This is a genomic window from Pseudomonas sp. NPDC090208, from assembly GCF_044746785.1.
Lineage (GTDB): Bacteria > Pseudomonadota > Gammaproteobacteria > Pseudomonadales > Pseudomonadaceae > Aquipseudomonas.
Map to the genome: position 1 here is coordinate 1 of NZ_JBIVCU010000030.1, position 43,930 is coordinate 43,930.

The 43,930-nt window shown below is 63.3% G+C and carries 34 protein-coding genes; 28 read left to right on the top strand and 6 right to left on the bottom strand.

All coding sequences use genetic code 11. The features are described 5' to 3' along the window. Window positions 1-328: 328 nt before the first annotated feature. Window positions 329-1,228, bottom strand: coding sequence for a LysR substrate-binding domain-containing protein (locus ACIPL0_RS29965; RefSeq protein ID WP_400602347.1), 900 nt, complete (start codon window positions 1,226-1,228; stop codon window positions 329-331). Between the two features lie 118 nt (window positions 1,229-1,346). Between ACIPL0_RS29965 and ACIPL0_RS29970 the strand changes: the two genes are divergently transcribed. Further along, entirely contained in the window at window positions 1,347-2,711 is a 1,365-nt protein-coding gene (locus ACIPL0_RS29970; protein ID WP_400602349.1) for an MFS transporter, read from the top strand. Window positions 2,712-2,729: 18 nt separating this feature from the next. Next, a complete protein-coding gene (locus tag ACIPL0_RS29975; protein ID WP_400602351.1) occupies window positions 2,730-4,004 on the top strand; it encodes a glucarate dehydratase family protein in 1,275 nt (424 codons plus the stop codon). A 288-nt stretch (window positions 4,005-4,292) separates the two neighbouring features. Here the strand turns inward: ACIPL0_RS29975 and ACIPL0_RS29980 are convergent, their stop codons facing one another. After that, window positions 4,293-4,925, bottom strand: coding sequence for a response regulator (locus ACIPL0_RS29980; protein WP_400602353.1), 633 nt, complete (start codon window positions 4,923-4,925; stop codon window positions 4,293-4,295). A 31-nt stretch (window positions 4,926-4,956) separates the two neighbouring features. After that, window positions 4,957-6,315 carry a cache domain-containing protein gene (locus ACIPL0_RS29985; protein WP_400602355.1) on the bottom strand — a complete coding sequence of 453 codons (1,359 nt, stop codon included), beginning with the start codon at window positions 6,313-6,315 and terminating at the stop codon, window positions 4,957-4,959. A gap of 384 nt (window positions 6,316-6,699) precedes the next feature. Between ACIPL0_RS29985 and ACIPL0_RS29990 the strand changes: the two genes are divergently transcribed. The 6 genes from ACIPL0_RS29990 (at window position 6,700) to ACIPL0_RS30015 (ending at window position 16,241) form a co-directional block, all read left to right on the top strand. After that, window positions 6,700-8,760 carry a carbon starvation CstA family protein gene (locus tag ACIPL0_RS29990; RefSeq protein ID WP_400602357.1) on the top strand — a complete coding sequence of 687 codons (2,061 nt, stop codon included), beginning with the start codon at window positions 6,700-6,702 and terminating at the stop codon, window positions 8,758-8,760. Continuing rightward, on the top strand, window positions 8,760-8,957 hold the full coding sequence (locus ACIPL0_RS29995; protein ID WP_346831135.1) for a YbdD/YjiX family protein: 198 nt from the start codon (window positions 8,760-8,762) through the stop codon (window positions 8,955-8,957). The genes ACIPL0_RS29990 and ACIPL0_RS29995 overlap by 1 nt, the downstream gene beginning before the upstream one ends. A 320-nt stretch (window positions 8,958-9,277) precedes the next feature. Beyond that, window positions 9,278-10,204 carry a LysR family transcriptional regulator gene (locus tag ACIPL0_RS30000; protein ID WP_400602359.1) on the top strand — a complete coding sequence of 309 codons (927 nt, stop codon included), beginning with the start codon at window positions 9,278-9,280 and terminating at the stop codon, window positions 10,202-10,204. Between the two features lie 171 nt (window positions 10,205-10,375). After that, window positions 10,376-11,620 carry a multidrug efflux RND transporter periplasmic adaptor subunit MexE gene (mexE, locus tag ACIPL0_RS30005; RefSeq protein ID WP_400602361.1) on the top strand — a complete coding sequence of 415 codons (1,245 nt, stop codon included), beginning with the start codon at window positions 10,376-10,378 and terminating at the stop codon, window positions 11,618-11,620. An 11-nt stretch (window positions 11,621-11,631) separates the two neighbouring features. Next, the gene (locus tag ACIPL0_RS30010; RefSeq protein ID WP_400602363.1) at window positions 11,632-14,820 is read left to right on the top strand and encodes an efflux RND transporter permease subunit; all 3,189 of its coding nucleotides are present in this window, start codon (window positions 11,632-11,634) and stop codon (window positions 14,818-14,820) included. Beyond that, a complete protein-coding gene (locus tag ACIPL0_RS30015) occupies window positions 14,820-16,241 on the top strand; it encodes an efflux transporter outer membrane subunit (RefSeq protein ID WP_400602365.1) in 1,422 nt (473 codons plus the stop codon). The genes ACIPL0_RS30010 and ACIPL0_RS30015 overlap by 1 nt, the downstream gene beginning before the upstream one ends. Before the next feature lie 742 nt (window positions 16,242-16,983). Here ACIPL0_RS30015 and ACIPL0_RS30020 read toward each other — a convergent pair. From ACIPL0_RS30020 to gspG, 3 genes are all read right to left on the bottom strand, one after another. Then, a complete protein-coding gene (locus ACIPL0_RS30020) occupies window positions 16,984-17,814 on the bottom strand; it encodes an oxidoreductase (RefSeq protein ID WP_400602367.1) in 831 nt (276 codons plus the stop codon). Between the two features lie 319 nt (window positions 17,815-18,133). Beyond that, entirely contained in the window at window positions 18,134-19,324 is a 1,191-nt protein-coding gene (locus ACIPL0_RS30025; RefSeq protein ID WP_400602369.1) for a type II secretion system F family protein, read from the bottom strand. A gap of 5 nt (window positions 19,325-19,329) precedes the next feature. Further along, window positions 19,330-19,788, bottom strand: coding sequence for a type II secretion system major pseudopilin GspG (gene gspG / locus ACIPL0_RS30030; protein WP_400602371.1), 459 nt, complete (start codon window positions 19,786-19,788; stop codon window positions 19,330-19,332). A 207-nt stretch (window positions 19,789-19,995) separates the two neighbouring features. On the opposite strand from gspG, the gene ACIPL0_RS30035 reads away from it, so the two are divergent. The 20 genes from ACIPL0_RS30035 (at window position 19,996) to ACIPL0_RS30130 (ending at window position 43,079) form a co-directional block, all read left to right on the top strand. After that, window positions 19,996-20,643 (top strand): lytic transglycosylase domain-containing protein, encoded by a 648-nt coding sequence (locus ACIPL0_RS30035; RefSeq protein ID WP_400602373.1) that lies wholly within the window; start codon window positions 19,996-19,998, stop codon window positions 20,641-20,643. 375 nt (window positions 20,644-21,018) lie between these two features. Continuing rightward, the gene (gene mnxG / locus ACIPL0_RS30040) at window positions 21,019-26,880 is read left to right on the top strand and encodes a manganese-oxidizing multicopper oxidase MnxG (RefSeq protein ID WP_400602375.1); all 5,862 of its coding nucleotides are present in this window, start codon (window positions 21,019-21,021) and stop codon (window positions 26,878-26,880) included. 109 nt (window positions 26,881-26,989) lie between these two features. Beyond that, window positions 26,990-29,008 carry a YncE family protein gene (locus ACIPL0_RS30045; RefSeq protein ID WP_400602377.1) on the top strand — a complete coding sequence of 673 codons (2,019 nt, stop codon included), beginning with the start codon at window positions 26,990-26,992 and terminating at the stop codon, window positions 29,006-29,008. Continuing rightward, window positions 29,005-29,652, top strand: a complete 648-nt coding sequence (locus ACIPL0_RS30050) for an SCO family protein (protein ID WP_400602379.1) — start codon at window positions 29,005-29,007, stop codon at window positions 29,650-29,652. The genes ACIPL0_RS30045 and ACIPL0_RS30050 overlap by 4 nt, the downstream gene beginning before the upstream one ends. 164 nt (window positions 29,653-29,816) lie before the next feature. After that, a complete protein-coding gene (locus ACIPL0_RS30055) occupies window positions 29,817-30,422 on the top strand; it encodes an SCO family protein (protein ID WP_400602381.1) in 606 nt (201 codons plus the stop codon). Between the two features lie 10 nt (window positions 30,423-30,432). Then, window positions 30,433-31,992, top strand: coding sequence for an ABC transporter substrate-binding protein (locus ACIPL0_RS30060; RefSeq protein ID WP_400602383.1), 1,560 nt, complete (start codon window positions 30,433-30,435; stop codon window positions 31,990-31,992). 14 nt (window positions 31,993-32,006) lie between these two features. Further along, on the top strand, window positions 32,007-32,981 hold the full coding sequence (locus ACIPL0_RS30065) for a peptidylprolyl isomerase (RefSeq protein WP_400602385.1): 975 nt from the start codon (window positions 32,007-32,009) through the stop codon (window positions 32,979-32,981). 229 nt (window positions 32,982-33,210) lie between these two features. Then, entirely contained in the window at window positions 33,211-33,753 is a 543-nt protein-coding gene (locus ACIPL0_RS30070; protein ID WP_400602443.1) for a response regulator, read from the top strand. Window positions 33,754-33,892: 139 nt separating this feature from the next. Next, window positions 33,893-35,608: a GspE/PulE family protein gene (locus ACIPL0_RS30075; RefSeq protein ID WP_400602387.1), complete on the top strand. Its 1,716-nt coding sequence runs from the start codon at window positions 33,893-33,895 to the stop codon at window positions 35,606-35,608. Continuing rightward, on the top strand, window positions 35,589-36,392 hold the full coding sequence (locus tag ACIPL0_RS30080; protein ID WP_400602389.1) for a hypothetical protein: 804 nt from the start codon (window positions 35,589-35,591) through the stop codon (window positions 36,390-36,392). The genes ACIPL0_RS30075 and ACIPL0_RS30080 overlap by 20 nt, the downstream gene beginning before the upstream one ends. A gap of 1 nt (window position 36,393) precedes the next feature. Continuing rightward, a complete protein-coding gene (locus tag ACIPL0_RS30085; protein ID WP_400602391.1) occupies window positions 36,394-36,942 on the top strand; it encodes a pilus assembly protein in 549 nt (182 codons plus the stop codon). Continuing rightward, the gene (locus ACIPL0_RS30090; protein ID WP_400602445.1) at window positions 36,929-37,477 is read left to right on the top strand and encodes a GspMb/PilO family protein; all 549 of its coding nucleotides are present in this window, start codon (window positions 36,929-36,931) and stop codon (window positions 37,475-37,477) included. Before ACIPL0_RS30085 ends, ACIPL0_RS30090 begins: the two co-directional genes overlap by 14 nt. A 2-nt stretch (window positions 37,478-37,479) precedes the next feature. Further along, window positions 37,480-38,001, top strand: coding sequence for a hypothetical protein (locus ACIPL0_RS30095; RefSeq protein ID WP_400602393.1), 522 nt, complete (start codon window positions 37,480-37,482; stop codon window positions 37,999-38,001). Beyond that, entirely contained in the window at window positions 37,998-39,842 is a 1,845-nt protein-coding gene (locus ACIPL0_RS30100; RefSeq protein ID WP_400602395.1) for a secretin N-terminal domain-containing protein, read from the top strand. Before ACIPL0_RS30095 ends, ACIPL0_RS30100 begins: the two co-directional genes overlap by 4 nt. A 2-nt stretch (window positions 39,843-39,844) precedes the next feature. After that, complete coding sequence (locus ACIPL0_RS30105; protein WP_400602397.1) at window positions 39,845-40,351, top strand: type II secretion system protein; 507 nt, start codon at window positions 39,845-39,847, stop codon at window positions 40,349-40,351. A gap of 3 nt (window positions 40,352-40,354) precedes the next feature. Then, window positions 40,355-40,729, top strand: a complete 375-nt coding sequence (locus ACIPL0_RS30110; protein WP_400602399.1) for a type II secretion system protein — start codon at window positions 40,355-40,357, stop codon at window positions 40,727-40,729. Next, window positions 40,704-41,339, top strand: a complete 636-nt coding sequence (locus tag ACIPL0_RS30115) for a type II secretion system protein (protein WP_400602401.1) — start codon at window positions 40,704-40,706, stop codon at window positions 41,337-41,339. The genes ACIPL0_RS30110 and ACIPL0_RS30115 overlap by 26 nt, the downstream gene beginning before the upstream one ends. Further along, complete coding sequence (gene csgE, locus ACIPL0_RS30120) at window positions 41,336-41,755, top strand: curli production assembly/transport protein CsgE (RefSeq protein WP_400602403.1); 420 nt, start codon at window positions 41,336-41,338, stop codon at window positions 41,753-41,755. The genes ACIPL0_RS30115 and csgE overlap by 4 nt, the downstream gene beginning before the upstream one ends. Then, a complete protein-coding gene (locus tag ACIPL0_RS30125) occupies window positions 41,752-42,165 on the top strand; it encodes a curli assembly protein CsgF (RefSeq protein ID WP_400602405.1) in 414 nt (137 codons plus the stop codon). The genes csgE and ACIPL0_RS30125 overlap by 4 nt, the downstream gene beginning before the upstream one ends. Window positions 42,166-42,197: 32 nt before the next feature. Further along, the gene (locus ACIPL0_RS30130) at window positions 42,198-43,079 is read left to right on the top strand and encodes a CsgG/HfaB family protein (protein WP_400602407.1); all 882 of its coding nucleotides are present in this window, start codon (window positions 42,198-42,200) and stop codon (window positions 43,077-43,079) included. Window positions 43,080-43,930 lie beyond the last annotated feature (851 nt).

Below are 43,930 nucleotides of genomic sequence, written 5' to 3' on the forward strand. Positions count from 1 at the left end.
CGCAGGTTGCATTTTCGCTGATGCGCAATCAGAGCGAATACGTTCCTGGGAGATGTTTGGGGAGTACAACCCAAACATAGAATCTCCCACGGCCTGCGGCCAGAATCAAATGCATCCGGTGTCCGCTGAACCGAAGCCGTCGTGCGCCAATCCATTGATCAACACAGAGCCCGTGGGAGGGAGCCCTGCTCGCGAAGGCGTCAGGTCGGACACCTCTATATTGAATGTATCGACGCATTCGCCAGCAAGCCGGCTCCCACGGCCTGCGGCCAGAATCAAAAGCGCGGAGATTCGCCGGGCAGTGTTGTGTCGCCAGACGCTCAGTCCATTACCTGGCCTCCGCCCTGACCGCCGCGCGGATCGCTTCCAGCAGCATCATGCACGCCGGGTTGTCGTTGTCCGAGCGCCAGATCAGGTGCAGCTCGCTTTGCACCCCTTCACCCAGATCGATCTCGCGGAACACCACGTCCTTGAACACCACATTGGTGGCGCAGCGGGGCACCAGCGCCAGGCCAAGGCCGGCGTTGACCAGCGCCAGAATGGTCAGCGACGAACCCAGCCATTGCACGTACTCCGGCGCCACCTGCGCCGAGCGCAAGGTACCGGTGAGCAGTTCGTTGAACGGCGGATAGGCCGAGTGCGAATACATCAGAAACGGCTGGGCATCCAGATCCTGCACGCAGACCGAATCGGCTTGGGCCAGCGGATGATTGCCGGGCACGGCCAGCACGAACGGCTCGCGCACCAGCAACTCGGTCTCATAGCCCGGCTGTAGCAACGGCGCACGGGCGATGCCCAGATCGATGCGCCGTGCGCGCAGGGCTTCATGCTGGGAATAGGTGTTCAGTTCGGTCAGCGAGATTTTCACGTGGGGCTGGTTGAGCCGCGCCTCGGCGATCACTTTCGGCAAAAACTCATACACCGCGCTGCCGACGAAACTGATGGTCACCGAACCGATATCGCCCTCGGCAAAACGCCGGGCAGCGATGGCCGCCTGTTGCGCTCGCTCCAGCAACGTCTGTGCTTCGATAAAAAAGGCGCGGCCAGCAGCGGTCAGGGCCACGCTGCGGGTGCTGCGGGTGAACAGCTCGACACCCAAGTGATGTTCCAGCAACTGGATCTGCCGGCTCAATGGCGGCTGGGTCATGTTCAGGCGCTCGGCGGCGCGGCGAAAATTCAGCTCTGTGGCCACGGTGGTGAAGCAGCGCAATTGGGCCAGCTCGAACATTGATATATTCCGGGTATCAATCGACAGTCAATCTAGATTAGACGGGAACAATATCGGCGTCCATCATCGAGACATCCCCAAGAAAGCCCCCAAAAAAACAATGAACGGGAGTCGCCCCTTGAATACCCTCCAATCCACCGCCGACCCGAGTGCGCTGGCCAGCGCCGCCGCCAAGGTCAAACGGCATGTGCTGCCGCTGTTTGTGGTGATGTTCATCGTCAACTACATCGACCGGGTCAACATCGGTTTCGTGCGCAGCCACATGGAAACCGACCTTGGCATCGGTGCTGCCGCCTATGGCCTGGGTGCCGGGCTGTTTTTCGTCGGTTATGCGCTGTTCGAAGTGCCGTCGAACATGCTCCTGCAACGCTTCGGCGCCCGCGCCTGGCTGACCCGCATCATGTTCACCTGGGGTGCGGCGGCGATGGCCATGGCCTTCGTGCGTGGCGAAACCAGCTTCTATATCCTGCGCTTCGTGCTCGGCGCGGCAGAGGCGGGCTTCTTCCCCGGCATCATCTATTACTTCACCCAGTGGCTGCCGGCCAGCGAGCGCGGCAAGGCCATGGCGATCTTCCTCAGCGGCTCGGCGGTGGCGTCGGTGATTTCCGGTCCGGTGTCCGGCGCCTTGCTCGGCATCAGCGGCCTGAACCTGCACGGCTGGCAGTGGATGTTCCTGATCGAAGGCTTTGCCTCGATTGCCCTGTGCGGTTTCGTCTGGTTCTGGCTGCAGTCCCATCCCCGTGAAGCCAAATGGCTGAGCGAGGAGGAGAAAACCGCGCTGGTGACTGCCATCGACGCTGAGCAACGTGCCCGTGAAGCGGCGCAAGTGGTCAAGCCGTCGCTGTTCAAGCTGCTGGCGGACCGGCAGATCGTGCTGTTCTGCTTCATCTATTTCTCGGTGGCCCTGACCATCTACGGCGCGACCTTCTGGCTGCCGAGCATGATCAAGAAAATGGGCAGCATGAGCGACTTCCAGGTCGGCCTGTTCAACTCGATTCCGTGGATCATTTCGATCATCGCCATGTACGGCTTTGCCGCGCTGGCTGCACGCTTCAAGCACCAACAGGCCTGGGTCGCGCTGACCCTGGTGATCGCCGCTTGCGGCATGTTCGCTTCGACCACCGGCGGGCCGGTATTTGCTTTCGTCGCCATCTGCTTCGCGGCGATTGGCTTCAAGGCCGCGTCGGCGATGTTCTGGCCGATCCCGCAGGGCTATCTGGATGCGCGGATCGCGGCAGCAGTGATCGCCCTGATCAATTCCATCGGCAACCTTGGCGGCTTCGTGGCACCGACCGCGTTCGGCTTTCTGGAGCAGACCACCGGCTCGATCCAGGGCGGTCTGTACGGCCTGGCTGCCACCTCGCTGCTGGCCGCCGTGGTGATCTTTTTCGCTCGCACCACGCCCAAGGGCACACCTTCTGTAGAGCCTGTCGCGCTGCATGGCAGCAACACGCTCAACCCAACCCCACGCCTGAAACCCTGATCGACCGGGAGAAGTCTTTTGAAAATCACACGTGTCACCGTCACCCCGATTGCCTTCCGTGACCCGCCATTGCTCAACGCCAGCGGCATCCATGAACCCTACGCACTGCGCTCGATCATCGAAGTGGAAAGCGACAACGGCTATATCGGTCTGGGTGAAAGTTATGGCGATGCGCCGGCGCTGGCGATCCAGCAGCAGTTGCAGAGCCAGTTGATCGGCATGGACCCGTTCAACCTGGCGCAGCTGCGCGCGGTGGTCAAAGCCACGGTCGCGGCGCACAAACCGGCCAGCATCGCCGGTGCCGAACTGGCCCCCGGTTCCCACGCCAGCAAAGCGGTGAGCAATGCCTACTCGGCGTTCGAAGTGGCGTTTCTCGACTTGCAGGCGCGTTCGATGAACCTGCCGCTGGTGGACCTGCTCGGTGGCGCGGTGCGCGATCAAGTGCCGTTCAGTGCTTACCTGTTCTTCAAATACGCGCAGCATGCCGATTCGCCTTACGCACCGGATAGTTGGGGCGAGGCCCTGAGCGAGGAGCATATCGTTGCCCAGGCGCGGCGGATGATCGAGGCCTACGGCTTCAAGAGCATCAAGCTCAAGGCCGGCGCGCTGGACCCGGAACATGAAGTGGCGTGCATCAAGGCGCTGAAAAAGGCCTTCCCCGGCTACCCGCTGCGCATCGACCCCAACGGCAACTGGTCGCTGGAAACGTCGATCCGCATGGCCGAATTGCTGGGCGACGACCTGCAATATTACGAAGACCCGACGCCGGGGCTGGAGGGCATGGCCGAGCTGCATAAACGCACCGGTCTGGCGCTGGCGACCAACATGGTGGTCACCGATTTCGACGAGTTCCGCCGCAGCGTGGCGCAGAACAGCGTGCAGATCGTCCTCGCCGACCATCATTACTGGGGCGGCCTGCGCGACACCCAGGCGCTGGCGAAAATGTGTGAAACCTTCGGTCTTGGCGTGTCGATGCACTCCAACTCGCACCTGGGCATCAGCCTGATGGCCATGGCCCATGTGGCAGCGGCGGTGCCGAACCTGGATTACGCCTGCGACACCCATTACCCGTGGCAGGAGCCGGACGAGGAAGTGATCAAGGGCGGCAAGCTGCCGATTGTCGACGGCTGCGTGAAGATCACCCGCGACCCGGGCCTGGGTCTGGAACTGGACTACGACCAGCTCGGCAAGCTCAACGACCAGTACCTGACCTGCGGCATCCGCTCACGCGATGACGTCAAGCAGATGCAGAAGTACAAACCGGAGTGGAGGGCGGTGAAACCGCGGTATTGAGCCGCTTCGCTACGGCGTCATGCACATCAAACCTGTAGGAGCCGGCTTGCTGGCGAATGCGTTGTGTCATCCAGCACAGTGTTGATTGAACCATTGCTATCGCGAGCAAGCTCACTCCTACGGTTGTTGTGTGAAAGTGAACATGGCAGCAACGTCCGGCTGCCTCTCGTAGGAGTGAGCTTGCTCGCGATAGTGTCAGGTCGGCCAACACCATGTTGACAGGATAACTGCCATCGTCCGAATGTGGCCCAGAGCAAGCGCGCTCCTACGCGTTGATTGCCAGTGCGGTCACGGCAACAGCAGGCCATGCTCCATCGCGTATTTGACCAGCCCGGCCGGTTTGTCGATGTTCAATTTGCGGCGGATGCTCAGGCGGTGGGTTTCCACGGTGCGGACGCTGATCGCCAGGTCGCGGGCGATGGTCTTGTTGTCCAGGCCTTTGGCCAATCCCACCAGCACCTGCACTTCGCGGGGTGTCAGTTCGTTTTCTTCCGGTTTTTTCGAGATCAGCCTCAGCGTCACTTCGGCGCTGTAGAAGGTGCCGCCGGTGGCAATCGCTTCAATGGCGGCGACGATCTCCCGCGAGGGCGCGTTCTTCAGCACATAACCGCTGGCGCCGGCGCGGATCGAGGTGGCGACGTATTCCTGGTTGTCGTACATGCTCAGCACGAGGATCTTGATCGTCGGGCAGCGCTGGCGGATCAACTGGGTCAGTTCCAGGCCGTTCATGTCCTGCAGGCCGATGTCCACCAGCAGAATGTCCGGCTGCACCTGTTCGCACATGATGAGGGCCTGTGCGGCGTTTTCCGCTTCGCCCACCACCTCGAACAGCGGACGGGTGGAGAGCAGGGCGCGTACGCCGTCGCGGACCAGCGAGTGGTCATCGACCAGGGCAATGCGGATGGTCGGGCTGTCGCTCATGATCGGGTCGAAGTTCCTGTCTGGGTCGGGTTCAGGCGGCGACGCTGACCGGCATGGTCACGGTCAGTTCGCTGTGGCCGGGGACCGAATAAAGATTGAGCTGGCCGTGGAAGTGTTCGACGCGCTCGCGAATATTACGCAATCCGATGCCGCCCTGTATCTCCTGAAACGGCTCGCCGTCGACACGGAAGCCGATGCCGTCGTCGCGCACGCTCAGTTGCACCTGTTTGCGGTTGCCCTGCAGGTCGATGTAGACGTTGTGCGCGTGGGCGTGGCGTTCGACGTTGGTCAGCGCTTCCTGGAGGATGCGGAACAGCGCCACCGGCGCACCTTCGGCGAGTTTCAGGTTGCCCAGGTTGTGGCGGTAATGGATGGTCAGGCCGCTTTGTTGTTCGAACTCGGCCACCAGTTGCGTCACCGCCGCCGCCAGCCCGAGGGTGTCGAGCAGGGAAGGGCGCAGGTCGTGGGAAATGGTCCGCACCTCACCGATGGCCTCGCCCAGCCGTTCGGTGCCGACCCGCAGGGTGTCGAGGCCGCGCGGGTCGTTGCCTTCCAGCTGCAGGGCGGCCAGTTCGAACTGGAACTTGATCGACACCAGCACCTGGCTGATGCCGTCGTGCAGTTCGCGGGACAGCCGCGAACGTTCTTCTTCCTGCAGGTTCATGATGCGCTGGTTGAGCAGTTGCAGCTTGCGGTCGGCCAGTCGGTGTTCGCTGGCATTGAGGGTCACGCCGCAGACGAACACCAGCAACACCGCGATCAGAGCCACGGCGCCGATGTCGAGCATGGTTGCGTAAATGCCCCGTGCCACTTCCTGGCGCGCCTGTTGGGTGGCGCGTTCGACGTCTTCCAGATAAATGCCGGTGCCGAGCATCCAGCCCCAGCGCTTGAGCATCACCACGTGGGCCAGTTTGTCGGTGACCTGGCCGGTGGACGGTTTTTCCCAGGCGTAATGCTGAAAACCGTCGCCGGACTCGGCGCTCTGCAACAACGCGCGAATCACCAGCAGGCCCTGCGGGTCGGTCATGTTCCACAGGTCCTGACCGACCAGCGCGGCCTGGCGCGGGTGCATCAGGTTGCGGCCATTGCGGTCGTAGACGAAGAAATAGCCGTCGATGCCGAAGCTCAGCTTGGACAGTTCTTCCAGCACGCGCTGTTTGGTCTGTTCGTCGTCCTTGCCACTGTCGTAGATCGGTGCCAGCGCGCTCATGGCCATCTCGACGTAGTTTTTCAGCTCGGCGCGTTTGCTGGCGAGGATGCTGTCCTCGATGAGCTGCGCCTGCTGCTCGCCCAGACGCTGGTTCTGCACGATGACCAGTGCGCAGATCACCGCCACGGCGAGAATCAGCGGCAGTATGCCCAGGGCGACGATCTTGTATTTGAGTTGCATGGCAGGCGGTGTCCGGCGGGCGGGTGTTGTTATGGGCGGTATTAGACACGGAACGGGCGCCGACCGCCATGAACGCCGGGCCCCCCTGTAGGAGCTGGCTTGCCCTGCGACCGGCGACGAAGTCGTCGTAAGACCGGTAAACGCGGTGTGCCAGGCATGCATAGTCGTCAGGATTTACGACTGCTGCGCAGCCGGTCGCAGGGCAAGCCAGCTCCTACAGGGGGCCGTGTCATCTGGAGTGCGTCTGCGTAGTTCTACGCAGAAGAAACCGTAGTAGTACGAATTTCTCTGGCTGACAACTGGGTAGATAGTGGCGACGCTCCGGTACCCCGGATCGAACAATAACAAGACGCCGCAGCCATGAGCTTCGGCAGGAGACCCTCAATGACCCGACTGACCAAACACCTGGGTTGGTTTGCCGTTGCTGCCCTCGGGGCATGCGCCTTGGGTGTAGTCGCGCTGCGCCGCGGTGAAGCCATCAACGCCCTCTGGATTGTCGTCGCTGCCGTAGCCATTTATCTGGTTGCCTACCGCTACTACAGTCTGTTCATCGCCAACCGCGTCATGCAACTCGATCCGACCCGGGCCACCCCGGCGGTGCTGAACAATGACGGGCTGGACTACGTTCCGACCAACAAACACATTCTTTTCGGTCACCACTTCGCCGCCATCGCAGGCGCCGGCCCGCTGGTCGGTCCGGTACTGGCTGCGCAAATGGGTTACCTGCCGGGCACGCTGTGGCTGATCGCCGGCGTGGTGCTGGCCGGTGCGGTGCAGGACTTCATGGTTCTGTTCCTGTCCACACGCCGTAACGGCCGTTCGCTGGGCGACATGGTCCGCGAAGAGATGGGCCGCGTTCCCGGCACCATCGCGCTGTTCGGCTGCTTCCTGATCATGATCATCATCCTGGCGGTGCTGGCATTGATCGTGGTCAAGGCGCTGGCTGAAAGCCCGTGGGGCATGTTCACCGTGATGGCGACCATCCCGATCGCGATGTTCATGGGTGTGTACATGCGCTATATCCGCCCGGGCCGTATCGGTGAAATCTCGATCATCGGCGTGGTGCTGTTGCTGCTGTCGATCTGGGCCGGTGGTCAGGTCGCTTCGCACCCTGAGTGGGCGCATGCCTTCACCTTTACCGGTATTCAGATCACCTGGATGCTGGTCGGTTACGGCTTCGTCGCCGCCATGCTGCCGGTGTGGCTGGTGCTGGCGCCGCGCGACTACCTGTCGACCTTCCTGAAAATCGGCACCATCGTTGCCCTAGCGATCGGCATCCTGGTGCTGGCACCAGAGCTGAAAATGCCGGCCCTGACCCAGTTCACCGACGGCACCGGTCCGGTGTGGAAAGGCGCTCTGTTCCCGTTCCTGTTCATCACCATCGCTTGCGGTGCGGTGTCGGGTTTCCACGCGCTGATTTCTTCGGGCACCACGCCGAAACTGCTGGATAACGAGAAGAACGCCCGTTACATCGGTTACGGCGGCATGCTGATGGAATCGTTCGTTGCCATCATGGCAATGGTCGCGGCCTCGGTGATCGATCCGGGCGTGTACTTCGCCATGAACAGCCCTGCAGCGGTTGTCGGTGGTGACGCAGTGGCAGTGGCTCAGACCATCAGCGGCTGGGGTTTTGCCATCAGCCCTGACACCCTGATCGCTACCGCCAAGGACATCGGCGAAAACACCATCCTGGCCCGTGCCGGTGGTGCACCGACCCTGGCCGTCGGTATCGCGCAGATCCTGCACCAGGTGCTGCCGGGTGAGAACACCATGGCGTTCTGGTACCACTTCGCGATCCTGTTCGAAGCGCTGTTCATCCTCACCGCGGTCGACGCCGGTACCCGTGCCGGTCGTTTCATGCTGCAAGATCTGCTGGGCAGCTTCGTGCCGGCCCTGAAGCGCACCGAGTCGTGGACTGCCAACGCCATCGGCACCGGTGGTTGCGTGGCGCTGTGGGGTTACCTGCTGTACCAAGGCGTGATCGACCCGCTGGGTGGCATCAATACCCTGTGGCCGCTGTTCGGCATCTCCAACCAGATGCTGGCCGGTATCGCGCTGATGCTGTCCACCGTCGTGCTGATCAAGATGAAGCGCCAGCAGTACGCCTGGGTCACCATCCTGCCAGCTTCGTGGTTGCTGATCTGCACCGTGTCCGCAGGCTTCATCAAGCTGTTCGACCCAAGCCCGGCCGTCGGTTTCCTGGCCCTGGCGAAGAAGTACAGCGTGGCCGCCGAAGCCGGTCAGATCCTGGCCCCGGCCAAGACTGTCGAGCAAATGCAACACGTGATCTTCAATGCGTACACCAACGCGGCGTTGACTGCACTGTTCCTGTTCGTGGTGCTGAGCATCCTGTTCTACGCGATCAAGGTCGGCCGTGCCGCCTGGGTCAAGAAAGAGCGTAGCGACAAGGAGGCTCCGTTCCAGGCCATGCCGGAAGCGCACTGATGTTCAATGACCTCAGTCGTCTGGGCAAATACCTGGGGCAGGCTGCCCGCCTGATGGTGGGCATGCCGGACTACGACAACTATGTCGAGCACATGCAAAAGACCCACCCGGACCAGCCGGTGATGTCCTACGAAGCGTTCTTCCGCGAACGCCAGGACGCCCGCTACGGCGGCAAGGCCGGTCCGAAGTGCTGTTGACCGGCTGAGTCGCAGCTTTGCTTGAGAAAAAGCGCCACGCCTTGTCGTGGCGCTTTTTTTTGCGCGCCTGCCTACCACGCCCCCCCCGTAGGAGTGAGCTCGCTCGCGATAGCGTCGGATCAGCCAATGCAATGTTGACTGAACCACCGCTATCGCGAGCAAGCTCACTCCTACAGGTTTTGTGGCGTGTGGTGAATAGCGGCACGCCACAAAAGCCGAACTGCTACGGACCGGCGGTCCCCAAACAGACGTTTGCGCTTTGACTTACCCTCGCTGAATTTGCAAATATTACACATGTAATGTAAAGCGAGTTTCCGTCGATGAATCGCAGCGACCTGCGTCATATCAACCTCAATCTGCTGCTGATTTTCGAAGCCCTGATGCACGCCCGCAGTGTGAGTCTCGCCGCCGAGCGCATGTACCTCGGCCAGCCGGCGGTGAGTCTGGCGTTGGGGCGATTGCGTACGCTGTTCAACGATCCGCTGTTCCAGCGCGTCGGGCGTTTCATGGAGCCGACGCCCAGGGCCAGGGAAATTGCGCAATTGCTGGGCCCGGCGCTGGAATCGATTGCCCAGGCAGTGCAGCGTCCTACCGGTTTCGACCCCGCCAGCAGCGACCGCGTGTTTCGCATCGGCCTCAGCGATGACGTCGAATTCGCCCTGTTGCCGCGCTTGCTGCGGCGTATCCGGGCCGAAGCGCCGGGGGTGGCGCTGGTGGTCAGCCGCGCCAATTACTTGCTGATGCCGCGCCTGCTGGCGTCCGGTGAAATCACCGTCGGCGTGGGTTACACCATCGATCTGCCAGCCGCCGCCAAACGGCGCAACCTGCGGGTCACGCGCACGGTGCTGCTGCGCGGCGACGATGCGCCGGGCGAGCTGGATCTGGAACAGTTCTGCGCCAGGCCTCACGCGCTGGTGTCGTTTGCCGGGGGCACGGTGGGCTTTGTCGATGACGCGCTGCGCCGTCTGGGCCGCGAGCGCAAGGTGGTGCTCGCCGTGCCGCATTTCAACAGCCTCGGCGCACTGCTCGAAGGTACCGACATGCTGGCCGCCGTGCCGGACTACGCCGCCGAGGTGTTCACTGCCAATGGTCGGTTGCGCGCCCAGCCTTTGCCGGTGGCGCTGGAAGACCTGGCCGTACACATGGTCTGGACGCTGGACAAGGACAACGATCCGGCCGAGCGCTGGTTGCGTTCGCGGATCAGCATGTTTCTCGGCAACGAGGGCGAAGGCAGCACCTCGTTCTGATCGTTTCAGGATTGTCTAACCTACTGATTTAAAGAGGGTATTGAATATTGCGGATTTGATATTACAACTATCATCTGTAGTGATATCAGCATTGATCGCATTCAATTCGTTCGGGGCGAGAGCCTCGCCGACAATCCGACCACTTTTTTCAATCAGTTGGCGGGCACGGCAATGCAACAGTCACTCACGCTTCTTCGTTATCCCCTTGCGGCATTGGCGCTGGCGATGCTCAGCGCCTGCGACAAGGGCGCATCGGCAACCGCCCAGGCACCCGCAGCACCCAAGGTCGATGTCGCGCAGGTGCTGGAACAGCCGGTGATCGAATGGGACGAAGTCACCGCGCGCCTGGAGGCCCCGGAAACCGTGGAAGTGCGGCCACGGGTGTCGGGCCAGATCGATTCGGTGGCGTTCGTCGATGGCGCGCTGGTGAAGAAGGGCGATCTGCTGTTCCAGATCGACCCGCGTCCTTTCGAAGCGGAAGTACATCGGCTTGAAGCGCAACTGCAACAGGTCAAGGCCACCGTGGCCCGTACCGACGCCGAAGCCCAGCGTGGCGAGCGGCTGCGCACCAACAACGCGATCTCTGCCGAGATCGCCGAGGCACGCAACACCACCGCCCAGGAAGCCCGCGCCAGTGTTGCGGCGACCCAGGCACAGCTGGATCTGGCGCGCCTGAACCTGAGCTTCACCCGCGTCACCGCACCGATCAGCGGCCGCGTCAGCCGTGCCGAAATCACCGCCGGCAACATCGTCAGCGCCGATCAGTCGATCCTCACCCGGCTGGTGTCGACCGACAAGGTCTACGCCTATTTCGACGCCGACGAGCGCGTGTTTCTCAAGTACAACCAGTTGTCCCGCGACGGTAAGCGCAGCGCGTCGACGCCGGTGTACATGGGCCTGTCCAACGAATCGGACAACAAGCACTTGGGGCAGATGAATTTCGTCGATAACCAGGTCAACCCGCGCACCGGCACCATCCGTGGTCGGGCCGTGTTCGACAACAGCGATGGCCGCTACACGCCGGGCCTGTATGCACGTCTGAAGCTGGTCGGCAGCGGCACCTACGCCGCGACGCTGATCAAGGACGAAGCGGTCGGCACCGATCTGGGCAAGAAATTCGTGCTGGTGGTCGACAAGGACAACAAGGCGGTTTATCGCAGCGTCGATCTGGGACCGAAGCTGGAAGGTTTGCGCATCGTGCGCAGCGGCCTGCTCAAGGATGACCGCATCATCGTCAACGGCCTGCAGCGGGTGCGTCCGGGCTCGCCGATCGATCCGCAGATCACGCCGATGGCCAGCGCCGACACCCTCGCGGCACTGGCCGAACAGCGTCAGGCGCTGGAAGCCAGCAATCAGGCTCAAGGCAAAACCGCAGCACCGGCGAAAATCGCCAGCGCCGCCGGCCCGCGCGGCTAAGGGAGACGACCATGAAATTCTCCCGATTCTTCATTCAGCGGCCGATCTTCGCCGCCGTGCTGTCGCTGCTGATCCTGATCGGCGGCGCGATCTCGCTGTTTCAGTTGCCGATCAGCGAATACCCAGACGTGGTGCCGCCGACCGTGGTGGTCAAGGCCAACTTCCCCGGCGCCAACCCGAAAGTCATCGGTGAAACCGTGGCCGCACCGCTGGAGCAGGCGATCACCGGCGTCGAAAACATGCTGTACATGTCGTCGCAATCCACTGCCGATGGCAAGCTCACGCTGACAATCACCTTCGCGTTGGGCACCGATCTGGACAACGCCCAGGTGCAGGTACAGAACCGCGTGACCCGCACCGAGCCGAAATTGCCGGAAGAGGTGACGCGCATCGGCATCACCGTCGACAAGGCCTCGCCCGAGCTGACCCTGCTGGTGCACCTGACTTCGCCGGACAAGCGTTACGACATGCTGTACCTGTCCAACTACGCCACGCTCAACGTCAAGGATGAGCTGGCGCGGCTGAACGGTGTGGGCGACGCGCAGGTCTGGGGGCTTGGCGAATATTCGCTGCGGGTCTGGCTCGATCCGAACAAGACCGCGTCGCGCAATATCACCGCCACCGACGTGGTCAATGCCATTCGCGAGCAGAACCGCCAGGTCGCCGCCGGGCAACTGGGCGCGCCGCCGTCGCCGAGCGACTCCAGCTTCCAGATGTCGATCAACACCCAGGGCCGTCTGGTCACTGAAGAGGAGTTCGAGAACGTCATCGTCCGCGCCGGTCCCGATGGCGAGATCACCCGCGTGCGTGACATCGCCCGGGTCGAGCTGGGCTCCAGCGCCTATGCCTTGCGTGCCCGTCTGAACAACGAGCCGGCGGTGGCCATGCCGATCTTCCAGCGGCCCGGTTCCAACGCCATCGAGGTGTCCAATCAGGTTCGCGCGAAAATGGCCGAGCTGAAGAAGAGCTTCCCCGAAGGCATGGACTACAGCATCGTCTATGACCCGACCATTTTCGTGCGCAGTTCCATCGAAGCGGTGGTGCATACCCTGTTCGAAGCGCTGATTCTGGTGGTGCTGGTGGTGATCCTGTTTCTGCAGACCTGGCGTGCCTCGATCATCCCGCTGGTGGCGGTGCCGGTGTCGCTGATCGGCACTTTTGCGGTGATGCACGTGTTCGGTTTTTCGCTCAACGCGCTGTCGTTGTTCGGGCTGGTACTGGCCATCGGTATCGTGGTCGACGATGCCATCGTTGTGGTGGAGAACGTCGAGCGCAACATCGAGCTGGGCCTGAACCCGGTGGCGGCCACGCAGAAGGCCATGGGCGAAGTGACCGGCCCGATCATCGCCACCGCGCTGGTGCTCTGTGCGGTGTTCGTCCCGGCAGCGTTCATTTCCGGGTTGACCGGGCAGTTCTACAAACAGTTCGCGCTGACCATCGCCATCTCCACGGTGATCTCGGCGTTCAACTCGCTGACTCTGTCGCCAGCGCTGGCCGCCGTGTTGCTCAAGGGCCACGACGCGCCGAAGGACCGTTTCTCGCGGGTGCTGGATGGGCTGCTCGGCTGGCTGTTCCGGCCGTTCAACCGGGTGTTCGAGAAAGCCAGCCATGGCTATGTCGGCACCGTGCGCCGGGTCGTACGCCTGAGTGGCGTGGCGCTGGTGATGTACGCCGGGCTGATCGGCCTGACCTACATCGGCTTTACCACCACGCCGACCGGTTTCGTGCCGACTCAGGACAAGAAGTACCTGGTGACCTTCGCGCAATTGCCGGACGCCGCCAGCCTCGATCGCACGGAAAACGTGATCAAGAAGATGGGCGACATCGCCATGAAAGAACCGGGCTTCGACAGCGCTGTGGCGTTCCCCGGTCTGTCGATCAACGGCTTCACCAACAGCCCCAACAACGGCGTGGTGTTCATCGGCCTGAGTGCGTTCGAAGAGCGCACGGACCCGGGCATGTCTGCGGGCGCCATTGCCGGCTCGCTGAACCAGAAGTTCGCCGGTATCCAGGAAGCGTACACCGCCGTGTTCCCGCCACCGCCGGTGATGGGCCTGGGCACCATTGGCGGTTTCCGCCTGCAGATTCAGGACCGTGGCAACCTCGGTTATGACGCGCTGTACAAGGAAACCATGAACGTCATCACCAAGAGCCGCAGCATTCCGGAACTGGCCAACCTGTTCACCAGTTACACGGTCAACGTGCCGCAGGTGGACGCTGCCATCGACCGCGAGAAGGCCAAGACCCACGGCGTGGCGATCAGCGACATTTTCGACACCCTGCAGGTCTATCTGGGCTCGCTGTACGCCAACGACTTCAACCGCTTCGGCCGCACCTATCAGGTCAACGTCCAGGGCGAGCAATCGTTCCGTCAGGACCCCGAGCAGATCGGCCAGCTGAAAGTGCGCAACGACAAGGGCGAGATGATCCCGCTGGCGACGTTCGTCAAGGTCAGCAGCGTGTCCGGCCCGGACCGGGTCATGCACTACAACGGTTTCATCACCGCCGAAATCAACGGCGGCCCGGCGCCGGGCTACAGCTCGGGCCAGGCCCAGGCGGCAATGGAAAAACTGCTGGCCGAAGAACTGCCACGGGGCATGACCTATGAATGGACCGACCTGACCTACCAGCAGATTCTGTCCGGCAACACCGCGCTGTTTGTTTTCCCGCTGTGCGTGCTGCTGGCGTTCCTGGTACTGGCCGCGCAATACGAGAGCTGGAGCCTGCCGCTGGCGGTGATCCTGATCGTGCCGATGACCCTGCTGTCGGCCATCGCCGGGGTAATCATCGCCGGCAGCGACAACAACATCTTCACCCAGATCGGCCTGATCGTACTGGTGGGGCTGGCGTGCAAGAACGCGATCCTGATCGTCGAGTTCGCCAAGGACAAACAGGACGAAGGTCTGTCGCCGCTGGATGCGGTGCTGGAAGCCTGCCGCATGCGTCTGCGGCCGATTCTGATGACCTCGTTCGCCTTCATCATGGGCGTGATCCCGCTGGTGACATCGTCCGGCGCCGGTTCCGAAATGCGTCATGCCATGGGCGTGGCGGTGTTCTCCGGCATGTTGGGCGTGACCTTCTTCGGTCTGCTGCTGACTCCGGTGTTCTTCGTTCTGATCCGCAACTTCGTCGAACGTGGCAAGGCGCGCAAGGCCGCCCGGGCCCATGCTTCGGCCGCTCTGAATCCGGAGGCGCACTGATGAGCCTGTTGAAACTGTTCACCCCGAGCCTGCTGGCGCTGGCTTTGGCGGCCTGTGCGGTCGGCCCGGACTACAAGACCCCGGACACGCCGGACGCTACTGTCGTTTCGGCACAGGCCGGCAGTTATGACCGCAGCCATTTCGAAAGCCTGTGGTGGCAGCAGTTCGACGACCCGACGTTGAATCAACTGGTCAGCCGGTCGTTGCAGGACAACCGCGATCTGCGCGTCGCTTTCGCCCGCTGGAAATCGGCGCGGGCGATCCGCGACGACATCAGCAACGACGCGCTGCCGGTGGTCACCAGCCGCGCCAGCAGCCAGTTGGGCAGGGCGCAGGTGCCGGGGCAGACCGAACAGCGGGTCAATATCGAGCGCTACGACCTGGGGCTGGACATGGCCTGGGAGATCGACCTGTTCGGACGGATCCAGCGCGAGCTGGAAGCCAGTACCGCGCAGCAGGATGCGGCGCTGGCCGACCTCGATCAGTTGCGGGTGAGCATGATTGCCGAGTTGGCCGATGCCTACGGTCAGCTGCGCGGTGCGCAATTGCGCGAGAAGATCGCCCGCAACAACCTGAAGAACCAGCAGGATTCCCGTGGCGTCACCGTGCAACTGCGCGATGAAGGGCTGGGCAACGATATCGACGTGGTGCGCGCCGATGCGCGGCTGGCGGCGGTGGAGGCGAGCATTCCGGCGTTGCAGGCCGAGCAGGTGCATCAGCGCAACCGCATCGCCACCTTGCTGGGCGAGCGTCCGGAGCAATTGAGCGTGGACCTGGCGCCCAAGGAGCTGCCGGCGATCTCGAAAAACCTGCCGGTGGGCGACCCCGGCCAATTGCTGCAACGGCGCAGTGACGTGCGCAGCGCCGAACGGCAACTGGCGGCGGCGACGGCGAATGTCGGGGTTGCCACGGCGGACCTGTTCCCACGGGTCAGCCTCAGCGGTTTTCTCGGGTTTACCGCAGCGCGGGGTTCGCAACTCGGTTCGGGGGCGGCGCAGGCCTGGGGGCTGGGCCCGAGCATTACCTGGGCGGCGTTCGACCTGGGCAGCGTACGGGCCCGCCTGCGTGGCGCCAAGGCGGAGGCGGAGGGTTCGATGGCGCACTATGAGCAGACCGTGTTGCTGGCGCTGGAGGAAACCGACAATGCCTTCAGTGATTACAGCAAGCGTCAGCAGCGATTGCAGTCGCTGGTGCGGCAGAGCGAGTCCAGCCGCAAGGCCGCCGACCTCGCCGAGATCCAGTACCGCGAAGGCACCGCCGACTACCTGATCCTCCTCGACGCCCAACGCGAACGCCTGGCCGCCGAAGATGCCCAGGCGTCCGGAGAAACCGACCAATACCGGGCCATCGTCGCCATCTACAAGGCACTGGGTGGCGGCTGGGATGCCACGGGGCAGGTGGGTCAGCCAGCGCGGTTGTGATTGAACCGACGCTATCGCCCGAATGCTGCCCAGACCAAGCGCGCTCCTACGGTATGGAGTTTTCGAAATTCCTGTGCACACCCCGAGTCATTGTAGGAGTGAGCTTGCTCGCGATGGCGGATTGTCAGACGACATCGGTGCGATTGAACGAACGCAATCGCGAGCAAGCTCACTCCTACATGGCCGGTGCCGGGCTGAGATGTACCTGACACCACAAAACCTGTGGGAGGGAGCCCTGCTCGCGAAGGCGTCACACCAGCCAATGTGGTGCTGACTGACCCACCGCCATCGCGGGCAAGCGCGCTCCTACGGGGCCGGTGTCGGGCTGAGCTGCACCTGACACCACAAAACCTGTGGGAGGGAGCTCTGCTCGCGATGGCGTCAGGCCAGTCAATGTTGTGCTGACTGACCCACCGCCTTCGCGGGCAAGCCCGCTCCTACATGGCCGGTGCCGGGCCGAGCTGCACCTGACACCACAAAAACTGTGGGAGGGAGCTCTGCTCGCGAAGGCGTCAGGCCAGTCAATGTTGTGCTGCTGACCCGACGCCTTCGCGGGCAAGCCCGCTCCCACATGGCCGGTGCCGGGCCGAGTTGCACCTGACACCACAAAATCCGTGGGAGGGAGCTCTGCTCGCGAAGACATCAGTCCAGTCAATGTTGTGCTGACTGATCCACCGCCTTCGCGGGCAAGCCCGCTCCCACAGGGCCGGTGCCGGGCTGAGATGTGCCTCACACCACAAAGTCAGCTTTGGAAGTCGGTCGACCGTGCCACGCTTTCCCAGGCTTTCAGGTCGGCATTCACATGCTCATGCTTGATGCCGATCTGCGCCACGGTGTCGCTGCCCAGCGGCAGGCGGCGGGGCGGGTTTTCGGCGTTGGCCAGGGTGATGAAGGCGTCGGCCAGACGGGTCGGGTCACCGGGCTGGGCGTGGTTGGCATCGGCGGCGAAGCTGCGCATGGCGCCCACGGTGTCGGCGTAGTCGTCGATGATGGCCTGGGTACTGATCAGCGATTGCTCATCGAGGAAGTCGGTGCGGAAGAAGCCCGGTTGCACCACGGTGACGTTGATGCCCAGCGGCTTGAGTTCGATGTACATCGCATCGCTCAGGCCCTCCACGGCGAACTTGGTCGAACCGTACACGCCCCAACCGGTAAACGCGTCATAACCGCCGATGGACGAGATGTTGATGATGTGCCCGCTGCGACGCTGGCGCATGTGCGGCAGCACGGCGCGGGTGACTTTCAGCAGGCCGAAGACGTTGGTGGCGTAGACGTTTTCCACTTCCTGGCTGCTGGATTCTTCCACCGCACCCAGCAGACCGTAACCGGCATTGTTGACCAGAATGTCGATATGCCCGAAACGCTCGACCCCGGCGGCAACGGCGTCGATGGCGTCCTGTTCGCGGGTCACGTCCAGGCGGGTCGCCAGCAGGTTGGGGTGGTCGCCGAAACGGGCGATGACATCGGCCGGCTTGCGTGCGGTGGCGATGACCGCGTCGCCTTGTTGCAGGGCCTTTTCAGTGATCAGAGCGCCGAAGCCACGGGATGCGCCAGTAATGAACCAGACTTTCATGCTGTCTTCCTCGAAGTGTGGCCGCGTTGTGCGGGCCGTTGAGGAAGATCTTAGGGGCAGAGGACTGTGTTGATAATCGCCATAAAGGTGCATGCAGTGCTGCCATGAATTCAGCAATGGAACGCAATCCCTGTAGGAGCTGGCTTGCCCTGCGACCGGCTGCGCAGCAGTCGTAGATCCGATAAATGCGGTGCGTCAGACAGACCGCGTGCGCAGGTTTTACGACGACTTCGTCGCCGGTCGCAGGACAAGCCAGCTCCTACAAAAGATCGCGGGGCACGCCAGCGCGTGCAGGGGGGCGTAGAGCGCGCCGATCACCTCAATGAATACTCGACGCCAGTTCAAAGATCGGGATGTACATCAGGATCACGATCAGGCCGATCAGCAAGCCGATAAAGGTCATCAGCAACGGCTCGAACAGACGCACGAACCATTCGATCCAGCGGCTGATTTCTTCGTCGTAGAAATCCGCGGTGCGCTCCATCATCTGGCCCAGATTCCCCGATTGTTCCCCGGCGCGCAGCATGCGCAGCGATACCGGCGTGGCGAGGTTGTTCTGCTCCAGCGCCACCGACAGCGCCTGACCTTCGCGGATGCGTTCGCTGGCCTGGTCCAGGCGGATTTGCGAGGCGCTGCCCAGCAGGTTGCGGACCATGCCCATGGCGGTGAGGATCGGGATACCGCCTTGCAGCAGAATCCCCAGCGAGCGATAGAACCGCGCCAGCTCGTACATGAACACCCGCTGATGCACGGTGGGTACCCGTTCGATGGTGCGGTTGAACGCCAGGCGGAAACGCCGCTGGCGCACCAGCACCGCCATGCCGATGATGAACGCGGCCAGGCCCATGGCGAAGTCCATCTGGTGGGCGTGGAGGAACATCCCGGTTTCCATCAGCACCCGCGACAGCCACGGCAGATTCGAACCCAGCCCTTCGAACACCAGGCTGAAGCGCGGCACCACGTAACCCATCAGGAACAGCACCACCGCGCCGCCGACGATCAACAGCAGCATCGGGTAGACCGAGGCGCTGACGATGCGCTGGCGCACTTCGTCCATGCGCTTGCGGTACGACACATAACGGCCCAGCGCCTCACCGACCGCGCCGGTCTTTTCACTGGACTGCACCAGCGCCACGTACAAAGTGGGGAATACCGCCGGAAACTGGGTCAAGGCCTGGGAAAACGATTTGCCTTCATATAGAAGCCGCACCAGCCCGCCGAGGGTCTTGCGCGCCTGGGGCGCGGTTTCCTTTTCCGCCAGACTCTCCAGCGCGTCGATCAACGGCAACCCGGCGTTGAGCAGGGTGGTCAGTTCCTGGCTGAACAGCACCAGGTTGAAATTTTCCGGGCGCCGCCAGCCACGGATCTCCCAGCGCGATTCGGCGCGCACGTTGAGCACGCGCATGCCCTGGGCTTCCACCATGCCCTGGGCGTCGATCGAACTGTCGGCATCCATCGCCAGGGACAAGACTTCGCCGCGCTTACCCACGGCCTTGATCGTATATTTCATGGTCGTCACTGCCAGTTGGTGACTTCAGCGTCTTCGCCCTCGCCACCGGGCTGACCATCCTTGCCCATCGACATCAGGTCGTACTCGCTGTTCTCGCCGGGGTAGCGGTAGATGTAGTTACGGCCCCAAGGGTCCTGCGGCACGGCTTTTTGCAGATACGGCCCGGTCCAGCGGGTTTCTTCGGCCGGTGCCGTGACCAGCGCCTGCAGGCCCTGTTCGGTGGTGGGGTAATGGCCCACTTCCAGGCGGTACAGGTCCAGCGCCTTGGACAGGCCCTCGATCTGCGCCTTGGCGACCTTGGCCTGGGAACGTCCCAGCTGGCTGAAATATTTGGGCGCGACGATGCCGGCCAGCAAGCCAAGCACCACCAGTACCACCAGCAGTTCGAGCAGGGTGAATCCCTGTTGTCGACGGGCTGCCGGGTGTTGACGACGGGACTGCGCACAACGGGTGAAAATCCCCATGGGAACCTCCGCAAACTGGGTTGTCCCAAGGGCTCATGCAATTGCCGTGCGCGCCACGGGCCCCGGCCTTGAGCTTTTTCTGCGGGCCCGCTGGGCCGCGCCTTTGCGCCGGGTGCAAGTCCGGCACAGCCTTTGCTCCCACCCCTTTCGTGGCACCGCAGTTGGGGAATAACCCCCAGTTTTAGCGTCGTGCCCGAGGAGGCACGGATGGACCTTGAGCGTACGTTCAGAGGCGTGTTGCTTACGCTGTGCATATTGCCGCTGGCCGCCCAGGCCGACGTGTACATCTCGAAGGGGCCGAACGGCGGCTACATCATTTCCAACGTCAAACGGGCCGGCCGTGACGTGCAGCAGGTGTACCGCGAGCCGGTGTCGCTGGCCCCAGTGGCGACGGCGGTGGCTGCCGCCAGTGGCAGTGACGAAAAAAGCATGAGCATCAGTCTGCGGCCCTATGCCCGGGAGGTCTCGGAGGCGGCGGCCAGCAACGATCTGCCGCCTGAGCTGATCCACGCGGTGATCCGCAGCGAATCGGCCTACAACCCGTCGGCGCGCTCGCCCAAGGGCGCGGCAGGGCTGATGCAATTGATGCCCGACACCGCCCGCGACATGGGGGTCGACAACGTCTGGGACCCGACCGCCAACATCCAGGGCGGGGCCAAATACCTCAAACAGCTGATGGTGATGTTCGACAACGACATCTCCCTCGCCGTGGCCGCCTACAACGCCGGCCCCGCAGCGGTGAGCAAGCGCGGCAACGTCATCCCGCCGTTCGCCGAGACTCAGCGTTATGTGCCGGATGTGCTGCGCGATTACCACCGCCTGCTGGGCGATGCGAACCCGGCGGTGACCAATTGAACAATCATTTTGCGCAATCCCTTGTAGGCGCTGGCTTGCCCTGCGACCGGCTGCGAAGCAGTCGTAAATCCGATAAATGCGGTGTGTCAGACAGACCGCATGCACAGGTTCTACGCCTGCTCCGCAGCCGGTCGCAGGGCAAGCCAGCTCCTACAGGATGCGCGTTGGCAAGCCGGATCTGGGGCTTGTCGAGCCAGTGGGGCATTTCCCCACTTCCGGGGACTGGCCGTTGTTGGCAATTGTTGTCATTCCCCCAATTGTCAGATGTTTGCGTGTAACTGCTTGATTTTAAAGAGTTGAATTTGTGGCACGGTCATTGCTAAAGCTCTTTTACGTGCAGTTCTGTATCCGATCCGTTACGGAGGACCCGTCACGATGAAGCGGCTCAACTCATCCCGTTTGCTCAATTTCCTGCTGTCAGCGGGCGCCTTGCTGGCGGTCGAAGACACGGTCGAAGCAGCTGTACGCTGCGAGCGCAATCTGGTGGCCAATGTCGTGGCCCTGGATCAGCCCCTGATGTACAACCGCCTCGGCGCGCAGAATGCCAACGGCATGATCTATGCGCTGCGTGGCGATGTGGTCGATGAAAATAACGTGCTGTTGACCCAGGGCGGCGCCGCAGTGCCGGGCCGGGTGTCGTTGCGCCCGGACAAGCGTCCGCGGCCGATGGTGTTGCGTGTGGCGGCCGGGGATTGCCTGACGGTGACCCTGCAGAACCTGCTGGCGCCCCAGGCCAACCCCAACAGCGATGGTTTTGAACCCGAGGAGCCTGAAGGCGGCGAGGGTGAAGAGGGCGAGAACGCAGCGCAACCGTCTGGCGGCGGCATGCCTCACGAGTTCGTGGTCAATGACCAGGTCAGCGAGCGCTACGTAGGCTTCTCGGTCAACGGCATGCAGGCGGTGAACAGCATCGCCGACATGTCGTCCAACGTCGGGCGTAACGGCAATTTCCTGCTGGCCCCCGGCGCCACTCGCTCCTACACCCTGTATGCCGAACGCGAAGGCGCGTTCAACGCCAACAGTCAGGCCGCCACCTTCGGCGGTGAAGGCACCTCCGGCAACATGGCCAACGGCCTGTTCGCCCAGGTGGTGGTGCTGCCGAAGGGTGCGCGCGCCTATCGCAACGTGCTCAACGAAGAGGAAATGCGCCTGGCCAGTGTCGGCCGTGCGCCGACCGGTCAGCCGATCGTCGATTACGAAGCCCGTTATCCGGATCGCCAACCCTGGACCACAGAGGGCAAGGCCGGCAAACCGATCATCAACATGGTCAACGGCAACGAAATCATCAACAGCGAAACCGATGCCGTGGTCATGGGGCCCAACACCGACGGCAGCTTTCCGCCGTCGACCTACCCGCTGGAAAGCATCGGCAAGCGCAACCCGGCGTACCCCAACCGGCTGGAGCCATTCCGTGACTTCGCTGCCGTGTTCAACGACGAATCGGCGGTGACCCAGGCGTTCCCCGGCTATTTCGCCGACCCGGTGTTCGGCCACATGCTGGAGCCGACCCGCGACGCCTTCATGATCAACTATGGCTCCGGCGGCATCGGTGCCGAGGTGATCGCCAACCGTCTGGGCGTGGGGCCGATGCACGACTGCCTGTCGTGTGCCTATGAAGAATTCTTCCTCAGTTCCCACACCGTCGGCGACATCGGCATGCTGGTGGACGTACCGGCCAACGTCGGCCTGGAAAGCATTCTGCCCGGTCAGGTGCCGCCCAAGGATGCCACCGGCATCAAGGCGAGCATGGCGCTGTATCCGTCGGAACCGTCCAACGTCAACCACAGCTACATCGGTGACATGGTCAAGATCCGCAACACCCATAACGGCAAGGAACAGCACATCTTCCACCTGCACGGGCACCAGTGGCTGTTCAACCCCAACGACGACAACTCCGACTACATGGATGCCCAGGGCATCGGGCCGGGTGTCGGCTACACCTACGAAATCGCCAACGGCGGTTCGGGCAACCGCAACCGGGTGTCGGGCGACGCGATCTATCACTGCCACTTCTATCCGCACTTTGCCCAGGGCATGTGGACCATGTGGCGCGTACACGACGTATTCGAGGAGGGAACCAAGCTGGCTGTTTCCCAGGCCAGCAACGATGGGTTCCACACCACTCCGTTTGCCTTGCGCAGCGGTAAACCGGCTGCGGGTGCCCGCGCATTGCCGGACGGTGAAATCGTTGCGGGCACACCAATTCCGGCCATCGTGCCGTTACCGGGCAAGGCCATGGCGCCGATGCCGGGCAAGGTTGCCGTGGTCCCCAAACTCGGCGAGCTGGTGGCGGCCAATGACGACGCCGACGACGAGGATGACGATGACGACGACGCTCATCAGACCAGCGGCGGCGGTCAGCAAGTGATCGGCTCGGTGGTGCTGGTCGACCGCAGTGAAGCCAACCGCAACGCCGATGGCTCGCTGAAAAACCCTGGCTATCCGTTCTGGATCGGCGGTATGGAAAGCACCGTCGGCCAGCGTCCGCCAACCCCGCCGCTGGACATGCTCGATGCCGCCAAGGCCCAGGCCCTGCGCAGCAGCGGCAATGCCCTGTGGGCCAACCTTGACCCGCTGCAATCCGGTGGCTGGGACGGCGGTCTGCCGCGCCATGCACTGGACGGCGTGGCGGCTGGCGGCGAGGCGCAAACCGTGACCACGGTCACCGACCTGTCGAAGGTCGTACACAAGGCCAAGGCGGTGTTCATGCCGGAAGAGGGCACGGATGTCGAACAGGCCGCCATGCGCTTCCATGCCAAGGCCGATCACCCGAGTTTCGCCCTGCTGCCCGGCAAACAGTTCGTCGCCAAGGCGTTCCGTACCAACGGTGCCTTGCCGGTGGCCGGCGCACCATTCTATGAACCGTGCATGGACGACACCGGCAAGCGCCTGACCACGGCCGCCGGCAGCGGCACCTTCCACAGTGGCGAAAGCACCAGCGGCATGTCGTTCACCGGCTCTTCGCCGTACAGCGCCGACCGGCCACGGGTGTACAAGGCCGCCAACCTGCAATTCGACGCGGTGTACAACAAAGTCGGCTATCACTTCCCGCAGGCGCGCATCCTGGCGCTGTGGGAAGACGTCTGGCCGGTGATCAACAAGCAGCGTCCGCCGGAACCGCTGGTGATGCGCATCAACACCTTCGACTGCGTGATGTACCAGCAGACCAACCTGATCCCCAACTATTACGAGCTGGATGACTATCAGGTGCGTACGCCGACCGACGTGATCGGCCAGCACATTCACCTGCCAAAATGGGACCTGACCGCAGCCGACGGTTCGGCCAACGGCTGGAACTACGAAGACGGCCTGCTTTCGCCGGCTACCGTGGTCGAGCGCATCCATGCCATCCGTTCCTTCAACCAGTGCACCGACGTCGACCCGCGCGACGGCACGCAAGCCTGTCCGAAAGCCAAGGCACACCCGTATTTCGGGCAGTACGGCCGCGCCGATTGGCTCGGTGCGCGCACGGCCATGCAGCGCTGGTTCGCCGACCCCGTGGTCAACACCAAAGGCGTCGACCGTGGCCTGGGCACCATCTTCACCCACGACCACCTCGGCCCGTCGACCCACCAGCAACTGGGCCTGTACGCCACCGTGCTGGCCGAACCGGCCGGTTCCACCTGGTTCCACTCGGAAACCGGCGAGCAGCTGTACAGCGGCGCCCGTCAGGACGGCGGTCCGACCTCATGGCAGGCGGTGATCACTACCGGCGATCTGGACGGCGACGGCAAGAACGACAGCTATCGCGAGTTCTTCATGGAATACAGCGACTTCGTGCATGCCTATGAAGCCGGGGTGTATGTCGGTGCCGGCCCCAATGGTGTGCCGAACGGCCAGGCCTTCCCGGTCAGCGCCAACACCTTCCGCTATGCGATCAACCCGCCAGGGCGCAAGGCGGCAGCGAACCTGCTGGATTCGGTGCTGGAAGCCGGCAGCGGCGAGCTGGAAGGCTGCCCGCTACGGCCTTGTCCGCAAGCGATTTCGGTGGATGATCCGGGCATCTTCGTCGTCAACTATCGGCACGAGCCGGTCGGGTTACGGATCTATGACCCGAACCGCACGGCGCCGGACGGCAAGCCGGGCATGCAGGCAGCAGGCCTGGCCGGTGATCTGGCCTACGCCCTGCAAACCCGTACCGACCGTGCAATTCCGGCGCTGAACCTGGCCCCGAGCGCGATCACTCAGGCCACCGGACCGACCGGCGGCGTGACCCGGTTCCCGCCGCACATCAACCGTGGCGGCGACCTGCCGGGTGACCCGTTCACGCCGATGTTGCGCACCTATACTGGCGACAATGTGCGGCTGCGCCTGCATGCTGGCGGCCATGAGGAGGAGCACAACGTGACCCTGCACGGCGTGAAGTGGCTGCAGTCCGGTACCGGTTTCGGCAACAGTTCGAACTCCGGCTGGAAGTCTTCGCAAATGGTCGGCATCTCCGAACAGATGGGCTTCAACGCGCCGATTTCCACGATGTCCAGCGCGGCCAGCGATACCGGCGACTATCTGTACTCGATGGATGCGTCCCTGGAGGGTTACTGGAACGGTATCTGGGGCATCATGCGCAACTACGGTTCGCAGCGTAACGACCTGTTCGCTCTGCCAAACAACCCGAAACCGGTGATCGGGCGCAATACCACCGCGTTCGACGGCGTTTGCCCCCGTGTCACTACCAATGCCAACGGTGTCGGCACCCGGCCAACCGTCCAGCGCAACTTCGAAGTGGTGGCAGCGCTGGCCAACGACATCCTCGGCAATCCGCTGAACCTGACCATCGGCGATGCGCCGGGGCAGGGCCAGCACGTCGGTGCGCCGCTGAATGCGGCCGGTGGCACGCTGGTCTACAACAAGCGGGCGACCACCATCCCGCAAGCCACGGTGACCGACGAGGAAACCGGCCTGACCCTGACCATCGGTGGCCAGTCCGGACCGCTGCACGATCCGACCGCGATCATGTTCGTGCGCAAGGCCGACCTCGACCCGGTCACCGGCAAGCTGAAAGCCGGTGTCCCCATCGAGCCGCTGATGCTGCGCGCCGCTGCCGGTGACTGCATCAACGTGACCCTGGAAAACCGCCTGCCGAGCGCGATGCCCGACCTGCCGAGCTACGCGGTGATGGCCGGCACGGTCAAACGCGACCGCAACAGCGGCCAGGGCTCGACCACCTTCAACAACAATCTGATGCGGCCGTCGAGCCATGTCGGCATGCACTCGCAGTTGCTGGCCTACGACATCACCAAATCGGACGGCTTCAACGTCGGCCTCAACCCGATCCAGACTGTGGCCCCACGGGTGGGCACCTCGGGCGCCTGGCCGACCCGCACCTATCAGTACTACGCCGGCCATCTGGAACGTGAAGGCAAACCGGTGTCGCAACTGGGCCGTGCGGTCGACAACATCAACAGCACGCCTGTGGAGTTCGGTGGTTTCAACCTGACCCCGGCGGACATGATCAAACAGCCGCAGAAAGGCCTGGCCGGTGCCATGACCATCATGCCGTTCGGTGCGACCTGGACCGAGGACAGCCGTTCCCGTGCCAACGCCACGGTCAACGTCACCGGGCAGAGCGCCTACCGGGACTTCATGCTGGTCATGCAGAAGTCGCTGAACATGCGCTGGGCCAATGGTCGGCCGGTGGAAAACCTGGCGGCGGAAGGCAACGGTGTGCCGGCCGACCCGCAGGACAACTCCGGCATGGCGATCAACTACCGCACTGAGCCGCTGTGGTATCGCTTCGGCCTGGCCCCCGATGCGCCGTTCGGACATGCCGACGGCCATGGCTTCGCCGATGTGCCCAACGCGCACATGGCCTACAGCAACGCGCTGGTCGGCGGCGATCCGGAGACGCCGGTGTTGTACGCCAAGCCGGGGCAACCGTTCCGCACTCACCTGACCGTACCGGGTGGTGGCAGTCGCGGTACTACGTTCCAGCTCGACGGGCATGTCTGGCCGACGGCGCCGTACCAGGCCGAGAAGTCCGACACCGGCGGTTACCCGATGGCAACGTCTGGGGTGGGTTCGGTGCGCTTTGCCTATAACCCGATGTCGCTGTACATCGGCGCCCAGGAAAGCCTGCTGCCGGCGGCACATTTCAGTCTCATGTTCCCGAGTGCCGGGGGCGCCAACGCCGTACCGGGTGATTACCTGTTCCGCGACTATGCCGGGTTCGGCAACGTCTCGGGCCTGTGGGGCATCCTGCGGGTGACCAACGATCCAGAACCAGCCGTGGCGCAGTAGGGCCCGGAGACCAGACGAAGAGGCCGGCCTGTACAAGAACAACAGGGGCCGGCCCGACCCAACTCATCGGCATCGACGCGACGGCGTCAGGTGCCACAGGGGGTGCAGCGTGAACGGATGGATCAGAGGGGCGTTTGCAGGTGGCGCGTTGGCGGTGACGCTGACGCTCATGGGGCATTCGGGCGATCCGCTCAAGGATGCCAATCTGGCGCTGGGTGCCAATGACAACCCGCCGGCCCTGCCGGGGCTGGGCAACGACCGGCAATTGATCAAGAACGGCGTGACCGTCAAGTTCGAAGCGCGGCCGCTGAACGGCGACAAATTGATGGAGGGCATGTTCGCCGACGTGCGTTTCAGCGTCACCGACAGCGCCACCGGCCAACCGTTGCCGGGCGTCGCGCCGGGCGCCTGGCTGGACCCGGCAGTGGCTGACGAGCAGGCCGGCAGTCGTGATGCACAGTGCAAGTCGCGGGTCGGCCTGTACCTCAAGAGCACCATTGGCGCGCGACCCTTGCTCGACCTCAACAGCTATTTCCTGATGGTGCTGAACAAGGACGCCAGCGCCACGGTGATCGACCCGACCGTGTCGGTGGGCGGCATCACCAGCACCATGAGCCGCATCGCCCTCAAGCAACCGGGCATGGACTGGACCTCGACCAACGACGACAAGCGCGTGTTCGTGTCGATGCCCAATGCCGACGAAGTGGCGATCATCGACGCGGAAAAATTCCAGGTGCTGCTCAGCGTGCCGGCCGGCAGAAACCCGCTGCGGGTGGCATTGCAGCCGGACGAGCGCTATCTGTGGGTCGGCAACAACGCACCGGACGAAGCCTCCAGCGGCGTCACGGTAATCGACGCGCAGACCATGAAAGTGCTGACCTTCCTGAAAACCGGCCTCGGCCATCACGAAATCGCCTTCAGCAAGGATTCGCGCTACGCCTTTGTCAGCAGCCGTGACGCCGGCACCGTGGACATCTTCGATATCGCCAGCCTGTCGCCCAGCAAGACCCTGAAAACCGGCACGCGGCCGCTGTCGGTGGCCTATTCGCCATTGTCCGACGCGGTCTACGTGGCCGACGGTCAGGACGGCGCCGTCACGGTGATCGACGCCAAGAGCCTGGACGTGCGCAAGGTGATTGCCGCGCATCAGGGCATCGGTCCGATGAGCTTCAGCGATGACGGTCGCTTCGGTTTCGTGCTCAACACCTTCAACAATCACGCGGTGGTGATCGACGCTGCCAGCGACAGCGTCATCCACGATCTGGAAGTCTCGCCGGAGCCGTTCCAGGTCAGCATCACCCAGAATTACGCCTACATCCGCGGCCTGGCATCGCCCCGGGTGACCATGATCAACCTGTCCAGCCTGGGCAAGGACCGCAAGCCGATCCTGCAATCCTTCGAGGCCGGCCCTTCGGCGCCGCGCCTGGCCGGCGACCTGCCGCTGGCGTCGGGGCTGAGCCCGGCGCGGGACAACGATGCGGTGTTCGTGGTCAACCCGGTGGACAACACCACCTATTTCTACGCCGAAGGCATGAACGCGCCGATGTCCGGCTACCCCAACCGGGGCAACGCCGCCCGCGCGGTGCGGGTGATCGACCGCAGCCTGCGCGAGGTCGAACCGGGGGTCTACAGCTCACGGGTGCGGCTGCCCAGCGCCGGCAAGTTCGACGTGGCGTTCATGCTCAACCAGCCCCAGGTCATCCATTGCTTTGCCACCCAGATCGAGGTCAATCCGGCTCTGGAAAAACGCCTGGCCATCCCACGGGTGACGTTCCTGCTGGAACGCCGCTTCGAACCGGTCGGGCAACTGGTGCCAATCCGCATCCGCCTGGTGCAGGGCCGTGGCGACAAGCCGATGACCGGCGCCAAGGACGTTTACCTGCGCTACTTCCTCGCGCCCAGTTCGCGGCCACGGGAAGTGCTGGCCACCGAAATCGGTGACGGTATCTACGAAGCGCACGCCGACCTCAGCGAGACCGGTGCCTATTACCTGCACGTGCGCTCGGAATCCCTGGGGATCCGCTCCAACGAGCAGTCCTACGCCAGCTTGCGGGTGATGCCGGTGGACAAGTCGCCGGTACACCTGAACGACCAAAGCCCCTCTGTTTCAGACAGGATGACGCCATGAAAGCCGTATTTGCAGTTTCGATGTTGGCTTTGTTGATCGCCCAGGGTACTTCCGTGGCCTTTGCCCACGGCGGTGCCGACCATGCGCAGCAGCAGAAACCGGTGACCGAGGAAAACGCCGTGGTGCGCTTTGCCGACGTCTCCCTGACCAATCAGCACGGGCAGCCGGTGAACCTCAAGCGCGATCTGGTCAGTGACCGCATCGTGGTCATGGGCTTTGTCTATACGACCTGCACCACGGTCTGCCCGGTGGTGTCGTCGATCATGGCCAAGGTGCAGAAGCAACTGGGGGCCAAGGTCGGCACCGATGTGCAGATCGTCTCGATCACCGTCGACCCGCTGCGCGACACGCCGGCACGCCTGCTCAGTTACGCCAACCGCTTCCAGAACGGCCCGGGCTGGGCCTGGCTGACCGGCACGCCGCAGAACATCGACGCCACCCTCAAGGGCCTGGGCACCTGGACCGCCGACCCTGCCAACCATCCGCCGCTGATCATGGTCGGCGACGGCCGCAGCAGCCACTGGACCCGCTATTACGGCTTCGCCGACCCGGCGCAACTGGTCGAACGCGTGGAGCAACTGCGCGCCGACCGCGTCGCCAAACCGGTCAAGCATGGGGTGTATGTGATGGGGGATCTGCCATGAAAGCCGTGAGCCATGCGCGCGCCGTAGCAGTCCGGCTTGCCGGCGGCGACTCCACTCTCTGTAGGAGTGAGCTTGCTCGCGATAGTGTCAGTCCAGTCCATGACGCATTGACGGGTAGTCCGCAATCGCGAGCAAGCTCACTCCTACGAAGAGCTGCGGTGCTCATGGCCATGACCTTGGCCGCTCAAACCGCCTCGGCCCATGAAAACCACGAGGCGCCCACCCTGGCCAAGGCCGCGCCGGTCACGGTGGCGCCGCCGTCCAGCGGCACCCATGACGCGCTGACCTATTTCACCGACACGCCGCTCAAGGATCAGGACGGCAACACCGTGCGTTTCTTCAGTGACGAACTCAAGGACAAGCTGGTGCTGCTCAACGTGGTGTTCACCCATTGCCAGGACGCCTGCCCGCTGATCACCCGCAAGTTGCGTGACGTGCGCGAGGCCATGGGTGAGCCGCTGGCGAGCAAGGTGCATTTCATCACCCTGACCAGCGACCCGCAGCGTGATACGCCGCAGGTGCTCAAGGCCTTCGCGGTCAAGCAGGGTGTCGACGGACCGAACTGGCGGTTCCTCACCGGCACCCAGGAGCAGATGGACCTGGTGCTCGGCAGGCTGGGGCACATCATCCCCAGCCCCGAACAGCATTCGACGCAGTTGATCGTCGGCGATGTAGCGACCAAGCGCTGGGCGAAGATCCGCCCGGATGCGCCGGTCGATGCCATCGCACAACGTTTGCAGTTTCTGACCCTGCCTGTGGCAGGGCGCTAAGGAGCTCGACATGAAATCCTCGCTGGCGCTGTTAAGCCTGCTGTGGTGCCTGACCGGAACAGCCCATGCCCTGGAGCTGAGCCCGTCCGAGGCGGCCGGCAAGCGTCTGTACCGGGAGGGGATTTCCGTGACCGGGGCCGAGGTGTCGGCGCGCATCGGGGTGTCTGGCACACCGGTCCCGGCGAACACCGTGCCCTGCGCCGGTTGCCATGGCAGCGACGGACGCGGTAGGCCGGAAGGCGGCGTGCGGCCGCCGGACATCACCTGGCGGCGCCTGAGCGCGCCGTATACCCAGCAGGTCAGGGCAGGGCGCAGCCGTCCGCCGTACAGCGACAGCGCGCTGTCCCATGCGGTGATCGAAGGCATTGACCCGGGCGGCCAGCCGCTGGATTCGGCCATGCCGCGTTTCGTCATGTCCAGTCAGGATCAGGTCAACCTGCTGGCCTACCTCAAGCGTCTGGAGGACGACGCCGACCCTGGCGTGCAGGCCAAGGCCCTGCGTCTGGGCACCTTGCTGCCGGCCGAAGGCGCGCTGGCGCCGCTGGGCGACACGGTGGCCGCGGTGCTGATCGGCGCCCTGGCCGCGATCAACGAAGCCGGCGGCATCCATGGCCGACGGCTGGAACTGGAAATTGCCGATCCGGGCCCGGATGCGGCCAGTGCTGAAGCCGCATTGCAGCGCCTGACCGGGGAAAACGGCGTGTTCGCGCTGATCGCGCCACTGGCGCCGGCGCTGGACGAGCGTCTGGCCGGGCTGCTGGAACAGGCGCAGGTGCCACTGATCGGTTCGATTTCGCTGCTGGGCATGCAACAGGACAGCCCGCTGATTTTCGAGCCGTTGCCGGGGCAGGCCGAACAGTTGCAGGCACTGGCCGCCTATGCCGAGACGCATCTGGGCCTGGCGCAACAGAAAACCGTGGTGGTGTATCAGGACAGCCCGCTGGAGCGGATTCAGGCCGAACTGCTCAAGCAACGGCTCAATGGCGAAGGATGGAGCGATGTCAGCCTGCACGCTTATGTGTCCGGGCAGGGCTTCAGCACGGACGTAACGATGACCGGGGTCAAGGGGGTGTTTTTCCTCGGGCGTGCCGCCGATCTGCGCGGCATGAGCGATGCGCTGCAAACGGCGGGGCTGACGCCGTACCTGTTCGCAGGTTCGGCCCAGGCACCGGGGGATGTCTGGCAACTGCCGACGGAATTTTCCCGGCGGCTGTTTCTGGCCTATCCGTTCGTGCCCAGTGACTGGACCGCCGAGGGCCGCGCGGCACTGGCGGGGGTACGTGAGCGCAGCGGCCTGAAGGGGCAGTACGCGGTGCTCCAGGTGGACGCCTACTGTTCGGTGCTGCTGGTCGCCGAAGCATTGCGACAGATCGGTCGAAACCCCGCCCGAGAGCCTCTGATCAAGGCGTTGGAAGGGTTGCACGATGTGAAGACCGGCTTGACCCCGATGTTGGGGTTCGGTCCGGGGCGACGATTGGGCATGGCGGGTGCCCATGTGGTGACGGTGGATTTGCAGCAACAGCGGTTTGAACTGATCAGTCCGTACGTCAGGGTCAATGCCGCCTATTGAAGTGAGGGATCGCCATGAGACTCAAGTTGTACACGTTGTTTTTGGCGTTATCGGCGTTAAGCCTGATCCTGCTGGTGGTGAGCCGCAGCGAAGCCGTGGCCGATCCTGCGTTCGGCGGCAGGGCCGTGGCGCGAGTCAATGGAGTGGACATCGGTCAGGTCGAGCTTGAGCACTATTTTGCCGATTATCTGCAAGCCCAGGGCCGGATGGTGGGGGCCATCCGCAATCCGGTGGCCTACAACCGGCTGCGCGACGCGGCGCTGAACGATCTGATCGACAAGGAACTGCTCTGGCAGGAAGCCAGCAAGCGCGGCATCCGCGTCGACGATCAAAGCGTGGCCGACAACCTTGCCGCCCTGCGTGGCGAGTTCACCTCCGAGGAAGTCTTCAACCGCCGTCTGGCCGAAGCCGGTTTCGACAATGCCAGCTTCACCGAATACCTGCGCCGGGAGCTGACCGGTCAGCGCATGCTGGCCGAACTCAGCCAGGTGAAGGCGCCGCAGGAAGCCGAGGTCGAAGCCTTCTATCGCAGCCAGCCTCCACGTATCCATGCCCGGCACATACTGCTGCAAGTCAGCGATCAGGCTGGCCCGGAAAAAGTGGAAGCCACTCGCCAGCAACTGCTCGCATTGCGGGCCAGAATCCTGGCCGGTGAGGACTTCGCCAGCCTCGCGCGCCAGTATTCACAGGACAATCGGTCGCCGGAAGGAGGTGATCTGGGCTATTTTTCTCGTGACAGCATGGTGTCGGAGTTCGCCGACGCTGCGTTCAGCCTCAAGCCCGGGGCGATCAGCGAGCCGATTCGAACCGTGTACGGCTGGCATTTGATCAAAGTTGAGAACACAGTGGCAGTTGGCGTCATCGATGATCGCCAGGGTCTGGCCATGGCCCGCCAGGCGCTGGACCAACAGCGCCACACGCAGGCGATCCAGGCGGCACTGCAACGTTTGCGAGCGGTCAGTAAGATAGAACGGGCGGGTGAGCGATGACCCGGGTTTTCCCCGATTGTGGGGACAAATTCGGCAACCGATGGCGATGGTCCCCGTTAACGGGGATGGAGTTGGGTCCATGGTCTTTCTTTTTTCTTGAAGAAAATCAGTGGCATGGGCGAAGAAAAATCAAAGAGGAGGGTCTGGCATGAACAGTGCTCTTGTACCTATACAAGGGAACACTCCCCAGACCGGGCCACAGGACCTGTCCCGATTTCAGGAGTCGACCTTGTTAAACAAAGTATTGGTTGTAGAGGACGAACAGATCCTGGCGCAAAACCTTCAGTCGTATCTGGAGGCCAAGAGCCTGGATGTCCGGGTTGCAAACGACGGCGCGGGTGCCATCGATCTTGCACAGGGTTTCGGGCCGGACGTGGTTGTCCTCGATTTTCGCTTACCCGATATGGAAGGGTTTCAGGTACTCGATGCGGTACGGAAACAGAAGGAGTGTCACTTCATCCTGATTACCGGCCATCCGACCAGCGAAGTCTGCGGTCGGGCCACCGATCTGGGTGTCAGCCACATTCTCTTCAAGCCGTTCCCGCTGGCCGAACTGGCTCGAGCTGTCTGTGACTTGTTGGGTAATGAACGACGACCGACGAACAAGGCCGTGCAAGCTGCCGGGTTCATCGAGCGTCGACACAGCCCGGCTGAGAAGTTCCCGTTGCAGTTGTACGACGGAACCTGGGTTCACTCCGACCGTCGCAGCAACAGGCAGACCGCGTCGCCACAGAGCGAGAACGTGGTCTTCGATGGGGAGGAGAAACTCTAGCCGGGACCTGGTTGTTTGACAGCGTCGCGTGATCTTCAGGCGCAACGTCTTTCAGACAGTCAGGAAACGGCACACCAGTCACGGATGACTCGGCGCGTCGAATGTGTGGTTCCTTTTTTAGGGTCCGGGAGTGCATTCGATGGAAAGTCTTACGCTCGTCGTCGAGAGACCGCCGCTGGCTCAGCCAGTCGAGCCGCCCGCTCGTTTTTCCGCAGGCCTTCTGGCCACTGCCCGGGAACAGGCCGCCAGCGAGGGGCAACGCCCCCTCGATGCCCTGGAAACCCTGTCCGGGCTTGAACCCGCCACTTTCATCCGCGCGCTGGGCGAAACCCTGCACTATCCGGTGCTGGACGCCGCCAGCCTGTTCAAATGCACCCCGGTGTTCGATCAGGTCAGCCTGGCCCAGGCGCTGAAACGCGAATTCGTCATGCTGCGCCACGACGACGCGCTGATCGGCGTGTTCGCCGACCCCTTCGATGACAGCCGCCTGGCCTGGATCGACGAATGCCTGCAGGGCGCCGCGCTGTACCTGTGCCACGCCGCCGATCTGGCCGCCTACCTGGCCCGCCAGGAAGAAGGCTTCCAGGCAGTCGCCGCACTGGGCACCCACGGCGACGAACAGCATGAATACGACGCGCTGGAAAGCCTGTCGCTGACCAGCATCAGCGAAGACGCCAGCGCCGTGGTCAAGCTGGTCAACTCGACGCTGTACGACGCCCTGAAAATGCACGCCAGTGACATTCACCTGGGGGTGACCGGCAACGGCCTGGTGATCAAGTACCGCATCGACGGCGTGCTCAACAACATCAGCAAGGTCCAGGGCGCCGAATTCGCCGATCAGGTGATCTCGCGGATCAAGGTCATGGCCGAACTGGACATCGGCGAAAAACGCGTGCCCCAGGACGGTCGTTTCAAGATCGGCATCAGCGGCCGCCAGATCGACTTCCGTATCTCGATCATGCCCAGCATCTTCGGTGAAGACGCCGTGCTGCGGGTGCTCGACAAACAGGACCTGGCCGACCGCGTCAGCGGCGTGCGTCTGGAAGCCCTCGGCTTTGAAGACGCCACCCTGCACAGCCTGCGTCGCCTGGCCGCCGAACCCTACGGCATGGTGCTGGTCACCGGCCCCACCGGTAGCGGCAAGACCACCACGCTGTACGCGATGATCACCGAGATCAACCACGGCGTGGACAAGATCATCACCATCGAAGACCCGGTGGAATATCAACTGCCCGGCGTGCTGCAGATTCCGGTCAACGAGAAGAAGGGCCTGACCTTCGCCCGTGGCCTGCGTTCGATCCTGCGCCATGACCCGGACAAGATCATGGTCGGCGAGATCCGCGACCCCGACACCGCACAGATCGCCGTGCAGTCGGCCCTCACCGGTCACCTGGTGTTCACCACCATCCACGCCAACAACGTGTTCGACGTGATCGGCCGTTTCACCCAGATGGAAGTCGACCCCTACAGCTTCGTTTCGGCGCTCAACGCCGTGCTGGCCCAGCGCCTGATCCGTCTGGTGTGCAACGGCTGCGCGGTGGCGGTGACCCCGAGCGACGAAGACCTGCGCGCCTCGGGCCTGACCCGCGAGTGCAGCGGCCATTACCACTTCGTCCACGGCGCCGGTTGCGGCCGCTGCCGTGGCACCGGCTACCGCGGGCGTACCGCCATCGCCGAGCTGCTGCACCTGGACGACGAGATCCGCCAGATGATCGTCGAGCGTCAACCCATTTCCCAGATCAAGCATTACGCCTGCAGCCGCGGCCTGCGCCTTCTGCGCGGTTCGGCTCTGGAACTGGTGCGCGATGGTCGGACCACGCTGGAGGAGATCAATCGTGTCACTTTCGTATCGTGAGCATTACGTGGCCGTGATCGGTGCCAATGGCGTCGGTCTTTCCCGCTGCACCGTCGGCGGCAAGACCTGGCTGGGCAGCGCCGGATTCATCGCCGACCGTCAGGGCGCAGCGACCCTGGCCCTCGACACCTTGCAACGGCTGCTCGGCGAGCACATCAAGGGCCGCGCCCGGCTCAGTGTGTTGCTGTCCAGCCACTACAGCCGCTTCGGCCTGATTCCGTGGAGCGAGCACATCGCCACCCCCGAAGAGCTGCGTGCCTACGCCGCCGCCTGCTTCGACGAAACCTACGGCAAATCCGCCGAAGAATGGACCCTGAGCCTGTCGCCGGAAGACGCCGGCAACCCACGCATCGCCGTAGGCCTGCCACAGGCGCTGCTGGCACGGCTGCGCGCCATGGTCAAGGAACTGGGCCTGAGCCTGGTCTCGGTGCAACCGTACCTGATGACCGCCTTCAACCGCTTCCAGCGCAGCCTCGGCGACAAGGACTTTCTGTTCGTGGTGGCCGAGCCTGGCCGCAGCACCTTGCTGCTGGCCCGGGAAGGGCGCTGGTCGGCGGTGCGCTCGCTGCGCATCACCGACACCGACGCCGCCCTGGGCTCGATGATCGCCCGTGAAAGCGAGCTGCACGGCCTCAACGGCGACAAGCCGGTCGATCTGTTCATCCACGCCCCGGCCCGTCATCACGATGCGCCGCAGATTCTCGGGGTGCAGACCCTGGAGCTGCCGGTGGGCGAGGGCGATGCCCAGGATGCCCTGCACATCATGTCCAGAGCGGTGAACTGACATGCGCGCCCTCGATCTGGAATTTCAGCCACAACGGCGCGGCAGCAAGCTCGGCTGGAGCGTGCTGGGCCTGGGCCTGGTGCTCGGCGTATCGGTGGCTGCGGCCGCCCACGTGGTCGGCCAGGACATCCTCGAACAACAGAGCCAGTTGGGCCACGCGCAACGCAAGTTGCAGGTCCACACCGGCGCCCCGGTGAGCAGCCTGACCCCGGCGCAGCAGCGTGAACAGGAACTGCGCATGAGCGAGATGAAGCAGGTCTCGGCTCAACTGCGCCGCCCCTGGGAACGCCTGTTCGCCACCCTGGAAACCTTGCGCGGCAGCGACATCGCCTTGCTCAGCCTGACCCCCGATGCACGCAAGGGCCAGGTCCGCATCAGCGCCGAAGCCCGCAACCTGGAAGCCATGCTGGCCTTCCACCGGCAGCTGGAAGACAGCGCCGAGCTCTCCGATGTCTCGCTGGTCAACCACGAAATCATCGCCAAAGACCCGCAGAAACCGATCCTGTTCAACCTGTTGGCCACCTGGGAGGTGAATGATGTACGTCCCTAGCCTGATTCTGCGTGAACACGTACAGCGGGCCGGCTGGCCCGGCATCGGCGGTGCGGCGCTGCTGGCGCTGGCACTGAGTTACGGCGCGTTCAGCCTGTTGCCGGACTGGCAGTCGCTCGATGGTCTGCGCCAGAACAGCCAGAAAGCCAGCGAATTCCTGGAAAAAGTCGCCAACGGCACCGCCACGCTGCCGGTGGTGCCACAGCAGCAACTGGACGACTTCCACAAGGCACTGCCGACCCAACTGGACGCCACTTCGGCCATCGACCGCATCTACGTCATGGCCGATAAGGAAAAGATCAACCTGTCTCGCGGCGAGTACTCGCTGGGCATCGATCCGAAAACCCAGCTGGCGCGCTACCAGATCCTGCTGCCGGTACGTGGCAGCTACCCGCAACTGCGGCGCTTCATCCACGCACTGCTGACCGAACTGCCGGCCGTGGTGGTCGAGGATGTCGACTTTCAACGCAAACGGATTGCCGATACCGAGCTGACCGGGCGCATCCGCATGACCCTTTACCTGTCGAGGTCATGAGCATGAACACTCGTCGAATGGCCGGTTGGCTGGCGTTTTTCGGTGTCTGCGGGCTGGTGGCCTGGATGCCTGAGCAGTTTTTCGGTGAACCGACCGCAGACGTCGTCCGCGACGTGCAACCTGCGGCAACCAAACAACAGGCCATCGCCGCAGGCAAACAGGCTGCCGGCAACGACACAGCCGCTCAGCCCGTGACGGTCAACGTGCCGCAAGTGGACCTGTTCGCCGCACAGAGCTGGTACGTCGCCCCGGTGATGACTGCTGAACAGCAGGCCGCGCTCAGCGCACCTGCCGCCCCTACGGTGCCCACTGCACCGCCCCTTCCGTTCCAGTTCATTGGCAAGCTGGAAGACAGCCAGCAGTTGCAGGTGTTTCTGCAAAACGGAGAACGGCTCTATGTGGTCAGGGCCGGTGATGTGATCGATGAAACCTACAAAGTCGATCGCATCTCGGCCACTGAAATGAGCCTCGTCTATCTGCCCTTGAAGTTTGCGCAGACCTTGTCTGTGGGGAGTGCACCATGAGTCCGCTGCGGTTGTCGTCGAACGCGTTGTTGCTGGGCTTCACCTTGTCCATGGGCGTGATGCTGGGCGCCTGTACCTCGGACATCAACCGTCGCATCGGTCAGGACCTGATCGACGACGGCCGTTACGAGGAGGGCATCGCCAAACTGCAGGAGGCGGTCAACGCCAACCCCCGCGATCCCAACCTGCGTATCGCCCTGACCTCGGGCAAGGCCCGGGTGGTGAAAACCCTGTTGACCAAGGCCGATTCGGAGCGCTCTCAACGCGACTTCAACAGTGCCGCCATCGACTACTCGCGGGTGGTCTCCATCGAGCCGAACAACGGCCGCGCCCGGGACGCCCTGTACCTGCTGGACCAGATGCGCAACATCAACAACATGCTGGTGCAGGGCCAGGCCTCGCTGCGCCGTGGCGACATCACCGGTGCCGAGCGCGAGGCCCGTGCGGTGCTGGCGATGGACCCCCGGCACGAGGGCGCGATCCAGATGCAGAAGGACATCGACCTGCTGCGGGCACGCACGTCCACCCCTTATCCGCAGCTCAAGACCCGCATGGACAAACCGGTCACCCTGGAATTCCGTGACGCCAACCTCAAGGTGATCTTCGAGGTGCTGTCCCAGGTCGCCGGGCTGAACTTCATCTTCGACAAGGACCTGCGTCCTGATCTGAAAGCCACCATCTTCGTGCGTGAAGTGCGTATCGAAGACGCCATCGCACTGCTGCTGCAACAGAACGCCCTGCATCAGAAAGTGGTGAACGACAACACCATTCTCATCTACCCGGACTCGCCGCAGAAGCTCAAGGATTACCAGGAGCTGACCATGCGCACGTTCTACCTGACCAACACCGACGCCAACACCGCGCTGAACATGGTCAAGACCATGCTCAAGACTCGCGACGTGTTCATCGACGAGCGCCTGAACACCCTGACCATGCGCGACACGCCTGACGTGATTCGCATGGCCGAGAAGCTGTTCTACGCCCAGGACCAGTCGAACCCGGAAGTGGTGATGGAAGTGGAAGTGATGGAAGTCTCCCACCAGCGCATCCAGGACCTGGGCCTGCAATGGCCGAGCACCTTCGGCATCGTCAACTCCGACGGTTCGGCAGTGAGCATCCTCAACCAGCTGCACGGCATCAACTCCGGACGGATCTCCATCTCGCCGTCGCCACAGCTGAAAATCAACAACCAGGACAACGACGTCAACACCCTGGCCAGCCCGACCATCCGCGTCAGCAACCGTGAACAGGCGCGCATCCACATCGGTCAGCGGGTGCCGATCATCAGCGCCACCTCGGTGCCGTCGACCCAGGGCCCGGTGATCACCGAAAGCATCACCTACCTGGACGTTGGTCTGAAGCTGGAGGTGACTCCGATCGTCCACCTGGACAACGAAGTGGCGATCAAGGTCGCTCTGGAAGTGAGTAACGCCACGCCGCTGGAAGCGACCCGCAACGGCACCATTCCGGTTCAGGTCGACACCCGCAACGCCCAGACCACCCTGCGTCTGCATGACGGTGAAACCCAGATCCTCGCCGGCCTGGTGCGCAACGACACGCAGTCCAGCGGCAACAAGATCCCCGGTCTTGGCGACCTTCCCGGCGTAGGCCGACTGTTCGGCAGCAACAAGGACTCCGTCGGCAAATCCGAGCTGGTGCTGTCGATCACCCCACGCATCGTGCGCAACCTGCCGTACCAGGCGCCGAGCGACATGGAGTTCCCGACCGGCACCGAAACCAGCATGCACATCAACTCGGTCAACCCGGACGTACCGGTGACCGTGGAAGTCGGCGGCAAGGGTGTGCCACTGGCCGTAGCCCCTGTGACCGAGAAGCCTTGATCATGAACAGCCAACGCACCTCGCGCGGATTCACCCTGATCGAAATGGTCGTGACCCTGGCCATCGTAGGTCTCCTGGCAAGCATTGCCGCGCCCCTGACCGAAACCGTGATCCGTCGCGGCAAGGAACAGGAGCTGCGCACGGCGCTGTACCAGATCCGCGATGCCCTGGACGCCTACAAACGTGCGGCCGATGCCGGTCGCATCGAGAAGTCGGCGACCAGCAACGGCTACCCGGCCAACCTGAAAGTGCTGGTCGACGGCGTACGCGATCTGAAAAGCGCCAAGGGCGCGAAAATGTTCTTCCTGCGCCGCATCCCGCGTGACCCGCTGGCCAGCGCCAATGCCGGCAGCAGTTTCAGCAAGGGCAAGCACGAGGCGGTCGACGACTGGGGCCTGCGCTCCTACGACAGCCCGGCGCAGAACCCGCGGGACGGCGAAGACGTGTTCGACGTGTATTCCAAAGCCAAGGGCCGTGGCCTCAACGGCATCGCCTACTCGGAGTGGTGAATCATGCGCAGACAGAACGGTTTTACGCTGATCGAGCTGCTGGTGGTCATGGCCATCATCGCCACGCTGATGACCATCGCCGTGCCGCGCTACTTCTCCAGCCTGGAAAACTCGCGGGAGACCGCGTTGAAACAGAGCCTGTCGGTGATGCGCGAGGCGCTGGATCACTACTACGGCGACACCGGCAAATACCCGGACTCGCTGGAAGACATGGTCACCCAGCGTTACCTGCGCAGCCTGCCTGAAGACCCGATCACCGGGCGCAACGACATGTGGCAGATCGTCGCCCCACCGGAAGGCGTGCAGGGTTCGGTGGCGGACATCAAGAGCGGTTCCACCGGGAGGGCGCGTGATGGCAGTCTTTTCGGTCAATGGTAGCGCGCCTGTCGCACTGCCGGCCCGCCAGCAGGGGTTCACCTACCTGAGCGCCTTGCTGCTGATCCTGATGATGGGCACCGCCCTGGCGGCGGTGGGTCAGGTCTGGTCGACCGCCGGCAAGCGCGACCGCGAACTGCAACTGCTGTGGGTCGGCACCCAGTACGCCCAGGCCCTGCGCAGCTACTACCGCAGCGGCACCGGTGTGGCCCAGTACCCCGAGTCGCTGGACGAGTTGCTGGAAGACCATCGCTTTCCGTCGATCCAGCGGCACATCCGCCGGCTCTATCCGGACCCGATCACCGGCAGCAACGACTGGGGCCTGACCAAATCCATCGACGGTCGCATCACCGGGGTCTACAGCCGGTCCACCCAGACCCCGCTGAAAACCGCGAACTTCCCGCCGCAATGGCAGGAATTCGAAAACATGACCAGCTACGGCGACTGGAGCTTCGTGGCCGAGAAGGCCTTTCAGGAAGAAACCACCAACCGGCCGAACGCTTCCGCCGGAAGTCCGGGCCGCCCCGGCAGCGTGGGCTCGCCGGCCAGCAACGGGCCGGGTGTTTCGCTGGGGACCGCGCTGGGCACGCCATTGGGAGGTGCCAGTCAATGAATGCCTTTCATGCTCGCTTCAAGGCTCCCTGTGTCGGCGCCGTGCTGCTGATCGCAGCGTCCAGCGCCAGTGTCGCCCAGGCCGGCGACGAAGACGAAATGATGGGCTTCATCACCGACTACTGCATCTCGCTGGTCTGCCACAACTTCTACAACGCCTTTACCGACCGGCTGCGCGCCACCAGCCGGATGGACTTCAACCTGGTGGTGCGCGAACGGCCCGACCCCCGCTGGGGCAGTCTGATCTGGGTCGAGTATGACCAACGCATCGTATACCGCCGCTTCATGGCACCCAACGCCACGCAGACCCGCGAAATGGCCGAAGACGCCGCCGACCAGGCTCGCGCAGCGGTCATCCAACGCAAACTGCAAGTTCAACTGCAGGACAACACTGATCTGGGGAAGGACGAATTATGAACAGAACAATAACCGCCGTTTCGACCTGCCTGTGCCTCACCGGTTTCAGCCTGATGTGTCACGCCACCGAACTGGTCTACACGCCGGTCAACCCTAACTTCGGCGGCAACCCGCTCAACGGCGCGGTGCTGCTCAACGAAGCCCAGGCGCAGAACGATTTCAAGGACCCGAGCCTGAAGAAATCCACCGTCGCCGGTACCACCGCGCTGGAGCGCTTCAGTCAGCAACTGCAATCGAGCCTGCTGTCGCGGGTGCTCGACAACATCCAGAACGGCAACACCGGCAGCCTGACCACCGACGCTTTCATCGTCAACGTCGTCGACGATTCGGGCTCCCTGAGCATTCAGATTACCGACCGGTCCACGGGCGAAGTCTCGGAAGTAAACGTCAACGGGCTCAATGCCAACTGACGGATGCTGAAGTTCCAAAGGAGCGATAGACCATGAAAGCATGCATCGTGATTCTGATGCTGGTAGCTGCACTGCAAGGTTGTGGAGTCCGTCAGCCCATGCCGGCCGATCAGAACAAAGAGACCCCGACCCTGACCCCGCGCGCGTCGACCTATTACGACCTGTTGAAAATGCCGCGGCCCAAGGGGCGTCTGGTGGCGGTCGTGTATGGCTTCCGCGACCAGACCGGGCAGTACAAGCCGACCCCGGCCAGTTCGTTCTCGACCAGTGTCACCCAGGGTGCGGCCAGCATGCTGATGGATGCGATGCAGGCCAGCGGCTGGTTCGTGGTGCTTGAACGTGAAGGGCTGCAGAACTTGCTGACCGAACGCAAGATCATCCGCGCTTCGCAGAAAAAACCGGCAACGGTGGTGGGCCCGGACGGCGCCCCGGTGAATGTGCAGATCCCCAATGAGTTGCCACCGTTGCAGGCGGCCAACCTGATGCTCGAAGGCGGTATCGTCGCCTACGACACCAACGTGCGCAGCGGCGGGGAGGGTGCGCGTTACCTCGGTATCGGTGGCTCGCAGGAGTACCGCGTCGATCAGGTGACGATCAACCTGCGGGCGGTGGATGTGCGCAGCGGTCAGGTGATGGCGAACGTGATGACCAGCAAGACGATCTATTCGGTCAGTTACAACGCCGGTGTGTTCAAGTTCGTCGAGTTCAAGAAGTTGCTGGAGCTGGAAGCGGGTTACACCACCAACGAACCGGCGCAACTCTGTGTGCTGTCGGCGATCGAGGCGGCGGTGGGGCATCTGGTGGCCCAGGGGATCGAGCGGCACATGTGGCAGGCCGCCGGAGACAACAGCGCGCCGAATGAAACACTGCAGCGTTATCTGAGCCAGAACAAACCGGCGGAAGATGGGCAATAACGGTATCCATGGCGAGGGCGAGCGGCTGACCCGTAGGAGCGCGCTTGCCCGCGAACGCAGCCCTGCTTCTCCTCCGGCACGTTACGCTGACCCTTGTAGGAGCTGGCTTGCCCTGCGAGCGGCGACGAAGTCGTCGTAAATCCTGTGTCTTTGGCGTGCCTGACACTCCGCCGAGTCTGCTAACGCAGCCTATTTCGCCTGGCGGCGAGTTACTTGGAAAAGCCCCAAGTAACCAAGGGCTCTCTACCCCGCCATACGGTGCCTCGCCCAGGCTCGGCATACCCTCACTCCGGCAATGCTCCGTGGGCCCGCCGCGAATGGGCCATCCATGGCCCACGCGGCTCTCGCGACATCCTGTCGCTCGACCCACTCCACATCGCCTGCGTTCAGCCTTCTGGAACGGGGCCCCAAGATCAAAAGCCGGCGAAACACATACTCCCTGTGGGAGCGCGCTTGGTCTGGGCCGCATTCGGACGATGGCGGTGGGTCAAACGACACGGTATTGGCAGGACTGACGCTTTCGCGAGCAGGGCTCCCTCCCACGGATTGTGGTGTTTGCGGGATCTTGGCATGGCAACACAACCGGGATGATCACTGCCTACCTGTAGGAGCTGGCTTGCCCTGCGACCGGCGACGCAGTCGTCGTAAAACCTGCGCACTCGATTTGTTTGACGGATCGCATGGTCTGCTAACGCAGCCTTGTTTCGCCTGACGGCGAGTTACTTGGAAAAGCCCCAAGTAACCAAGGGCTTCTTACCCCGCCATACGGTGCCTCGCCTTGGCTCGGCATGCCCTCACTCCGGCAATGCTCCGTGGGCACGCCGCGAATGGGCCATCCATGGCCCACGCGG

Excerpts from the sequence above, each read along its gene's own strand:
- ACIPL0_RS30095 (WP_400602393.1), top strand. The coding sequence starts at position 37,480 with ATGAACACTCGTCGAATGGCCGGTTGGCTGGCGTTTTTCGGTGTCTGC.
- ACIPL0_RS30125 (WP_400602405.1), top strand. The coding sequence starts at position 41,752 with ATGAACAGAACAATAACCGCCGTTTCGACCTGCCTGTGCCTCACCGGT.
- ACIPL0_RS30065 (WP_400602385.1), top strand. The coding sequence starts at position 32,007 with ATGAGACTCAAGTTGTACACGTTGTTTTTGGCGTTATCGGCGTTAAGC.
- ACIPL0_RS30105 (WP_400602397.1), top strand. The coding sequence starts at position 39,845 with ATGAACAGCCAACGCACCTCGCGCGGATTCACCCTGATCGAAATGGTC.
- ACIPL0_RS30050 (WP_400602379.1), top strand. The coding sequence starts at position 29,005 with ATGAAAGCCGTATTTGCAGTTTCGATGTTGGCTTTGTTGATCGCCCAG.
- ACIPL0_RS29965 (WP_400602347.1), bottom strand. The coding sequence starts at position 1,228 with ATGTTCGAGCTGGCCCAATTGCGCTGCTTCACCACCGTGGCCACAGAG.
- ACIPL0_RS30100 (WP_400602395.1), top strand. The coding sequence starts at position 37,998 with ATGAGTCCGCTGCGGTTGTCGTCGAACGCGTTGTTGCTGGGCTTCACC.
- ACIPL0_RS29990 (WP_400602357.1), top strand. The coding sequence starts at position 6,700 with ATGACCCGACTGACCAAACACCTGGGTTGGTTTGCCGTTGCTGCCCTC.
- ACIPL0_RS30085 (WP_400602391.1), top strand. The coding sequence starts at position 36,394 with ATGCGCGCCCTCGATCTGGAATTTCAGCCACAACGGCGCGGCAGCAAG.
- ACIPL0_RS30055 (WP_400602381.1), top strand. The coding sequence starts at position 29,817 with ATGGCCATGACCTTGGCCGCTCAAACCGCCTCGGCCCATGAAAACCAC.
- csgE (WP_400602403.1), top strand. The coding sequence starts at position 41,336 with ATGAATGCCTTTCATGCTCGCTTCAAGGCTCCCTGTGTCGGCGCCGTG.
- ACIPL0_RS30020 (WP_400602367.1), bottom strand. The coding sequence starts at position 17,814 with ATGAAAGTCTGGTTCATTACTGGCGCATCCCGTGGCTTCGGCGCTCTG.
- ACIPL0_RS30115 (WP_400602401.1), top strand. The coding sequence starts at position 40,704 with ATGGCAGTCTTTTCGGTCAATGGTAGCGCGCCTGTCGCACTGCCGGCC.
- ACIPL0_RS30025 (WP_400602369.1), bottom strand. The coding sequence starts at position 19,324 with ATGAAATATACGATCAAGGCCGTGGGTAAGCGCGGCGAAGTCTTGTCC.
- ACIPL0_RS30010 (WP_400602363.1), top strand. The coding sequence starts at position 11,632 with ATGAAATTCTCCCGATTCTTCATTCAGCGGCCGATCTTCGCCGCCGTG.
- mnxG (WP_400602375.1), top strand. The coding sequence starts at position 21,019 with ATGAAGCGGCTCAACTCATCCCGTTTGCTCAATTTCCTGCTGTCAGCG.
- ACIPL0_RS29985 (WP_400602355.1), bottom strand. The coding sequence starts at position 6,315 with ATGCAACTCAAATACAAGATCGTCGCCCTGGGCATACTGCCGCTGATT.
- mexE (WP_400602361.1), top strand. The coding sequence starts at position 10,376 with ATGCAACAGTCACTCACGCTTCTTCGTTATCCCCTTGCGGCATTGGCG.
- ACIPL0_RS30090 (WP_400602445.1), top strand. The coding sequence starts at position 36,929 with ATGTACGTCCCTAGCCTGATTCTGCGTGAACACGTACAGCGGGCCGGC.
- ACIPL0_RS30000 (WP_400602359.1), top strand. The coding sequence starts at position 9,278 with ATGAATCGCAGCGACCTGCGTCATATCAACCTCAATCTGCTGCTGATT.
- ACIPL0_RS30015 (WP_400602365.1), top strand. The coding sequence starts at position 14,820 with ATGAGCCTGTTGAAACTGTTCACCCCGAGCCTGCTGGCGCTGGCTTTG.
- gspG (WP_400602371.1), bottom strand. The coding sequence starts at position 19,788 with ATGGGGATTTTCACCCGTTGTGCGCAGTCCCGTCGTCAACACCCGGCA.
- ACIPL0_RS30110 (WP_400602399.1), top strand. The coding sequence starts at position 40,355 with ATGCGCAGACAGAACGGTTTTACGCTGATCGAGCTGCTGGTGGTCATG.
- ACIPL0_RS29980 (WP_400602353.1), bottom strand. The coding sequence starts at position 4,925 with ATGAGCGACAGCCCGACCATCCGCATTGCCCTGGTCGATGACCACTCG.
- ACIPL0_RS30075 (WP_400602387.1), top strand. The coding sequence starts at position 33,893 with ATGGAAAGTCTTACGCTCGTCGTCGAGAGACCGCCGCTGGCTCAGCCA.
- ACIPL0_RS30130 (WP_400602407.1), top strand. The coding sequence starts at position 42,198 with ATGAAAGCATGCATCGTGATTCTGATGCTGGTAGCTGCACTGCAAGGT.
- ACIPL0_RS30035 (WP_400602373.1), top strand. The coding sequence starts at position 19,996 with ATGGACCTTGAGCGTACGTTCAGAGGCGTGTTGCTTACGCTGTGCATA.
- ACIPL0_RS30060 (WP_400602383.1), top strand. The coding sequence starts at position 30,433 with ATGAAATCCTCGCTGGCGCTGTTAAGCCTGCTGTGGTGCCTGACCGGA.
- ACIPL0_RS29995 (WP_346831135.1), top strand. The coding sequence starts at position 8,760 with ATGTTCAATGACCTCAGTCGTCTGGGCAAATACCTGGGGCAGGCTGCC.